The 54,874-nt window shown below is 44.4% G+C and carries 54 protein-coding genes, 6 tRNA genes, 1 other RNA gene and 3 pseudogenes; 24 read left to right on the top strand and 40 right to left on the bottom strand.

All coding sequences use genetic code 11. The features are described from left to right. A pseudogene (locus tag FTU69_RS11655) lies at nt 1-159 on the top strand (IS4 family transposase); the annotation flags it as partial. A gap of 28 nt (nt 160-187) precedes the next feature. Here FTU69_RS11655 and FTU69_RS11650 read toward each other — a convergent pair. Together FTU69_RS11650 and sdsA are read right to left on the bottom strand one after the other, a co-directional pair. Further along, nucleotides 188-2,239: a site-specific recombinase gene (locus FTU69_RS11650; RefSeq protein ID WP_160241549.1), complete on the bottom strand. Its 2,052-nt coding sequence runs from the start codon at nt 2,237-2,239 to the stop codon at nt 188-190. An 18-nt stretch (nt 2,240-2,257) separates the two neighbouring features. After that, nucleotides 2,258-3,235 carry an All-trans-nonaprenyl-diphosphate synthase gene (gene sdsA, locus FTU69_RS11645; RefSeq protein WP_168406974.1) on the bottom strand — a complete coding sequence of 326 codons (978 nt, stop codon included), beginning with the start codon at nt 3,233-3,235 and terminating at the stop codon, nt 2,258-2,260. A 445-nt stretch (nt 3,236-3,680) separates the two neighbouring features. On the opposite strand from sdsA, the gene rplU reads away from it, so the two are divergent. The 7 genes from rplU (at nt 3,681) to FTU69_RS11610 (ending at nt 10,166) form a co-directional block, all read left to right on the top strand. Further along, nucleotides 3,681-3,992, top strand: coding sequence for a 50S ribosomal protein L21 (gene rplU, locus FTU69_RS11640; RefSeq protein WP_005176105.1), 312 nt, complete (start codon nt 3,681-3,683; stop codon nt 3,990-3,992). Nucleotides 3,993-4,011: 19 nt separating this feature from the next. Further along, complete coding sequence (gene rpmA / locus FTU69_RS11635; protein ID WP_005176106.1) at nt 4,012-4,263, top strand: 50S ribosomal protein L27; 252 nt, start codon at nt 4,012-4,014, stop codon at nt 4,261-4,263. A gap of 218 nt (nt 4,264-4,481) precedes the next feature. Further along, a complete protein-coding gene (lolA, locus tag FTU69_RS11630; protein WP_016659894.1) occupies nt 4,482-5,174 on the top strand; it encodes an outer membrane lipoprotein chaperone LolA in 693 nt (230 codons plus the stop codon). A gap of 579 nt (nt 5,175-5,753) precedes the next feature. Beyond that, nucleotides 5,754-6,590 (top strand): DUF3298 domain-containing protein, encoded by an 837-nt coding sequence (locus tag FTU69_RS11625; protein ID WP_180103923.1) that lies wholly within the window; start codon nt 5,754-5,756, stop codon nt 6,588-6,590. 119 nt (nt 6,591-6,709) lie between these two features. Further along, entirely contained in the window at nt 6,710-7,981 is a 1,272-nt protein-coding gene (gene serS / locus FTU69_RS11620; RefSeq protein ID WP_016659896.1) for a serine--tRNA ligase, read from the top strand. Between the two features lie 81 nt (nt 7,982-8,062). Next, a complete protein-coding gene (gene cysG, locus FTU69_RS11615; RefSeq protein WP_180103922.1) occupies nt 8,063-9,445 on the top strand; it encodes a siroheme synthase CysG in 1,383 nt (460 codons plus the stop codon). A gap of 241 nt (nt 9,446-9,686) precedes the next feature. Next, a complete protein-coding gene (locus tag FTU69_RS11610) occupies nt 9,687-10,166 on the top strand; it encodes a tRNA (cytidine(34)-2'-O)-methyltransferase (RefSeq protein ID WP_045796434.1) in 480 nt (159 codons plus the stop codon). Nucleotides 10,167-10,320: 154 nt separating this feature from the next. On the opposite strand, the gene FTU69_RS11605 is transcribed toward FTU69_RS11610, so the two are convergent. From FTU69_RS11605 to rpoD, 6 genes are all read right to left on the bottom strand, one after another. After that, complete coding sequence (locus FTU69_RS11605) at nt 10,321-11,718, bottom strand: APC family permease (protein ID WP_005176119.1); 1,398 nt, start codon at nt 11,716-11,718, stop codon at nt 10,321-10,323. 270 nt (nt 11,719-11,988) lie between these two features. Next, on the bottom strand, nt 11,989-13,173 hold the full coding sequence (locus FTU69_RS11600) for an iron-containing alcohol dehydrogenase (RefSeq protein ID WP_005176121.1): 1,185 nt from the start codon (nt 13,171-13,173) through the stop codon (nt 11,989-11,991). Between the two features lies 1 nt (nt 13,174). After that, the gene (locus tag FTU69_RS11595) at nt 13,175-13,708 is read right to left on the bottom strand and encodes a hypothetical protein (protein ID WP_160241544.1); all 534 of its coding nucleotides are present in this window, start codon (nt 13,706-13,708) and stop codon (nt 13,175-13,177) included. Nucleotides 13,709-13,789: 81 nt separating this feature from the next. Next, nucleotides 13,790-14,449 carry a lipoyl(octanoyl) transferase LipB gene (gene lipB, locus FTU69_RS11590; RefSeq protein ID WP_005176127.1) on the bottom strand — a complete coding sequence of 220 codons (660 nt, stop codon included), beginning with the start codon at nt 14,447-14,449 and terminating at the stop codon, nt 13,790-13,792. A 139-nt stretch (nt 14,450-14,588) separates the two neighbouring features. Further along, complete coding sequence (locus FTU69_RS11585; RefSeq protein ID WP_005176130.1) at nt 14,589-14,876, bottom strand: YbeD family protein; 288 nt, start codon at nt 14,874-14,876, stop codon at nt 14,589-14,591. A 99-nt stretch (nt 14,877-14,975) separates the two neighbouring features. Continuing rightward, nucleotides 14,976-16,862: an RNA polymerase sigma factor RpoD gene (gene rpoD, locus FTU69_RS11580; protein WP_104472137.1), complete on the bottom strand. Its 1,887-nt coding sequence runs from the start codon at nt 16,860-16,862 to the stop codon at nt 14,976-14,978. Nucleotides 16,863-17,236: 374 nt separating this feature from the next. Here rpoD and FTU69_RS11575 point away from each other — a divergent pair, with 374 nt between their 5' ends. Both FTU69_RS11575 and FTU69_RS11570 read left to right on the top strand, forming a co-directional pair. Continuing rightward, nucleotides 17,237-17,443: a PA3496 family putative envelope integrity protein gene (locus FTU69_RS11575; RefSeq protein ID WP_005176134.1), complete on the top strand. Its 207-nt coding sequence runs from the start codon at nt 17,237-17,239 to the stop codon at nt 17,441-17,443. 69 nt (nt 17,444-17,512) lie between these two features. Further along, the gene (locus tag FTU69_RS11570) at nt 17,513-18,037 is read left to right on the top strand and encodes a YecA family protein (protein ID WP_005176137.1); all 525 of its coding nucleotides are present in this window, start codon (nt 17,513-17,515) and stop codon (nt 18,035-18,037) included. 60 nt (nt 18,038-18,097) lie between these two features. Here the strand turns inward: FTU69_RS11570 and FTU69_RS11565 are convergent, their stop codons facing one another. The 5 genes from FTU69_RS11565 to FTU69_RS11545 form a co-directional block, all read right to left on the bottom strand. Further along, on the bottom strand, nt 18,098-18,658 hold the full coding sequence (locus FTU69_RS11565; RefSeq protein WP_168397297.1) for a glycine zipper domain-containing protein: 561 nt from the start codon (nt 18,656-18,658) through the stop codon (nt 18,098-18,100). A 282-nt stretch (nt 18,659-18,940) separates the two neighbouring features. Beyond that, entirely contained in the window at nt 18,941-19,348 is a 408-nt protein-coding gene (locus FTU69_RS11560; RefSeq protein ID WP_180103921.1) for an ABZJ_00895 family protein, read from the bottom strand. Nucleotides 19,349-19,387: 39 nt separating this feature from the next. Next, the gene (locus tag FTU69_RS11555; RefSeq protein ID WP_005176142.1) at nt 19,388-20,002 is read right to left on the bottom strand and encodes a DedA family protein; all 615 of its coding nucleotides are present in this window, start codon (nt 20,000-20,002) and stop codon (nt 19,388-19,390) included. Nucleotides 20,003-20,076: 74 nt separating this feature from the next. Next, nucleotides 20,077-20,379 carry a hypothetical protein gene (locus tag FTU69_RS11550; RefSeq protein ID WP_005176151.1) on the bottom strand — a complete coding sequence of 101 codons (303 nt, stop codon included), beginning with the start codon at nt 20,377-20,379 and terminating at the stop codon, nt 20,077-20,079. A gap of 209 nt (nt 20,380-20,588) precedes the next feature. Then, nucleotides 20,589-21,521 (bottom strand): rhodanese-related sulfurtransferase, encoded by a 933-nt coding sequence (locus FTU69_RS11545; RefSeq protein WP_005176153.1) that lies wholly within the window; start codon nt 21,519-21,521, stop codon nt 20,589-20,591. 199 nt (nt 21,522-21,720) lie between these two features. Between FTU69_RS11545 and FTU69_RS11540 the strand changes: the two genes are divergently transcribed. Together FTU69_RS11540 and FTU69_RS11535 are read left to right on the top strand one after the other, a co-directional pair. Further along, the gene (locus tag FTU69_RS11540) at nt 21,721-22,212 is read left to right on the top strand and encodes a DUF1289 domain-containing protein (RefSeq protein WP_160241541.1); all 492 of its coding nucleotides are present in this window, start codon (nt 21,721-21,723) and stop codon (nt 22,210-22,212) included. A 49-nt stretch (nt 22,213-22,261) separates the two neighbouring features. Beyond that, the gene (locus tag FTU69_RS11535) at nt 22,262-22,879 is read left to right on the top strand and encodes a LysE family translocator (protein WP_171521967.1); all 618 of its coding nucleotides are present in this window, start codon (nt 22,262-22,264) and stop codon (nt 22,877-22,879) included. A 74-nt stretch (nt 22,880-22,953) separates the two neighbouring features. On the opposite strand, the gene panD is transcribed toward FTU69_RS11535, so the two are convergent. From panD to FTU69_RS11480, 11 genes are all read right to left on the bottom strand, one after another. Beyond that, nucleotides 22,954-23,334 (bottom strand): aspartate 1-decarboxylase, encoded by a 381-nt coding sequence (gene panD / locus FTU69_RS11530; RefSeq protein WP_005176160.1) that lies wholly within the window; start codon nt 23,332-23,334, stop codon nt 22,954-22,956. Between the two features lie 134 nt (nt 23,335-23,468). After that, complete coding sequence (gene pth / locus FTU69_RS11525) at nt 23,469-24,053, bottom strand: aminoacyl-tRNA hydrolase (protein ID WP_016659905.1); 585 nt, start codon at nt 24,051-24,053, stop codon at nt 23,469-23,471. A gap of 19 nt (nt 24,054-24,072) precedes the next feature. After that, nucleotides 24,073-24,369 carry a 50S ribosomal protein L25 gene (gene rplY / locus FTU69_RS11520; RefSeq protein WP_005176167.1) on the bottom strand — a complete coding sequence of 99 codons (297 nt, stop codon included), beginning with the start codon at nt 24,367-24,369 and terminating at the stop codon, nt 24,073-24,075. A 99-nt stretch (nt 24,370-24,468) separates the two neighbouring features. After that, a complete protein-coding gene (locus tag FTU69_RS11515; protein ID WP_005176171.1) occupies nt 24,469-25,422 on the bottom strand; it encodes a ribose-phosphate pyrophosphokinase in 954 nt (317 codons plus the stop codon). A gap of 36 nt (nt 25,423-25,458) precedes the next feature. Further along, nucleotides 25,459-25,533: transfer RNA gene (locus FTU69_RS11510), tRNA-Gln, on the bottom strand. A 91-nt stretch (nt 25,534-25,624) separates the two neighbouring features. Continuing rightward, nucleotides 25,625-25,699, bottom strand: a tRNA-Gln gene (locus FTU69_RS11505). Nucleotides 25,700-25,718: 19 nt separating this feature from the next. After that, nucleotides 25,719-25,793 (bottom strand) — tRNA-Gln (locus FTU69_RS11500). 26 nt (nt 25,794-25,819) lie between these two features. Next, a tRNA-Gln gene (locus tag FTU69_RS11495) sits at nt 25,820-25,894 on the bottom strand. Further along, nucleotides 25,893-26,723, bottom strand: a complete 831-nt coding sequence (ispE, locus tag FTU69_RS11490; protein ID WP_180103920.1) for a 4-(cytidine 5'-diphospho)-2-C-methyl-D-erythritol kinase — start codon at nt 26,721-26,723, stop codon at nt 25,893-25,895. The genes FTU69_RS11495 and ispE overlap by 2 nt, the downstream gene beginning before the upstream one ends. Before the next feature lie 12 nt (nt 26,724-26,735). Further along, complete coding sequence (lolB, locus tag FTU69_RS11485) at nt 26,736-27,314, bottom strand: lipoprotein insertase outer membrane protein LolB (RefSeq protein WP_016659907.1); 579 nt, start codon at nt 27,312-27,314, stop codon at nt 26,736-26,738. Nucleotides 27,315-27,319: 5 nt separating this feature from the next. Next, complete coding sequence (locus FTU69_RS11480; protein ID WP_180103919.1) at nt 27,320-29,032, bottom strand: tetratricopeptide repeat protein; 1,713 nt, start codon at nt 29,030-29,032, stop codon at nt 27,320-27,322. A 78-nt stretch (nt 29,033-29,110) separates the two neighbouring features. On the opposite strand from FTU69_RS11480, the gene hemA reads away from it, so the two are divergent. Continuing rightward, nucleotides 29,111-30,394 carry a glutamyl-tRNA reductase gene (hemA, locus tag FTU69_RS11475; protein ID WP_168396332.1) on the top strand — a complete coding sequence of 428 codons (1,284 nt, stop codon included), beginning with the start codon at nt 29,111-29,113 and terminating at the stop codon, nt 30,392-30,394. 36 nt (nt 30,395-30,430) lie between these two features. Here hemA and FTU69_RS11470 read toward each other — a convergent pair whose 3' ends face one another. Both FTU69_RS11470 and FTU69_RS11465 read right to left on the bottom strand, forming a co-directional pair. Then, on the bottom strand, nt 30,431-32,329 hold the full coding sequence (locus FTU69_RS11470) for a DNA primase (protein WP_180103918.1): 1,899 nt from the start codon (nt 32,327-32,329) through the stop codon (nt 30,431-30,433). A gap of 460 nt (nt 32,330-32,789) precedes the next feature. Further along, entirely contained in the window at nt 32,790-33,773 is a 984-nt protein-coding gene (locus FTU69_RS11465) for an outer membrane protein assembly factor BamD (protein WP_005176190.1), read from the bottom strand. A gap of 71 nt (nt 33,774-33,844) precedes the next feature. Here FTU69_RS11465 and rluD point away from each other — a divergent pair, with 71 nt between their 5' ends. The 3 genes from rluD (at nt 33,845) to FTU69_RS11450 (ending at nt 36,308) form a co-directional block, all read left to right on the top strand. Then, nucleotides 33,845-34,897 carry a 23S rRNA pseudouridine(1911/1915/1917) synthase RluD gene (rluD, locus tag FTU69_RS11460; RefSeq protein WP_045796449.1) on the top strand — a complete coding sequence of 351 codons (1,053 nt, stop codon included), beginning with the start codon at nt 33,845-33,847 and terminating at the stop codon, nt 34,895-34,897. A gap of 64 nt (nt 34,898-34,961) precedes the next feature. Beyond that, on the top strand, nt 34,962-35,711 hold the full coding sequence (pgeF, locus tag FTU69_RS11455) for a peptidoglycan editing factor PgeF (RefSeq protein ID WP_168383258.1): 750 nt from the start codon (nt 34,962-34,964) through the stop codon (nt 35,709-35,711). A 33-nt stretch (nt 35,712-35,744) separates the two neighbouring features. Next, nucleotides 35,745-36,308 carry a flavodoxin family protein gene (locus FTU69_RS11450; RefSeq protein WP_104500249.1) on the top strand — a complete coding sequence of 188 codons (564 nt, stop codon included), beginning with the start codon at nt 35,745-35,747 and terminating at the stop codon, nt 36,306-36,308. Between the two features lie 80 nt (nt 36,309-36,388). Here the strand turns inward: FTU69_RS11450 and smpB are convergent, their stop codons facing one another. Further along, entirely contained in the window at nt 36,389-36,865 is a 477-nt protein-coding gene (gene smpB, locus FTU69_RS11445) for an SsrA-binding protein SmpB (RefSeq protein ID WP_005176206.1), read from the bottom strand. A 181-nt stretch (nt 36,866-37,046) separates the two neighbouring features. Between smpB and coaD the strand changes: the two genes are divergently transcribed. The 4 genes from coaD to FTU69_RS11425 all read left to right on the top strand — a co-directional run bounded on the left by coaD (nt 37,047) and on the right by FTU69_RS11425 (nt 38,359). Further along, on the top strand, nt 37,047-37,538 hold the full coding sequence (gene coaD, locus FTU69_RS11440) for a pantetheine-phosphate adenylyltransferase (RefSeq protein WP_005176208.1): 492 nt from the start codon (nt 37,047-37,049) through the stop codon (nt 37,536-37,538). Nucleotide 37,539: 1 nt separating this feature from the next. Beyond that, the gene (locus FTU69_RS11435; protein ID WP_034597403.1) at nt 37,540-37,803 is read left to right on the top strand and encodes a YfhL family 4Fe-4S dicluster ferredoxin; all 264 of its coding nucleotides are present in this window, start codon (nt 37,540-37,542) and stop codon (nt 37,801-37,803) included. Between the two features lie 27 nt (nt 37,804-37,830). Continuing rightward, an RNA gene (rnpB, locus tag FTU69_RS11430) (RNase P RNA component class A) lies at nt 37,831-38,209 on the top strand. Nucleotides 38,210-38,282: 73 nt separating this feature from the next. Then, nucleotides 38,283-38,359: transfer RNA gene (locus tag FTU69_RS11425), tRNA-Met, on the top strand. 41 nt (nt 38,360-38,400) lie between these two features. Here the strand turns inward: FTU69_RS11425 and FTU69_RS11420 are convergent. Then, the gene (locus tag FTU69_RS11420; protein ID WP_225876425.1) at nt 38,401-38,814 is read right to left on the bottom strand and encodes a hypothetical protein; all 414 of its coding nucleotides are present in this window, start codon (nt 38,812-38,814) and stop codon (nt 38,401-38,403) included. A 186-nt stretch (nt 38,815-39,000) separates the two neighbouring features. Between FTU69_RS11420 and FTU69_RS11415 the strand changes: the two genes are divergently transcribed. Beyond that, nucleotides 39,001-39,077: transfer RNA gene (locus FTU69_RS11415), tRNA-Met, on the top strand. Nucleotides 39,078-39,193: 116 nt separating this feature from the next. Here the strand turns inward: FTU69_RS11415 and FTU69_RS11410 are convergent. The 11 genes and pseudogenes from FTU69_RS11410 to FTU69_RS11360 all read right to left on the bottom strand — a co-directional run bounded on the left by FTU69_RS11410 (nt 39,194) and on the right by FTU69_RS11360 (nt 53,221). After that, complete coding sequence (locus tag FTU69_RS11410; RefSeq protein WP_016659913.1) at nt 39,194-39,466, bottom strand: hypothetical protein; 273 nt, start codon at nt 39,464-39,466, stop codon at nt 39,194-39,196. Between the two features lie 254 nt (nt 39,467-39,720). Further along, nucleotides 39,721-41,346 (bottom strand): NAD+ synthase, encoded by a 1,626-nt coding sequence (locus FTU69_RS11405; RefSeq protein WP_180103917.1) that lies wholly within the window; start codon nt 41,344-41,346, stop codon nt 39,721-39,723. Nucleotides 41,347-41,720: 374 nt separating this feature from the next. Beyond that, a pseudogene (locus FTU69_RS11400) lies at nt 41,721-41,945 on the bottom strand (hypothetical protein); the annotation flags it as partial. A gap of 530 nt (nt 41,946-42,475) precedes the next feature. Beyond that, nucleotides 42,476-42,811, bottom strand: coding sequence for a DUF6527 family protein (locus FTU69_RS11395; RefSeq protein WP_180103916.1), 336 nt, complete (start codon nt 42,809-42,811; stop codon nt 42,476-42,478). Between the two features lie 8 nt (nt 42,812-42,819). Further along, the gene (locus tag FTU69_RS11390) at nt 42,820-44,178 is read right to left on the bottom strand and encodes a ThiF family adenylyltransferase (RefSeq protein WP_180103915.1); all 1,359 of its coding nucleotides are present in this window, start codon (nt 44,176-44,178) and stop codon (nt 42,820-42,822) included. Next, a complete protein-coding gene (locus tag FTU69_RS11385; RefSeq protein WP_180103914.1) occupies nt 44,175-45,236 on the bottom strand; it encodes an E2/UBC family protein in 1,062 nt (353 codons plus the stop codon). The genes FTU69_RS11390 and FTU69_RS11385 overlap by 4 nt, the downstream gene beginning before the upstream one ends. A gap of 128 nt (nt 45,237-45,364) precedes the next feature. Further along, nucleotides 45,365-45,895 (bottom strand): winged helix-turn-helix domain-containing protein, encoded by a 531-nt coding sequence (locus tag FTU69_RS11380; protein WP_257223639.1) that lies wholly within the window; start codon nt 45,893-45,895, stop codon nt 45,365-45,367. A 45-nt stretch (nt 45,896-45,940) separates the two neighbouring features. Beyond that, nucleotides 45,941-47,095 carry an ATP-binding protein gene (locus tag FTU69_RS11375; protein ID WP_180103912.1) on the bottom strand — a complete coding sequence of 385 codons (1,155 nt, stop codon included), beginning with the start codon at nt 47,093-47,095 and terminating at the stop codon, nt 45,941-45,943. Nucleotides 47,096-47,103: 8 nt separating this feature from the next. Then, entirely contained in the window at nt 47,104-50,547 is a 3,444-nt protein-coding gene (locus FTU69_RS11370) for a DEAD/DEAH box helicase family protein (protein WP_180103911.1), read from the bottom strand. A 32-nt stretch (nt 50,548-50,579) separates the two neighbouring features. Beyond that, nucleotides 50,580-51,743, bottom strand: a complete 1,164-nt coding sequence (locus tag FTU69_RS14950; RefSeq protein WP_373685096.1) for a restriction endonuclease subunit S — start codon at nt 51,741-51,743, stop codon at nt 50,580-50,582. Next, on the bottom strand, nt 51,740-53,221 hold the full coding sequence (locus FTU69_RS11360) for a class I SAM-dependent DNA methyltransferase (protein ID WP_180103910.1): 1,482 nt from the start codon (nt 53,219-53,221) through the stop codon (nt 51,740-51,742). The genes FTU69_RS14950 and FTU69_RS11360 overlap by 4 nt, the downstream gene beginning before the upstream one ends. Nucleotides 53,222-53,344: 123 nt before the next feature. On the opposite strand from FTU69_RS11360, the gene FTU69_RS11355 reads away from it, so the two are divergent. Next, on the top strand, nt 53,345-53,887 hold the full coding sequence (locus FTU69_RS11355) for a hypothetical protein (RefSeq protein WP_180103909.1): 543 nt from the start codon (nt 53,345-53,347) through the stop codon (nt 53,885-53,887). 12 nt (nt 53,888-53,899) lie between these two features. Here FTU69_RS11355 and FTU69_RS11350 read toward each other — a convergent pair whose 3' ends face one another. Next, nucleotides 53,900-54,106 carry a helix-turn-helix domain-containing protein gene (locus FTU69_RS11350; RefSeq protein ID WP_180103908.1) on the bottom strand — a complete coding sequence of 69 codons (207 nt, stop codon included), beginning with the start codon at nt 54,104-54,106 and terminating at the stop codon, nt 53,900-53,902. A gap of 91 nt (nt 54,107-54,197) precedes the next feature. Between FTU69_RS11350 and FTU69_RS11345 the strand changes: the two genes are divergently transcribed. Together FTU69_RS11345 and FTU69_RS11340 are read left to right on the top strand one after the other, a co-directional pair. Further along, nucleotides 54,198-54,683 (top strand): hypothetical protein, encoded by a 486-nt coding sequence (locus tag FTU69_RS11345; RefSeq protein ID WP_180103907.1) that lies wholly within the window; start codon nt 54,198-54,200, stop codon nt 54,681-54,683. Nucleotides 54,684-54,789: 106 nt separating this feature from the next. Continuing rightward, a pseudogene (locus FTU69_RS11340) lies at nt 54,790-54,874 on the top strand (IS5/IS1182 family transposase); the annotation flags it as partial.

The following is a 54,874-nucleotide window of genomic DNA, read 5'->3' as shown; positions in this document are numbered from 1 at the left end:
AAGAAGCATGGACGACTCTCAATGAGTTTATTTCGCTATGGTTTAGACTATGTTCAAATGGCGATTCAGCGTTTAATTGGTTTTGGGAAAAAAGAAGAGTTTAAGGAAATTTTGGCAATTTTAAGAAGGCAGAACCCTGATAGGATAAGGGTTCTGTGAAATTTGTCGTGTACAGAGAACAAATTCCTTAATGATGACCCTTGGCCGGGCCAGATTGTTCTTCAACTTCAACAGGTTGCTTCGGTGGCCAGAAAAAGTCACTGGGCCGGGTCAGGAAATGGGTCATGACCAGTTTGGCCAATGGCTTCCACTGTTCAAAACGTACCCGACGTGCGCGCAGGGCCACAATAATGGTGAGGGTAAAGCTGACAAATAAGTTGGTCAGGCCAATTAACAGTACACCCAGGAAAGACACAATAATCAGGCCAATTTCCGGACTACCGTTGACGTTCATCAAACCCTGAATAAAGTTGGCCGAGGCAAAGGCAATATGCCGGATATCTAAAGGCAGACCCAGAATATAACCAATTGTGCCCATACTGCCGAGCATAACCCCGAACAGGAAATTACCGGCCAGTGCGCCCAAGTTCCGTTCAATATAGGCGGCAAAACGGTCCAGCCGTTCCTGACTCATCCATTTTTTCAGTTTGGCATGCGCCTGTAGCCGTGGTCCGACTTTGCGATACACCGCCATATTATCGAAGTAACCAGCAATCAGGCCCGATAAAAACAGACACACACCGGCAATGGCTGCGTGTGGAATTGCCAGAGAGGTAAACGGATTCAGGTCATGCAGCATTTTGCTGGCTTTGGCATGGTTCATTAAAGGCTCATGCAACGCCGCATCCCACATAAAGGCAATTAGGGCGGCCACCGGAATGGCAATCGAGATATTGCCCAGAATGGCAATAAACTGGGTTCGGATAATATTGATAATCAGCGCGGCCAGCTCGGCAATTTGCGCCATTTTCGAGCCTTTGCGATGCTGTACGGTCGAAGCCAGTGCGGCAGCGGTCATCGCCGGCTGTTTGGTGGCCACAGTAAAGTGCAGCACATGAATCAGCATAAAGCCCAGCGAGTAGTTCATGCTGTTAATAAAGGCCTGCATCAGCGGCGCCAAGGTTAAACGTGCCGCCAGCACCTTAAGGGTGGCCATGGTGGCAATAATCACCCCGGCCCCGGCAGCCGATTTATACATTTCCAGAAAGCCGGCCTTGTCGGTACTTACATAATGTTCACCGGTTTTACTGGCATTTTCAGTCACCTGCAAGGCCATCAATTCACTGTTGGTAGCCAGCAGGGAGCGGACACTGCGTTCGCTATACAGCGCGGTGGTAATATCGACCAGTAGCTCGCCCATGGCGCTATAACGCACATCATCTTCTTCAACAATCAGGTTCAGCAGCAGTTCAATCCGGTCCAGACACTGTTCCAGTAAGGACAGCAAATAGGTCAGGCTGACACTGACCCCAATCCGTTTGGTGGCCCGGCGAATTTTATGGCTGACGTTACGGCACTGGTCAATCATCACCAGCGCCTGTGAGGCATCCGGTGGAATTACCGCTTCAAATTTGTCGGCACTTTGATGCAGGTTTTTATATTGCACAATGAAATCGTTGATTTCACGGTTCTGCACTAAAAATGGTGATTCGTATTCGGTCAGTTCCGGATGGGCATTAATAAATTCCGGATATAAACCAATTCCGCTGACCCGATAGGACAGCACGGTAATGGCTTTAATGATTTCCTGACGAATCAGTTTTTTATCATCCTGATTACGATGGCCCTGATTCAGCAGGCGAAACAGCTGCTGCCACTGCTGATCTTCAATATCATCCAGCCAGTATTTATCACTGCGCTGATGGAAAATGCGGCGCAGCAAGTCCTGCAGCTGGCTCTGATCATTAATCAGCGGTAAAAAATGCGCCCCTAGGCGCTGAAACAGCTGGCTCCAGAAACCATCTAAAGACAGGATGCCGGTATCGGCATACAGGCTGGTCTGTTTGTACTGGCTGATTAAGCAGAGCACAAAACTTTGTAAGGTATTGGCGGCATTGGGCGTAATCAGCAGGGCATGTAAAAAGGCCTGAAACTTTTCTTGTATTTCTTCGCTATTTTCGGTGTTGGCTGGTCGAATACGGTTGACCAGCTCAATGAGCAGTTGCTCGTCAAGATCAGCGGGCGTGGTTTCCAGCTGATCCTGCATGTTCAGGAATAGGTCATAAAATTTTATATGCATAGGCAAGGATGAAGCTATTTATTGAATTCGGTGCAGGGCCAGCTTGGCCAGATTGACCAGGGCCTGACGATAGATTGTATCTGGCAAGGCATTTAAGGCCGCAATTGCGGCTTCGGTTTCTTCCGTGGCACGCTGCTGGCAATAATCCAATGCACCAGAGGTCTGTACAATCTCGATAACCTGCGCCAATTCGGAGGTTCCACCCGTAGCAATACTGCGGCGGATAATTTCATGTTGCGCACCTGTGGTATTTTTCAGGGCGGCAATTAAAGGCAAGGTCGGTTTACCTTCCATCAGGTCATCGCCGATATTTTTACCCAGGGTTTCGGCATCTGAGGTGTAATCCAGAATATCGTCAATGATCTGGAAGGCATTGCCAAAATGGCCGGCAAAGACACGTAACGGTTCACGGTATTCCGGCTTGTTGGTTAAAATGGCGGCACCTTCGGTGGCCAGTTCAAACAGGCGCGAGGTTTTGCCGTGAATAATATCTAAATACGTCTGTTCGGTGGTGTCCGGCTGATGCTGCGATTGCAACTGTAGTACTTCACCTTCGGCAATTTCACAGGTGCCGGTCGAGAAATCTTTTAGCAAGGTCATGTTGTCTAAATCGACCAGCAGGTCAAAGGCGCGCGAAATCAGGAAGTCACCGACCAATACGGCGGTCTGGTTATTCCAGGTGGCATTGGCGGTTGGACGGCCACGACGCAAGCCAGATTCATCGACCACATCATCATGCACCAGGGTTGCGGTATGCAGCATTTCAATAATCGCCGCCAGTCTGCGCGCCTGTTCCAGATCTTCTGCGCCGCAGGCTTTGGCCGCCAGTAAGCACATAATCGGACGCATACGTTTGCCGCCGGCTTCCACCACATGCTTGCTGACCGCCATAACCAGTGCGACTTTTGAGGTAATGCCTTCATTAATAAACTGATCCATCGCGGCAAAATCGGAAGCAACAGGCGCGAGAATATCTTGCTTAAAGTCGATGGTCATGTGAAGGAGAACCTCAATTGTGTCAAGTAACAACGATATAGTGTAACAATGAAAAACGTCTGGACAGGAAATCTGCAATCTGCGGTGCGGCCATTGTGGTTGTCGTTATGAAGTACGAGGCAATGGTCTGCTTTCCTGTTCGTGCTGGCGCTAATGGCCTCCCGGTGACAGGCAGCGGTGATAGCATCAGCATGCTAGCGTTTTCGATTCTAACAAGCAATTTGATTAGATCAATGAAAAATGTAGGGTTTTGAACATTTTTGTTGCTTTTCGTTGCATGTTTATAAAATAAACAGCCGGCTGATGCAATATTTTGGCTAAATCTCTTGTTGTTTGAAGCGTTATCCCTTAAAATCTCTGCCCTTGTATAACCCCAGTGGCGTTCGTTTTAAGATCGGTATATCCCTTTACCGGCACGACGACACGGGCATGTTTGGAGTACATTATGTACGCAGTAATCCAAAGCGGTGGTAAACAGCACCGTGTAGTTGAGGGTGAAACCCTTAAAGTTGAATTATTGAAAGCTGAAACTGGCGCAACCATTACGTTTGATGACGTATTAATGCTTGTAAACGGTGATAGCATTCAAATCGGTGCTCCAGTTGTAGCTGGCGCTAAAGTAACTGCAGAAGTGGTTGGCCATGGCCGTCACGACAAAATCCGCATCATCAAAATGCGTCGTCGTAAGCACTACCGTAAGCAACAAGGTCACCGTCAATGGTTCACCGAGTTGAAAATTACTGGTATTTCAGGCTAATCACTAGGAGTAATGAGACATGGCATCTAAAAAAGCCGGTGGTTCTACTAAGAACGGTCGTGATTCGAATCCTAAGATGTTAGGTGTTAAAGTTTACGGTGGTCAAACTGTAACTGCAGGTAACATCATCGTTCGTCAACGTGGTACAGAATTCCACGCTGGTGCAAATGTAGGTATGGGCCGTGACCATACTTTATTTGCTACTGCTGACGGCGTAGTAAAATTCGAAGTGAAAGGTCAATTTGGCCGTCGCTACGTATCTGTTGAATAAGATTCAATAGAACAAAAACCCACAGTTTTCTGTGGGTTTTTTTATGCATGTCGCATCGGGAAAGAGAGCAACCCTGATCTTCATGATGATGGATAAAAAAGAACATTTGATATTAATAAACATACAAAACTTCTTATTTTCTCTAAATTTAGGCACTTTATTTGGTTTAAGATGAGTCCATGAATACATTGCGATATGCAACAATAAAAGGTGAATCTATGAAAATGCTTCGTCAAACCATGTGTGCTATGGCATTGGGTGCTGCAACGCTGGCACCAGTGATGAGTACGACTGTGTATGCTGCGCCTGTGGCAGCATCGGAGCAGCAAGCCACTGCCAATCTGGTCAAACAATTGAGTCATATTAAAAGTATGACCGCTAACTTTGAGCAGACCACCAAAACCAGCGGCAAAGCGCCTAAAAACAAGGGCCTGACTGCCCAGCATATGAATCAGGAATTTAAAGGCGTAATGAAAGTGGCGCGCCCGGGGAAATTCTATTGGGAAACCACCAGTCCGGCCAAACAGACCATTGTGACCTCAGGGAAAACAGTCTGGATTTATGACCCGGACTTGCAGCAGGCCGTGCGTCAAAACCTGGATGAGCAGGTTGCCAATACACCAGCACTGTTATTATCGGGCAATACCAACCAGATTATGCAGTCATACCGGGTGACCCAGCCAAACAAAGGCAAAACCTATTACACCCTGTATCCAAAAAGTGATGACGGTGCTTTCCAGAGTCTGACCATTAGTTTCGGTGCCAACAAAGCACCAAGCCTGATGATTCTGGAAGATTCTTTAGGTCAAACCACCTATGTACGTTTTAACAATGTGAAGGTGAACCCGAACATTGCCAACTCGACCTTTAATTTCACCCCACCAAAAGGCACAGATATTATTGATCAATAAGGGGTGCTGATCATTTCTTAAAAAAGATTTTATCTGTGAAAGCAAAACATAAAGGAGCCATTTTAATGGCTCCTTTATTTTTAGGTGAATAATCGCCCAATGGCAGGAGTGTACGGAAAGTCAATTGAGCGACTTAGGTCATGCGGACATGCACGAAATGGCAATAAAAATTGCCCCCTGAAAATGGTTAAAAATTAATCAAAAATAAGGATTAACCAGAATCACGGCTGATCTGTCTGCTTTTGCCCTGTGAAAGAATCCACAATTTCTGTGGATAAATCTTGGGATAATTTATTTTTCCCATTGAATGGGCTGCAGATGCACGATTAGGGTGCAGTCAGGATTTAATTTTATTTTAAAATTATCATTATGAATTTTAATGGAATATTATAAATTTTGGGATGTACTGCTGTGGGCGGTTTTTGGTTGATTTTTCATTTTTTATCGCAGGTTACAGAACTGCTCTAGGATCGAACAGCAGGAGTTTTATATAGTGGTAAACGGCTAAATTGTGCGTATACAACGCCTTAGCGGGGTGAAAACTGCTGAAAATTGCAGCATGAAAATAGGGGAAATACAATGCAACATCTGAAATCAAATCTGCTCACCACGACAATCGCACTGACCACGGCATTAATGTTAAGTGCCTGTCAGCCGAAGCAGGATGCCGCACCTCAGGTGGAGGCCGAGCAAAGTCAGACTCAGGCGGCTGCTATTCCCGTGATTCAGGCCAAAGTGGTGCCGGTGGAACTGAAACAGCAGCAGCGCTGTGATGAAGAGGGCTGTACCGAATACGATATTCAGACGGTCAATACCAATGTGCCGTGGATTAATGCGTATTTTATGCAGCGGATTAAAAAGGCCGACCCGATTGCATTTAGTGAAGATGCTGCTTCTACTGTGTCAGCATCGTCAGCATCGTCAGCATCGTCAGCATCGTCAGCATCAGAGGCCAATAGTACAGAAGAACCGAACCGCCTTAGTCTGAGTTCTACCTATGTGCGTTATATTGGCCAGCATGGCCGTCTGGCTACCTTTAGCATGCAAAGTTATAGTTATCCGGCCGGAGCAGCGCATGGCATGCATCATCAGGAGTTTGTGACCTTTGATTTAAACAGCAAGAAGCGTCTGGCCTTGCAGGATATTCTGCTGCCGAATAGTGATGAAGCCAAACTGGTACAAGAACTGTTTAACCATAATTACAACTGGCTGAATGAGCACGACATCCAGCGTGAAAAACTGCGACTGAGTGACAATTTTTATTATGGCGCCAATGGGCTGGTGTTTGTCTATCCATTGTATGAGCTGGCTTCCTATGCAGAAGGCATGCCGGAACTGGAGCTGCCGTATTATGCGGTGGACAAACTGATTAAAGCTGAATATCTGCCAAGTTTGCCGAAGTATCCGGCCCAGTAAATTGTGAAAAAACTGCGCCAGATTGCTGTAATAAGCCCCAGCCGTGAAGCGGATTACTGTATTTTTTAACCCGAAGCGCTTACACTATAGCCAGTTTTTTTCTTTACAAAAGATTGGCTATGATCGACCCGAAATTACTCAGAAATAATATTGAGGCTGTAAATTTAGCCTTGGCAAAACGTGGTGTGCAACTCAATGTAGAAGAATGGGCATCATTGGAAGCTCGCCGTAAAGAAATCCAGTCCAAAACGGAAGCTCTACAGGCCGAGCGTAATGCCGGTGCCAAACAGGTCGGTCAGATTAAAAAAGCCGGTGGTGATGCTTCAGAAATCATGGCACGTATGTCAGCCATTGGTGATGAAATTAAAGCAGCCGAAGTGGCTTTAAATGAATTACAGGCGGAAATTGAAACCAAATCACTGACTATTCCTAACCTGCCACATGAATCTGTGCCGGAAGGTAAAGATGAAGCCGATAACGTGGAAATCCTGACCTGGGGTACACCACGCGAATTTGATTTTGAAATCAAAGATCATACCGACTTAGGCGAATGGATGGGCGGTCTGGAGTTTGAAACCGCGACCAAGCTGACCGGTTCTCGCTTTAGCGTTTTAAAAGGGCCATTGGCGCGTCTGCAACGTGCTTTAACCCAGTTTATGCTGGATACGCATACCCTGAAAAATGGCTATACCGAAGCCTATGTGCCGTACCTGGTCAATGCTGATTCTTTACGTGGTACCGGTCAATTACCAAAATTTGAAGAAGACCTGTTTAAGCTGCAGGGCGAAAAAGAGTTCTATTTAATTCCAACCGCGGAAGTGCCAGTCACCAACTTTGTCCGTGACGAAATTATTGATGCCGACCGTTTACCGCTGAAATATGCTGCGCATACCCCATGTTTCCGCAGTGAAGCCGGTTCTTATGGCCGTGATACGCGTGGTTTAATCCGTCAGCACCAGTTTGATAAAGTAGAAATGGTGCAAATCGTTAAACCTGAAGATTCTATGCAGGCACTGGAAGAGTTGACCGGTCATGCAGAAGGCATTTTGCAGGCGCTGGGCTTGCCGTACCGTAAAATCATCCTGTGTGGTGGTGATATGGGCTTTGGTGCGACCAAAACCTATGACCTGGAAGTGTGGGTGCCAAGTCAGAATACCTATCGTGAAATTTCTTCGTGTTCCAACATGGGTGATTTCCAGGCGCGTCGTATGAAAGCGCGTTATCGTGCCGACCAGAAGAAAACTGAATTTGTACATACCTTGAATGGTTCAGGTCTGGCGGTTGGACGCACCTTATTGGCCGTGATGGAGAACTATCAGCGCGCGGATGGCTCAATTGAAGTGCCTGAAGTGCTACGTCCGTACATGGGTGGTGCAGAATATATCGACTAAATTCAGGTCGATGTACAGGATGCACCAATTTGTGCACAAAATTTGCTTAAGACAATCAGAACTAAATTACTGAGGTAGTGTGTGGATATTTTTCCAATCTCGTTAAAGTTGCAACAGCAACGCTGTCTGATTGTCGGTGGCGGCCATATTGCCTACCGTAAAGCCGGTTTACTGCAAAAAGCAGGCGCTATTATTGATGTGGTGGCGCCGGACATTGATGCCGCTTTACTGGAACTGGTCCAGCAGAGCCAGGGGCACTATGAGGCTGCTGCCTTCAATACTGAAATTCCGCTGCGCCAGTACCGTCTGGTGATCGCCGCCACTGATGATGCAGCAATCAACCGTCAGGTGTTTGAGGCCTGTGAAGCTGAAAATGTGCTGGTCAATAGTGTGGATGATCCGCCACATTGCCGCTTTATGGTGCCGGCTATTGTCGACCGTTCGCCTTTGCTGATTGCAGTGGCCACGAATGGTGCATCGCCGGTGTTGTCGCGCCAGATTCGCACCCAATTGGAAACCAGTATTCCGCATGGCATGGGCAAACTGGTGAGTTTTTCCGGTCAATGGCGTGCTGCGGTTAAGGCCAAAATCCAGAATCCGGATGAACGCCGGATTTTCTGGGAAAACCTGTATGCCAGTCCGCTTAAAGAGCAGGTCTTTAATGACAATCTGCAAGAAGCCAATCGTTTGATTGAGCAGGCCTTGCAGGAATGGACCACGCCAAAAGGCGAAGTGTATCTGGTCGGTGCCGGTCCGGGTGATCCGGAGCTGTTGACCTTAAAAGCACTGCGCTTGATGCAGCAGGCCGATGTGGTGATTTACGACCGTCTGGTGTCCGATCCGATTATGGAATTGTGCCGCCGTGATGCTGAAAAAATTTATGTTGGGAAAGCACGTTCCAACCATGCTGTGCCACAAGAGGGCATTAATGCCTTGCTAGTCAAGTATGCGCAGGAAGGTAAACGTGTTTGTCGTTTAAAAGGCGGTGATCCGTTTATTTTTGGCCGTGGCGGTGAAGAAATTGAAGAGCTGTTTGCTGCAGGCGTGGCTTTTCAGGTGGTGCCGGGCATTACCGCAGCATCGGGCTGTTCAGCTTATGCCGGTATTCCTTTAACCCATCGCAACTATGCACAAAGCGTACGTTTCCTGACCGGGCATTTAAAAGAAGGTTCACCGGAACTGCCGTGGAGCGAGCTGGTCTATGAAAACCAGACTCTGGTGCTGTATATGGGACTGGTGGGACTGGAAAAAATCTGCCAGAAACTGATTGCCCATGGCCAGCGTCCGGATATGCCAGTGGCCTTGGTGTCTAAAGGCACCACACCGGAGCAGAAAGTGGTGGTCGGGACTTTGGCGGATATTGCATCTAAAGTTACTGAACATCAAATTCAGGCACCCACTCTGACCATTATTGGTGAAGTGGTGAAGCTGCGCGAACAACTGCAATGGCATGAGCGAGGATAAAGCAACGCACTGCGTTGCCCGAGCGCAAGGCGAAGGCTGCGCCTGAGTAAAGAGGATAAAGCAACGCACTGCGTTGCCCGAGCGCAAGGCGAAGGCTGCGCCTGAGTAAAGCGGTGGCCATGATGAATCATGGTTGCCCGAGATGCAAAAGGGCAATACCGCATAGCGCTTTAGCCCTGACAGCGTCCTTGTCCCATCAAGAAAGTTTAATTGCTTAAATCAACCAGATAGTGAGTAAAAAGTGATCCACGTTGTGTTATATGAGCCTGAAATTCCTGCCAATACCGGTAATATTATCCGGCTTTGTGCCAATACCGGTGCTCAGTTACATCTGGTCAAGCCCCTGGGTTTTGAGCTGGATGATAAAAAGCTGAAACGTGCCGGTCTGGATTACCACGAATGGGCGCGGATGCAACTGTGGGATTCAATTGAAGACTGTCTGGCCGATTTGGCCAGTAAAGGCGTAGGTGTGGATGCGGTGTATCCATTAACCACCAAGGGGACAGAAACCCCGCATACTTCGGATTTAAACCGTCCTGTGGCCTTGTTGATGGGACCAGAAACCCGCGGTTTGCCTGAGCATGTGCGTTTGATGTTCCCACAAGAGCACTGGATTCGCTTGCCGATGGCAGAAAACTCCCGCAGTCTGAACCTGTCAAATGCCACAGCAGTTATTGTTTATGAAGCCTGGCGTCAGCAGGGTTTTCAGCCTTTAAGCTAGGGCAGACCATCAAGATGAATAAAAAAACCAAGATCACTGATCTTGGTTTTTTTATGATGAATTATTTTTCAGTGAGCAGGATCAAGCCGTCAAAACTTGACCTGAAATGTAGAAACAAAAAAGGTGCCGAAGCACCTTTTTGAATGACTTAAACTTAGAGTTTATCGTCAAATTCATTGTGTTGTGGCGCAGGGTGTTTAAAGCCTTTGGTTTTATAACCCAGGTATAAAATACCGGCCATTGCCCACCATAAACCATATTTCAATGATGTTTCATCAACTTCAAGCCACAGTGCAAACACCGCGATAAAACCACAGAGCGGCACCACCACAAAGTTCAGAATGTCTTTAACATTGCGGGTACGGCCATCACGTAGCGCATAGCGTGAAATGACTGACAGGTTAACGAAACTGAATGCAGTCAGGGCACCAAAGCTGATCAGGGAAATCACGAAATCCAGATCCATAAAGCCCGCAGTTAAGGCCACCGCACCGACAATCAGAATGTTATAAGACGGTGTGAAGTTACGAGGGCTGATATGACCAAAGATTTTCTTGTTAATCACGCCATCACGGCCCATCACGTACATTAAGCGGGATACACCAGCATGTGCAGAAATACCCGAAGCCATCACCGTTACAATTGCGAAGGTCAGTACATAGGACTGGAACAGTGAACCACCCACCAGCATCAGAATTTCTGGCTGAGTTTCAGCAATATTCTTGAAGTAGCTGCCCGGTTCATTCGGGAAGTAAATCTGCATGAAGTAGGTGCTGACAATAAAGATGATCCCGGCAATTAACGCAGTCAGGAAAATCGCTTTTGGCAGGGTCTTTTCGGTATCTTTGGTTTCTTCTGCCAGCGAGCTTAAGGAGTCAAAACCGGTGAAGGAGAAGCACAGTAAGGTAGCACCGGTAATCAGCGCACCGACTGAGGTCAGCTCATTCCAGAACGGTTCCAGGCTCCAGAGCTGATAACGCTGTTCGGCACTAATCGGGCCATCGGCATTAAAACCGGCCTGCAGTTTGGTAAATACCATCCAGGTAAAGATCGCGATGACCAGAAGCTGGATAAATACAATCAGACTGTTGAAGTTGGCGACAAAACGCGCACCACGCAGGTTGATGCCGGTCATAAACGCGGTCAGTACAATGACCCAGACCCAATGATTAACATCCGGGAACAGCGCTTCCAGATAAATCACGGCCAGAATAATATTCACCATTGGCGACAGCAGGTAGTCGAGCCAGGATGACCAGCCCACCATAAAGCCAACATTGGGGTGAATGGATTTCTGCGCATAAGTATAGGCAGAACCCGAAGATGGGTAGCGGCGAATCATGTGACCATAGCTTAACGAGGTCAGCAAGATTGCAACCAAGGCAAAAATATACGAGGTGGGTACATGAAAATGACTTTCTTCCGATACTAAACCGAAAGTGTCAAATAAGGTCATTGGTTGAATATATGCTAAACCAATAATAATGATGTGCCAGAGCCCTAGCGTTTTTTGCAGTTTAGCTGCCGATTGAGTCCCAGAGATATTTGTCAACGGCGTTATCCTCTTAATCGTTGATCAAGGATCAGTCATGTTCCTAAGGATCGTTTGAGACGAACGATCCCCCCTATCAATAAAACAAAAGTCCGCCAATCTACTCCAAAATGGTTGCTTTTGTCAGTAACTTTTTCAGAAATTTTTAGCAGAAAATATGCCAATCATCTGAATAAATAAGAACTTTTTCTTGGGTATAGTAAAAGCCTGATGTTTAAAAAAACATCAGGCTTCTAGAAATTTTGGCTATATTCGCCTATTTGCTGGAAATTACCAAGCCTTTTTTAAGATAGATTTCAAATCTTCCAGACTGGCTTCTTTCGGGTTGTAAATGATCGAGCCATCGTTTAGGGCTTTTTCGGCCACTTCATCCAGCTGCGCTTCTGTAACCTTGCCGGTTTCACTCAAGGTGCGTGGCAATTTGGTCATGGCATACAGACGGTCGCGCATGGTCAGCAGGGTAGCAATGGCTTTATCGGCACGCAGATGCGCCGGAGTCTGGGCATAAATATCCGGGCCGGCCAATGGCAGCAGCAGTTCGGCAATTTTGTCGCCATTGACATCTTTGTTGTATTCCAGCACATAGGGTAAGAACAGGTTCATGCACAGTCCATGCGGCAGATGCGCCACTGCACCTAAGGCATGACCGAGGGAATGTACCAGACCCACCATCGAATTGGAGAAGGCAATACCAGCCATGGTCGAGGCCTGTGCCAGTTCCAGACGGCCATAGGCATCGCTTGGATTGTCCAGCACTTTAAACAGGTTATTGCTGATTTTCTTGATTGCGGCGGTGGCATAGGCATCCGAAATCGGATTTGAGGCCATGCAGCTATAAGCTTCAACCGCATGGGTCATGGCATCCATAGCTGTCATTGCCGTTAAATGCGGTGGCAGGGTCTGGGTCATGCGCGGGTCCAGAATCGCGGCATGCGGCATCAGGTAATAAGAGGCGAATGGCATTTTGACATTCTTTTCAGTATCTGACACCACCGCGACCATGGTGACTTCTGAACCGGTGCCTGAAGTGGTCGGAATCACGAAGAAGGGCTTTAATGGTTTTGGCAGATTGTGCGCACCGGAATATTTCAGCAGGTCATCGCCGCCTTCCGTCACCAGAATATTGGTAGCTTTAGAGGTGTCAATCACCGAACCGCCGCCGACAGCAATAATGGCATCACAGTTGTGGTCACGATACAGCTGCGCCGCTTTACGTACCGTGTCCAGACTTGAATCCTGTGGTACATCATCAAAAATATAGCCAATTTCAGCATCGGTCGATTCAAAAGCCGCTTCAACCGGGGCCAGCAGGTTGTTACCACGGACGCCTTTGTCGGTAATGATCAGCGGGCGTTTCGCACCTAAAGTCACCAATTCAAACGGAATGTGTTCCAGTGCGGCATTGCCGGCAATGACTTTGACTGGACAAAAAAATTCGTAATAAGGCTTCGCCATGTTATGCACTCCGTTGGAAATAGGACTGAGCCACTTTCAGGTAAATATGGGCAGCTCCGCTGAGTTTTTCTTTTAAGTTAAGTTCGGATGGGTATTGTTTGACGGCCAGCTCTGCCAGCAGTTTAGGCAAAATCAGGGCTTCCATTTTGTTCAGGCAACGCACCAGACGAATGGCATAAGACAGGTCACCATCGGCAATCATGCGGTCATGGGCAAAGGCCTGTGCCGTACTTTCCTGAAACGAGAACACCAAAAAGGCATGGGTCAGATGCTTGAAGGTAATGACCAGATCGGGTTTGCCATCCAGTTCAGGCAGCAGTTCGAGCTGATGATCTTCAGTCACCCGGGCAATGAACGCAGGTCCATTGGGAAACACTTTCATGGACAGGATAAAATTTGCGGGAAACTTTGCAACTTCCTGTTTTATTTCTTGATCGACCTGGCTTGCCATCACCAGACCTCTGCCAATCACATCCATCATGAGTTTGACATAGGCCTGTTGCAAAGCGGGCTTCACGGTTTTGCTTGAAATCACTCGCTGAGTCCCTTTGTTAACATCTATTATTGGGTTTAGAGTAAATACTCTAATTTATTTCTTATTCAAAAGTAAAGTCATTTAGGCTTGAATGGTTTGAACCTCACTAAAGTAACCACTGTGCTCTAAAGTTTCAATGATATCTCGGCATAAAGTTTCAAACGATGGATAGTCTGGGACTAAATCCTGAATGCGCACCATTTCCAGACCGGCATACCCACAGGGGTTAATGGTTTGAAAACCACTCAAATCACAGTCAATATTCAGCGCTAGTCCATGGTAACTACGGCCTTTGCGGATTTTAAAGCCCAATGAGCCAATTTTACGCTCCGCGACATAGACACCCGGCGCATCTGCTTTGGCATAAGCTTCAATACCATATTTTTTGAGCAGCGCAATCATCAGGTTTTCGGCATACGATACCAGCGTGCGGACATTCCAGCCCAAACGGTTCAGGTCAAACAGGAAATACGCCACCAGCTGGCCCGGACCATGCCAGGTCACCTGTCCACCACGGTCGGTTTGTACCACCGGAATATGGCTGGGAATCAGAATATGTTCTGCCTTGCCGGCCTGACCTTGGGTCAGCACCTCATGATGCTGCAAAATCCAGAGCTCATCGGGGGTATTGGCATCACGCTGTTCAGTCAACTGCTTCATCTCTAAAAAGCGGTCTTGATACGGTGTTAATTGCGAATACTGACGGATAATGAGGGTCGGTTTTTGAAGCGCATCGGTCACAGGCTGCGTCCTTAAAAATGAAATCTGCTGATGTGAATTATAATGATTCAGAATAGGAATAGGAGTGTGCCTGCTTTAAATTACTGCGGTTGCACGGCACGCCATAAAAAAACACGCATGAAGCGTGTTTTTTTGAAACTTAAAGCGCGGTTTTAATCAGCGGGCAGGCAGCTAAATCGGCATAGACCGCATGCACCTGTTCCAGCTCCTCGAAACGCAGCTGTGCGGTAATCGAGTGGTATTTACCGGTACGCGACGGGGTCACGGTCATTTTGTCGCCATCAAAGTCCGGGAAGTGTTTCACGAAAATATCGTTCACCGCTTGACGCAGCTCTGCACCGGCCAGACCAATCAGTTTAATCGGGTAATCCATCGGAAAAACCCAAAGATGCTCTTGTAATTCACGAGAGGGAGTGCGGTCAATCATAATTACCTCAAAAGATTGAAAAACGCCTGCAAGGCGCAGGCGTTTTGGCATTGCTACTTAAATGGGGATGGATTGATCCCAATTCAAGCCGCTGCTGACTTAGTCGTTTTCCAGGAATGAACGCAGGTGTTCAGAGCGGGAAGGGTGACGTAATTTACGTAAGGCTTTGGCTTCAATCTGACGGATCCGTTCACGGGTCACATCAAACTGCTTACCGACTTCTTCCAGAGTATGATCGGTTGGCATATCAATACCAAAACGCATTTTCAGGACTTTGGCTTCACGTTCAGTCAGGTTTTCCAGCACTTCGCGTGTTGCTTCTTTTAAGCCTTCTGAAGTCGCTGCATCGACTGGAGAGGTGATGTTGCTGTCTTCAATAAAGTCACCCAAATGCGAATCTTCATCATCACCAATTGGCGTTTCCATGGAAATCGGTTCTTTGGCAATTTTCAGGACTTTACGTACCTTCACTTCGTCCATTTCCAGACGTTCACCGAGTTCTTCCGGTGTCGGTTCGCGGCCCATTTCCTGCAACAACTGACGAGAAACACGGTTAATCTTGTTAATGGTTTCAATCATGTGTACCGGAATACGGATGGTACGTGCCTGATCGGCAATCGAACGTGTGATCGCCTGACGAATCCACCAAGTCGCATAAGTCGAGAACTTGTAACCACGACGGTATTCAAACTTGTCTACCGCTTTCATCAGACCGATGTTACCTTCCTGAATCAGATCCAGGAACTGCAAGCCGCGGTTGGTGTATTTCTTGGCAATCGAGATCACCAGACGCAAGTTGGCTTCGACCATTTCTTTCTTGGCGCGACGTGCTTTGGCTTCACCCACCGCCATACGTTTGGCAATGTCTTTAATGTCTTTAACATTCAGACCCAACTCTTTTTCGATGTCGGCAATTTTTTGCTGGAAGGCCAGTACGTCAGGACGCACTTTTTCCAGGTAGCCTTTCATCTCTGCAGGAGCTTTGGCAATCTGTTCGTCTAACCATGCCGGATTAGATTCCTGACCCGGGAAAGTCGTACGGAACTGGGTACGGTCCATACGGCCACGACGTACTGCATAACGCATTACTTCACGTTCTGCTGCACGAATCTGGTCATGCGTGCCACGAATCATTTCTGAAATAATATCAAACAGGCGCGGCGCAAATTTGAACATCATGAACACGCTGGCCAGAGCCTGTAACGCAGCTTCCGCTTCTTTGCTGTTACGGCCATGCTTTGCAATGACGTCTTTGGTGTTTTTCCAGGCTTCAGTCAGCTCGGCAAAACGTACTTTGGCAATTTCAGGGTCCGGACCAGAATCCGCTTCAGAATCATCATCCGATTCTGACTCTTCTTCTTCATCGTCGTCATCAAGTTTGACATCTTTGGTGCTCTTGCTGCTCGATTCTTCTTCATCGTCGAGCACGGCTTCATCTTCCAGCACTTCCGGAATTTCTTCATCGGTTTCAGGATCTAAGTAACCTGAAAGCAGATCGGCCAGGCGGCGTTCGCCATTTTCATAATCTTTGTATTCTTGTAGAACCACTTCAACGGCATTTGGCCAGTACGCAATTGAATGCAGCACATCACGGATGCCTTCTTCAATACGTTTCGCGATACTAATTTCGCCTTCTCGCGTTAACAGCTCAACGGTCCCCATTTCACGCATATACATACGCACAGGGTCCGTGGTACGGCCAGGCTCATTTTCTACAGAAGCCAGTACTGCCGCTGCTTCTTCTTCAGCGACTTCATCTGCAGCTTCTGTGGTGTCTTCGAACATCGCATCATCAGATTCAGGTGCACGTTCATGCACAGGAATACCCACGTCCTGAAGCATCTGGATGATGTCTTCAATCTGTTCGCTTTCCGTGATTGAGTCTGGGAGATGATCGTTAACCTCGGCATAAGTTAGGTAACCTTGCTCTTTGCCTCGGCTAATCAGAGCCGCTACTTGCGAAGTAGGGGAAGTCATATCGCTCATCTTTGCTTACTCTTCGTTGAATCTGTGGCAGTGAAAAACCGTGCATGATAGCACAATTTGCTGTAAAAGTTTCTGATTTGATCAATCAAGCATGATTTTATAAAAATGTTTGAAAGCAAAACTGAATAGGAATATGGGGCATCTTGCCCGGTTTTCAAGTCTGGCATCCGTTTTGTCCGCGAAATATTCTTGTCATATGCTTTAAACTATACTTATGCAGATAAGGTCTTCATAAATACACAAATTTTAGCGCGAAATACAAGCCAAAAATAGTCGGGAAAAACAAAAAATATAAATAAAACTTGACAACTTTTTCAAAGGCAGATAAATAGCGGCTAAACCCATTCACATTTTTTCATTCTGAGGTAGTTTTAGTGTCTTCAACAGATTTTGAACTAGATGATAACTACGGTGATGATGATGTCAGCTTCGATGAAGCGGCAGGTAAAATCAGTGCGAAAGAATCGTTAGAAAAACGTCGCTTGATTGATGATCTGCTGGCACAGCGTCGACTGGAGCGTGATCTCAAGGATTTTGATTATGACTTCGACGAAGATGATTTTGACGACGAAGATGACTGAAATTTGGGTTCAGTAAAGTCTTCGGAAAATGCTATGCTATACCTTGTATAGACGATTTTTGGATTTAAGATGAGTGCTTTAGATTTAGACCTGTTAAGTGAATATCTAGATGGTGACCAGAACGAATACGGTCTAGATTTTGCTGCCACTCATGGTTTTTTGTGTGCCATTGCAGTTGGCCCGCAATTTGACCAATGGCTGGATGAACTGTTTGAAGGCAACCAGAAAAAAGTGCCGGCAGAAATCGTAGCGCAGGTGAAAACCTGGCTCGAATCCATTCGTCAAAACCTGGCCAATGAAGAAGGCATCGAATTTCCATTCGAAATTGAAGAAGCAGATGTAGAATCAAGCTTGGGCGACTGGAGTGTGGGCTTTGTGGATGCCATGTTCCTGAATGAAGAAGCCTGGTTCACGCCAGAATTTGAAGAACAGCTGGTAGATCTGACTTTACCAATCATGGTGTTTAGCGGCATTGATGAAGAAGACCCGCAAATGGAAAGCTTCCGTCGTAATGGTCAGTTAATGGATGAGCTGGCGGAAGAAATTCCGGACAACCTTAATGAACTGTATTTGATGTATCACACTCCAAACTGATGCAAACCGAATAAATAAAAAAACACCTCCTCGGAGGTGTTTTTTTATAGCCGGATTACATTAGCGGGTCATACGGTTCCAGGCATCACGCACCGCATGTTTGGCATCTTCCCAGGCCAAACGGGTATCGCCCTTGGTGGACTCCCATTCGCTGCGTAAATCGGGTTCTACATCTTCAAAGCGTGTACCCGGTTCATAGCGTGAACGCTGGGCATAACCGACCCGGTAGGCAGCCTGATAATCACGCTCATAGCTTAAGTCCGGATGTGTGTTTTGCAGGCTGGTATAGTAAGGCTGGCTCTGGCTGTGTTCATGCCAGTAAATATCTTCATCACCTTCGGTCGGGTTTTCGGCTTCTGCAGCGGTTTTACCAACCAGACCGCCCACCACGGCACCAATGGTACCTCCGACCACTGCGCCAATCGGGCCGGTGGTGGCCCCGACTGCGGCACCTGTGGCTGCACCACCGACCGCACCGACACTGGTACCCACCGGATGGGTGCCGGTTTCACCTGTTTTCGGGTTGGCATTCAGCTGTTGCTGCTGCTGTTTCGGTAGCTGTTTGACCTGTTCGCGTTTTTGTTCCTGCTGGCGCTGGGTTTCTATTTCTGGATTCGTCATGTCTGTATCCTCTTGGGGCTGATGATGATCTAAGTAAAATGAATCAAAAAATTAAGATCAAGCGGATCTCTTGAGTTTTAACTTAGATCAGACAGGACCCGGCGCGGGCAGGAGAATTGCACCTTTCACGTTAAGATAAATAACTTATGTCGGTTTCTGGTGACGAAAAGCAGGGCTTACTTACATACAGTTAAATTTTCCGTGCAGATGCGCTGTCCGGAAGCCACCCATCTGCACAACAGAATTTCTAAAGCATATTTGATTAGTGTTTGAAATTGCTAACTACTGTTTGGAGCAATAAGCGGCATACCAGACATAGGCGGCATAAAATACTGCACCATGGATGGCGACCATACATAGCATCAACACTGCCATGAGGGCCAGTCCCATTTTCTCAGCCGATTGAATAATCTGCTCTGCATAGGGGTTCATCAGCACCATAAAAAAGATAAACAGGCTGCCAATGATGATGGCCACGGCACTGCTGCCCCAAATCAGCTGAATTCTTTCATCTGAGGTCGGCAGGCGTTTTTCACGTTTTACAAAATGTTTGGCATTGATCAGCGCGACCACCACCAGTGTTGGAAAAAGGGTTAATACCCCAAGATTTAAACCATAAACTAGAACCATGGTCAGCAGGACCAGCGCAATGCTGTAGACTGCAGCCAAATGCAGCAAATAGTGTTTCATTGAATCCCCAAGTTTGGCCTGTAGCTCGGCCAATGCACATCACGAAGCGCGTTTACGCATATACCTACGGTATAGAATCCAGCCGATAATCGCAATCACAATTGCAATAATGACATAGCCGACCTGGCTAAAAATTTTCTGCATCAGCGCCTGATTTTCGCCAAAATAAAACCCGACCGCAGCCAGAAAAGTGGTCCAGATGATGGTGCCGAGGCTGCTGTAGAACATGAATTTCCAGAAGGGCATCCGGCTCATGCCGGCGGGAATACTAATTAAAGAGCGTACCGCCGGAATCATGCGTCCGGCAAAGACAATGCGATGCCCATACTGCTCGAACCAGTCCAGTGATTTTTTGACATCGGCCGATTTTAGGAACAGGTATTTTCCGTAGCGGTCGACAAAGCGGAAAATCGCATCATGTTCGAATTTATAGCCGACCCAGTACAGCAAGGCCGCGGCCAGTAGCGAACCGAAACAGCCGGCAACCACGACACCAACAAACAGTAATTCACCTTGTGAGGCCGAATAACCAGCAGAAGGCATAATAATTTCGGAAGGAATAGGGGGGAATACGTTGTCCAGAAACATAAGCAGGGCAATACCGAAGTAACCCAGCTGTTCCATAATGGAAATAATCCATTCGGTCAGGTTCATAAAGTCAAGAAGGCCTAAAAATTAGACCTTCATGCTAAAGAGGATTGGTTTTTCAGTAAAGAGCTGAAACGTAACTAAAAATCTTCCTCAGCGGTATGCGACAGGGTGTGCACATAGACTTTTCGAAGCCCATACGCCACCAGCAGCGGCAAGACAGCGACAATCAGGTAACCACTCCAGATATTGGAAAGGTGATAGGCAATAAACATTGCCAGAATCGCGCCGAGCACGGTGCCAAACCCCACAATAAACAAGTGTGAACGCTGTTCAAGCTGCTGTTTCAGGTGGTGCAATTGCAGATCTTGCTGCTGATGCGCTCGTTGCAGTAAGGCAGTACGGAATTGGTGTTTATAGCGTGTTGTTATCGTTCTTTGCATAAGTCAATCCTTGTCCATGGGTGAGAATCTGTACGTCAAAATAAAACTGCATTGTTTTTGTTGTGATTTGGAGTTTAGCCTAAGCATGACTGGCTTCTGTTAGTACCAGAGGGTGCTTTGGTATTGAATTGATTCTGGTATGTGAATAGACGTAAAAAAAGCCCTATAAATAGGGCTTTTTGTAAAATTATTTGTACTGGTTTACATTATTACAGACGTTTGCGTTTTGCCGCTGCAATCTGAGATTGACGCATACGGAAGCCAGCTTTCTGTTTTTCTGTGGTTTTATCAATACAGTATTTACAAGATACGCCGTGTTCATAGCTTGGTTCTGCCACTTCTTCTGGCAGTAAAGGCCAACCACAGGCATGACACTTGGTATTTTGACCTTCTTCCACACCATGCGTAACCGCAGTACGGCCATCAAATACGAAACATTCACCTTCCCACAAGCTTTCTTCTGCCGGGGTTTCTTCGAGGTATTTCAAAATACCACCTTTCAGGTGATAGACTTCCTGGAAGCCCTCTTGCAGCAATAACGAAGTGGATTTTTCACAGCGAATCCCACCGGTACAGAACATGGCAATTTTCTTGTCTTTGTGCTGTTCCAGTTCTTTTTTCACATAGTCTGGAAATTCACGGAAGGTTTCAGTTTGCGGATCAATCGCGCCTTTAAAAGTCCCGGCCTTGTATTCATAGTCATTACGGGTATCAATTAAAATCACGTCATCACGTGCAATTAGTTCATTCCATTCTTTCGGGTCCAGATAATGGCCGACCAGATCACGTGGTTTGACCTCTACACCCAAAGTCACAATTTCTTTTTTCAGCTTAATTTTCATTTTACGGAAAGGCTTGTCGGCGCTGTGCGATTCTTTATATTCCATCGCGCTAAAGCCTTCGTTTAAAAGAAACTGATGCACCTGATCAATGGCTTCACGGTCACCCGCCACCGTACCATTAATCCCTTCACCCGCCACAATGAGAGTACCGCACAGGTTGATGCTGTTTACCAAATCTAAAAGACGTTGTTGTAGATCCGCAGGATCTTGAACTTCTTTGAATTGATAAAGTGCGGCAACAACCCAACCAGAGGTCGCTTGCTGTTCTACAGGTGCAAGCTGTTCTACAGTAGCGTTCATGGAGTACTCCAATGTGATATAAAAAATTTGAGGGGCATATTTTAGCGTGAAAGTGCCCAGATAGCGAGAAATCCAGAACAGAAATATGGTTTTAAATCTGCGATAGAGTCGGCTATGATGCCTATCCTCGCCTATGATTTTACCAAAAGTAATACGGCTGCATTCAGGCCGGCATTACTGCGCTTTTCTGGAGTATATTTTGAGTACGGATCGTCGAATCGCCTCATTGACCCCGTGTGCAGGCCGCTGCTCTACGGTATTTGGTGATTCAGTGTGTCGTGGTTGTCGTCGTTTTAATCATGAAGTGATACGCTGGAATGGTTATACCTCCGAACAGCAAACGGCTGTCTGGCAGCGTCTGGATGCCCAGCTGGACCAGATTCTGGTACCAATGTTGCCATTTTCCCGTTTGCCGCAGGTAGAGCATTTTGTGCTGTCGAAGCGGGTGCGTTTACGTCCCGATGCCAGCGCAGGCCGCAAGTTATATCATGCGCTCAAATTATGTGAAAAAAACAAGCATCTGGCCGATGACAGTGGTCTTGGTATTCAGGCCGCGCAGGTTAAACCACTGTGGCAGGAATTTGAGCGTCGGGTACTGGCACTGGCGACTGCGAGTTATGACCTGGCATTTTTACGTGCCGATGGCATTAGCCAGCATTTATTAAAAGTCAGTCTGGAAGAGGATGACTAGTTTTTCATCCTAAGGTTTAAGCAAGAGTAGCGCAGGAGTACCACAGATGATCAATATGGCTGAATATCTGTTGTACTGTCTGGCGGTGGTGATCATGATTGCCACCCCAGGCCCGGTGATGATGCTGGTGATTGGTGCCGGACTCAAAGGTGGTTACCGGCGGGCGTTTCAGACCATTGTCGGGACTAATTTAGCTTCTTTGCTGTTAATTGCCTGCTCGGTGCTGATTTTAAAAGGCATCTTCAATATTCAGGCCTTCTGGCTGGATTTAATTAAGCTGCTAGGCTGTGTCTATATTGCCTATTTGGGGGTGGACATTCTCAAGGAAAGCCGGGCAGCGGCCGGACCGAAACAGGAGACGGCCAGCGCTGTAGGCGGATTTCGGCAGGGTTTTCTGGTCGGGATTTCCAATCCGAAAGATATTCTGTTTTTTAGTGCCTTTTTCCCGCAATTTATTCAGGTCACCGATCATTTTAATAACAGCTTAATCCTGCTGACCGCCAGCTGGATTGTACTGGATTTTCTGACTTTGTCTTTGTTGTATTTGGGTTTTTACCGTTTAACGCTGTCACGCGGTTATCGGCCGGTACTGGCGCTGTGTGGTGCTCTTTTAATTCTGATTGCGCTGTATGGACTAATCAGCACAGCAGGGCAGTATCTGTTTTAAGTAACCCATGACTTATATTTCTGCCATAAAAAAACCCGCAATGTGCGGGCTTTTTCGTAGGATGATCTTAGGTCTTAAGCGACTTGTACCGGAATACAGTTGGCGGTGTGGCTCACGGTGTTGTCCGGGTTGGCATATACCAGGCGTGGTTTATGCGCATTGGCTTCTACTTCAGTGAAATCACCGAAAGTCGCAATAATGATGATATCGCCGACATCTGCCTGATGTGCTGCGCCACCATTGACTGAAATGATGCCTGAATTGTCTTCACCACGAATCGCATAAGTGGTAAAGCGTTTGCCATTGGTTACGTTCCAGACGTGAATTTCTTCGTATTCGCGAATGCCAGCTAAATCCATAAGTTTGCCATCAATTGCACATGAACCTTCATAATGAAGTTCCGCATGTGTCACGAAAGCACGGTGAATTTTGCATTTTAATAAACGAGATAGCATGGCTAGCGTCTCCTTAGTGGACCTAAGATCTTTATCTTATGGTTGAATCAATCACTGCGACCGAATCAGCCGACGAGCGCATTTTGCGCCCAATTTTGCCAGATGGCAAGCAGGATTGTTCAACAATTATTAGGTTATTCGTTGGGTTTATAGGCATTGATCTGGTTCATGGCTTGCTGAATCTCACCATTGACCAGTAATTTCATGCGAGACAGCGCGTGGCTGAGAGCATCATCCATCAAGCCTTGTTCCTGGCTTGGGGCTTTGCTGAGCACATGACCGGAAACACGTTCTTTAGACCCCGGATGACCAATACCAATGCGTAAACGGTGGAAATTTGGACCGGTGTGCGGAACGATGTCACGTAAACCATTATGACCACCATGACCGCCGCCAGTTTTCAGGCGAATAATCCCCGGATTCATATCCAGTTCATCATGGGCAATCAGCATGGCTTCAGGGGCGATTTGATAGAATTTGGCGAAGGGCACAACACTTTGACCGGAACGGTTCATAAAGGTTGTTGGTAATAGCAGACGAACGTCCTGACCTTCAATATTACCGCGACCGCTGATGCCTTTGAATTTCGGATCAGCTTTTAAAGAGATGCCATATTGATCTGCAAGGCGTTCAACAAACCAGAAGCCTGCATTATGGCGGGTTTGGGCATACTCAGCACCTGGGTTGCCCAAACCAACAATCAGTGAAATATTTGACACTAATTTACACCATTAACACTTATGCGCGTTTGAAGTCAGCGTGCATTGGTGTGTTTTTAGCAGGGTGACGTTGTAACGCTTGGATTTTCACGTTTTCAACTTTGTCGCCTACTTTGATTTCTACAACTTCTTCAAAGAAAGCATTGCTTTCTAAAGCTTTTACAAGCTCACGAAGTTCTAAAGTTACTGCTACTGGCTCAGCGTCGCCACCATAAATGATAGCTGGAACTTGAGCAGCGTGACGAAGGCGGCGGCTCGCACCTTTCCCTTGGTTAGCTGCTTCACGCGCTTGAGCGTTTAATACGAAGTTTGCCATGATAGACATCCTATTTCAGGTTAAATAAACCAGACCTGCGACCGATCTGGTGATAGAAAGCCCTGCATAAAGCAGGGCTTTTGAAAATTTAGCGCACTATTATAGATAAGAATCGAACATTGCGCTAATAGATTCTTCGTTGTTAATACGACGAATTGTTTCAGCAACCATGCTTGCGACTGAAACCTGACGAATCTTGCCAAGGTTTTGAGCTTCTTCTGATAATGGAATGGTGTCAGTAACAACCAGTTCATCAATCACAGAATTCTTTAAGTTCTCAATCGCTTTACCAGACAGCACCGGGTGAGTAGCATAAGCAACCACTTTACGCGCACCAAAAGTTTTGAGTGCATCTGCTGCTTTACACAGGGTACCTGCGGTATCGACCATGTCATCCACGATGACGCAGTCACGATCTTTCACATCACCAATCAAATGCATCACTTGTGATTCATTGGCTTTTTGACGACGTTTATCAATGATCGCAAGGTCGATATCCCCCATTTGCTTGGCAACAGCACGGGCACGTACGACACCACCCACGTCAGGTGAAACCACCATCAGGTTGTCGTGTGACTGCTGGCGTAAGTCAGCAAGCAGCGCTGGCGTACCGTAAATGTTGTCTACAGGAATATCGAAGAAACCTTGAATCTGGTCAGCGTGCAGGTCAATCATCACCACGCGGTCAATACCGACAGTGGTCAACATATCTGCAACCACTTTTGCAGTAATTGGCACACGGCTTGAACGAGGACGACGATCTTGACGGGCATAACCGAAATAAGGAATCACGGCAGTGATACGGCCAGCACTTGCACGACGCAATGCATCTGCCATCACCAGGATTTCCATCAGGTTATCATTGGTTGGGGCACAAGTAGGCTGAACGATGAAAACGTCTTTACCACGTACATTCTCGGTAATTTCTACAGCAATTTCACCGTCAGAAAATTGACCGACTGAGGCAGCACCTAAAGGAATGTGAAGATGGCTTACGACTTTTTGGGCGAATTGTGGATGCGCAGTTCCACTAAAAACGACAAGATTGGGCATGAAGCACCCTTGGCGGTTGGAATGTATGGAAATAGATGGCAGGGGTAGCTGGATTCGAACCAACGAATGGCGGGATCAAAACCCGCTGCCTTACCACTTGGCGATACCCCTAATGCGGCAGAACTTTAATATTTTTGCTGGTCGATGTCAAGGTAAATTAACAGCAGAACAGCAAACCAATGCTCTGTCTTTTTCGAGAAAATGGCAGGGGTAGCTGGATTCGAACCAACGAATGGCGGGATCAAAACCCGCTGCCTTACCACTTGGCGATACCCCTAAATTTGATGACTGTAAGATGGCAGGGGTAGCTGGATTCGAACCAACGGATGGCGGGATCAAAACCCGCTGCCTTACCACTTGGCGATACCCCTAATACAGTACATCTACAGGTGAAAAATGGCAGGGGTAGCTGGATTCGAACCAACGGATGGCGGGATCAAAACCCGCTGCCTTACCACTTGGCGATACCCCTATTCAACTTTGAAATGAATTAATGGTGATTCGGCTAAACTGTGGACCAGGTAAGCTTTACATGGTGCCTGAGCCAGAATCTCATCAATCTTCATTTCTGAAGTCACTTCAATAAAAACACAGGCACCTGTACCTGTAAGCTTGGCAACTCCGAACTGATCCAGATATTGCATGGCTTCATCGACTTCAGGATATAAGGCTCTGGCCAGTGGCTCAAAGTTGTTTCCGAAATCAGATGGCTTCAACTGATAGGCGCAAAATTTAGATGGCTTCGTATCTCTTGTCAACGTTTTTTGTGAAAAAAGCAGTTGAGTGCTGATAAAACAGTCAGGTTTTAGCACTATGTACTGTTTTTGTTCTAAGTCTATGAATGTTAAGTGTTCACCAATACCTTCTGCCCAGGCATTGCGGCCATGGACAAAAATCGGCACATCGGCGCCCAGTTGCACCCCTAAATCGGCCAGCTGCTCAGAATTGAGTCCACATTGCCACAGTTGGTTCAGCACAATGAGGGTGGTGGCGGCATTGGATGAGCCACCACCAAGTCCGGCACCCATAGGAATCTGTTTGTCCAGCCGGATTTTTAAACCGGTCGGCGCTTGGGTAAAAGGTTTTAAGATCTGCGCCGCCCGATAAATCAGGTTCTGTTCCAGATCGACTGAATTTAAACCGTCGATCTGAATCTCGGCTGTATCCAATGGCTCAAATTCAAGCCAGTCGTAGAGATCGATCAGCTGGAAAATGCTTTGCAGTTCATGATAGCCATTTTCACGGCGGCCAGTAATATGCAAAAACAGGTTCAGTTTGGCAGGTGAGGGAACACGAATCATGACAGCACAAAATTAACGGTTTTGGATCACCATTGTAATACGGTTCTCCTGACCGGATTCAAATGTTTGCTTTAAAATTAAACGGTTTGGCAAACGCGCCTGTTCGTTATAGCTTAAATCAACGGTCCAGCCATCTTCTAGAAACTGGGTTGGACGACGCTGGCTATCGTAAGCGACTTTGGCCTGTGTAGTGGCCGGACGTGCCTGCACCCAGTCAATGATATGACTGATTGGCGCTTGCCAGCCGGTGGCCCGCTGCAGCAGTTCTTCGGCTGTTGCTGCCTGAATAGTGCCGGTTTTGGCGCTATTCAGTGTGACTTGTCCCGGCTGGCCGGAAATCTGTGTTTTACCGACGCCTAAAATGCCGCTTAGTTCAATATCAAACTGTTCCTGCTGTTGCAGCCAGTTAAAAAAGGCGCTGCCTGACTGCTGTGGTGTGCGTACCCCGATTTTTCCTTGCAGATGAAACTGATTTTCTGCCTCAACCATTGGGCTTGCGGGTGTTTGCGGTTGGGTGAACTGCTGACAACCACCCAGCACCAGGGTGCTGACCGTGACAAGACTAAGACTGAGTTTGGAAATAAGTTGCATGCGTATTAACTCTGAGGGCTGTGTTGCGGTAACAATAGCGAATGAAGCTGTTCTAATTGCGGATCATTTGGATATTTTTGTTGGAGTTGTTGTAAAACTTGACTAAATTTTGTCAAATTGCCCTGCATATACAGCGCCTTGGCATAACGGACCCCAATTTTGACTGTTGCACTTAAGGCAAAAGCCTTTTCCAGCACCTGGGCAGAGGTGTCAAAATCATTTTGCAGATAGCTGATCAGGCCTAAAGTATCCAGAATTGAGGCCTGTTCCGGAGCAAATTCCAGCGCCTGTTCCACATACTGGCGTGCTTCATCCAGCCGGCGGTTTTGTAGCGCCAGGGTATAGGCATAGGCATTTAAATAAGTCGGACTGTTCGGCTCGACCTGTAACAGTTTTTTCAGCAAGCGGTCCAGTTTGTCTTTGTCCTGATAAGGGTCTAGCAGCAACACTTCCGAATACAGCAGTTCCGGATCATCGGGTAAATTGCGGATGGCTTCATCCAGCAGTCTTAAGGCGGCAGTCTTGTTGTTCATGCGCTTTAGAATTTCCGCCTGAGCCTGATATAAAAAACTGGCGTGCTGCGGATAATTGACCCGTTCCTGGGTCAAAAAGCGTAAGGCTTCATGCTGGCGGCTTTGCTGGCTATAAATATTGATCATGCTGCGCCGCGAAACGGTATACAGGCTGCCATCGACCAGACGGTAATAGGCTTTGGCGGTTTCAAAATGCTGTTTACGCTCGGCATTGACCGCCAGATAGTAATAGGCTTCATTTTGATACTGGTTGGAATAACGCAACTCGACCAGATATTTCTCGGCCTTTTCATACTGCTTCAAGTCAATACTGGTCAGACCAGCCAGAAACAGGGCTTCATCTTCCTTTGGCCATTTTTCCAGCATCGCTTCCAGTTTGGTCAGGGCCAATTCCGGCTGATTGGTTTTTAACAGATATTTGGCTTCAGCCAGACGTACTTCCAGATTGTTTTTATGTTTGCGGCTGGATTTGGCATACCATTCCTGGGCAGCTTTCGAGTCTTGCAGCGCACTTAGCAGGCTGGCTTTGAGCAGGATATAACCGGTCACTTTCGGACGTTTGCGTAGCACCCGGTTGACCGTTTCCAGCGCTTCTTCTAACTGGCCATTCTGGGCTTTTAAACCGGCAATCAGAATCAGAATTGAGGGATTATCTTTTTCTTTGCTGGTGCGTAGTGCCTGAATCAGAAACTCACGATCTTCTGGCGACTCCGGGGCAATACCGGCCAGAATCTGTTCTAAATCGGCAGTGGCATCAATGGCCAGAATCTTGTCCAGGGTTTCAGCGGCCAGGTCATATTCATGCGCTTTCAGGGCAATATGCGCCAGATAAAACAGGGCTGGAACATCTTCCGGTTCCTGAATCACCCAGTGGGTGGCAATGTCCAAAGCTGCATTTAAGTCATTGTGTTCCAGTGCAATATTCAGTGCGCGCTGTTTAATACTGGTTGAATTACTTTTAATTGCCAGTACAGTATAGTTATGTAAGGCGGTAGCCACGTCATTCGAGGCGAGGGCAAATTCCGCCACCATGCTTTGTTTTATGGCGTTCAGATTTGTAGGTGCATGGAAAAAATCTCCAGATGCTCTAATATGAGCACTAGAAGCCATGCTACCCACGAGTAAGAGTGTGGTAGAATATTGCTTAATTGTCGCGCCGCTAAGCCGGCTGGTTGTTTGACGCAATTTTTCTTGATCCAAGTAATGCTTTTTATGACACCGTTATTGCACAATAGCATAAATTTAGCGAAATGATGATCTGATATGTCTTTCTTTGCATTGGGTGTCAACCATCAAACCGCCTCTGTAGAATTGCGTGAGCAAATTGCTTTTAACCCTGAAAAGTTAACTCAATTACTTGCCGAACAAAGCCAGAGTCACCTGTTAAATGACATGGTGGTGGTTTCTACATGTAACCGAACTGAAGTGTACGCCATGTCTGACCATGCAGACACGGTGCTGGGCTGGCTCGCCCAGGTAAATGGTCTGGATGTCAAACAACTACAAAATCACGTTTATCGCTATGAAAATGCGCAGGCTGTCACCCACTTAATGCGCGTTGCCAGCGGCCTCGATTCCTTAATGCTCGGTGAACCGCAAATTCTGGGGCAGGTCAAATCGGCCTTATCTTTGGCCAAAGATGCCCACACCGTTTCGCAAGATTTAAACCATATTTTTGAATACGCCTTTTATGCGGCCAAACGGGTGCGTTCTGAAACGGCAGTCGGCAGTCATGCGGTGTCCATGGGCTATGCAGTAGCACAGTTGGCGCTACAGGTGTTTAGCCATCCGGACAAGCTGACCGTGCTGGTGGTGGCGGCAGGTGAAATGAACAGTCTGGTGGCCAAGCATCTGGCGGAAATGGGCGTGGCCAAGGTCATGATCTGCAACCGCACCCGTGCCCGTGCTGAAAATCTGGCCCAGGAAATTGCCCATCGGGTAGAAGTTGAAATTATTGAATTTGAACAGCTGGCAGAACATTTGCATCGCGCCGATGTGATCTCCAGCTGTACCGGCAGCCTGCATCAGGTGATTGGCTATAAAGAAGTCAAAGCCGCGCTGAAAAAGCGTCGTTACCAGCAGATGTTGCTGGTCGATCTGGCTGTTCCGCGTGATATCGACCCGAAAGTGGAATCGCTAGATGGTGTGTATCTATACGGCGTTGATGACCTGCAAAGCGTGATTGACGAGAATCTGGCACAGCGTCGTCAGGCCGCGGTAGAAGCCGAGGTGATGGTGAATCAGCTGGCGACCGAACTGGTAACCCAGCAAAAGGTCAAAAGTGCCGGCAGTACCATTCAGGCTTATCGTGAGCAGGGTGAAACGTTACGTCAGGAAGAACTGCAGCTGGCGATGGCACGAATTGCCAAAGGTGAAAATGCGGCACAGGTGTTACAGGAATTTTCTTACCGTTTGACTCAGAAATTGCTGCATCCCACCTCGATTGTGCTGCGTCAGGCGGCCAAAGCCGAAGATCCGGAATACTTTGAAATGCTGCAAAACGAACTGCAGCAGGTCAGTGTCAAACGGCGTAAATCTAAACGCTAAGCCATTGTGATGGTTTAGCATGGTGTTTAATGCCGCTTATTCTTCCAGTAAGGTCAGGGAACGTTTTTTATCAATCTGATAAATCTGATGTTTCAGATTACGCATTTCTTCAATACTGCTAAATTTCTTCGAGCGGATTTTCTGCTGCAAGAAATGGTATTGCAGTTTAATGGAAAAATCTTCGGCCAGCTTGTCAGCTTTTTCTGGTGAAGTGGTGTAATCCCCGACATTGGCCTGCTGTAAAATGCGCTGCAATTCGTAATGATAAGCCGCACAGGCGCCTAGCACATAGTATTTGGCCAGTTCCGGATCATCCGGTAATTCATCAAAAATTCCGTTAAAGATTTGCAGGATTTTGGCCAGTAACTGATCGGTCGGAATCAGTGCGCGTAACGGCTCAAAATGAATATATAAATACGGATGGTTGATTAGAATCGCCACCACATATTCTTCGGCATCAACCTTGGTGCTAAAGCTGAGTGAGGCATCATTATTGGTATGTGGCTGCCATTTGCGGTTAAAGCCGAGCTTCTCGCGGAAAAACTGTTGCAGCAGATAACGGTAAGAGCCGGTTTTCGGTAACAGTTCAGTCAGCTGTTTTAACTCGCCCATCACCTGACTTTTGCCTTCGGGCTTGCTGATATCATGGTTTTGACTTAAATGCGCAAACACAAAATCAGACAGTAGCGGCGCCTGATCGAGCAGGCGGCGGAAATTTTCAATGCCTTCACGGCGGATCAGCGAGTCTGGGTCATGATCATCCGGCAGCACAAAAAACTTCAGTTCACGGCCATCATTCAGCAGGGGCAGGGCAATTTCCAGCGTACGTCGTGCTGCTTTCTGACCTGCGGCATCACCATCAAAGGCAATGGTAATGCGTGAGTTCTGCTTAAACAGAATATTCAGGTGTTCGGTATTACTGGCAGTCCCCAGCGTTGCCACGGCGCCATAAATGCCATATTGCTGCAGCGCAATCACATCCATATAGCCTTCCACCATCAGCCAGTCCTGGGCTTTCTGCTTGCGGCCTTCGTATAGGCCATACAGCAGCTGGTTTTTATGGAAGACTTCCGAATCGGGCGAGTTGATATATTTCGGCTTGATTTCATCATTGAGCGCACGGCCACCAAAACCGACCACACGCCCTTTGTGATCGCGGATCGGGAAAATCACCCGGTCACGTAGCAGGTCAAAATCACGGCCGGAATCGCTGGTACGAATTAGCCCCAGCAGTTTTAAACCTTCAATATCTTGTGGAAATGCTTTTTCCAGATGCTGCCAGTCTTCCGGTGCATAGCCCAAACGCCAGAACTGGATGGTCTGTGCGCTTAAACCGCGCTGGCGAAAATATTGCTGTGCCGACTGGCTGTGCGGTAACTGCTGTTCATAAAACTGCGCCACATTTTCCAGCAGATCAAACAGGTTGCCTTCCTGTATCGGCTCCTGATCAAAATCCGGATATTGTTCAAAACCGGCAAAGGGATCATCTGCTGGCTGGAACTGCTCAAAAGGATCAAAATGTGCAGCAGGGACTTGATCAGTTTCGGTCGGTGTGGGTGTTGCTGGCGCGGGTGCAGTTTTGGCCGGTGGCGCCGGTTTTTTGACCTCGCGTTTATAGACCAGTTTTTTGCTGTCCTGATTGTCTTTTGGCAGCTCGATACCGGTCTGACTAGCCAGATCTTTCATGACATCGACAAAGTTACGGCTGTCGATATCCATTAAAAAGCGAATTGCATTGCCGTTGGCCTGACAGCCAAAGCAGTGATAATACTGTTTGTCGCGATAAACGTGGAAAGACGGGGTTTTTTCCTGATGAAATGGACAACAGCCCGAATAGGTCCGCCCGGTTTTTTTCAGTTTCACGCGCTGACCAATCAGATCGACAATGTCGGTCCGATCCAGAATCTGATCAATCGTGTGTTGAGGAATAGCCATACTGTTTTTATCGGGTCGGTTAAGCGGTAGGTCGAACAGATCGACAGGGTATAGAGATTACAGTGTATTGTTTCCTTTCTATCCGGTTTTGCGTGTTCAGGCAAGTGGCCAAGATAAAAGGGCAAGTATAGTAACGTATGCTTTATATTTTGCAAAATTGAAAAACAGGTTAAAAGCTCTATCCTTACTCGCTATTTTTCAAAGCTGTACTTATGTTAGGACAATAAAAGGAAGAGACAAATTTTATTTTAAGTGTGTTGGGCCTCTATTTTCATTCGGCCTGTTAAGGGCTTTGTATGGAGAACTTCCTACTTTGGAAAGACCCAAAGTAGGCAAAAGTCTTTGTTCCCCATACACAACATCCTTGTTGTGATGGGGAACGTGTGGCATCCCTGCCACATCTGCGTATCCAATGGAATGTTTAAATCAAATTTAAGACAGTCATGGATGTTAATTATGTTTACTCGGCCGCTTCACTGTTTTCCTGTTTTTCAGGACGGTCCAGCAAACCAAAACTTAAACGGTTGGTCCAGCTACGTGGTTCTTCCTGCTGGTTGGCCAGTTTTTGCTGCTGTTCGGTGGTGGCCTGTGCTTCACGACCAAAAATACCCAAAGTCGCACGGTTTAGCCAGCTACCTTCATTCCGTGCAGCACGCAGGTTTACAGAGCCATCGGCTTTAACCAGATTTGGATAGTTCAGTTTTAACAGGTCAATATACTGTTGTGCAGTGGCACGGTCACCCAGTTGGGTATAACCATAGGCTGCGGTGGCAATTGCTTCCGGAATCTGTGGGGTTTGCGGATAATGTTCGATTACCCAGAGTGAACGTTCCACCGCGGCGACCCAGGCCTTACGTTTAATATTAAAACGTGCCGCATTCATTTCCGCTTCTGCCAGCTCTTGCCCGATAAACTGCATACGTTGTGCAGCATCCACAGCATAGGTGCTTGATGGATAACGGCGAATGAAATCGACAAAGTTCTGATAAGCCACTTTTAAATAGCTGACATCACGATGCGCCTGTTTTAACGAGGTATAACGGATTAAACCATCATAGTTCTGTTCCATATTGGCCACGCCGCGCACATAGTAGGCATAGTCAGCATTTGGATGCTGCGGGTTCATCCGGATAAAACGGTCGGCCAGTGCGACTGCACCTTCATAATCTTTTTGCTGGAATTTTGCATACAGCAGTTCAAGTTGTGCCTGCTGGGCATATTCACCGGTAGGATAATAGGTTTCTAATGCTTCAAGATGCTGGATAGCATCGGTATATTGCCCGCGTTCCAGTGCTCGTTCTGCTTTTTGAATATAAACTTGTTCGCTAGATTGCGGACCTGTATCGACCACTTCTTTTTTTGGATTACTGCTACAGCCCACGATTGCAGATGCAACGCCAAGTGAAAGAGCTAGCATGGTAATTTTATAACGTGGTAGCGACATAAAAATTCCTCTGTTATTACGGGCAATGAGCTACAATTGCGCTATTAAACCACTTTTGTCTGAATGATCAAATGTCTCAAGCACAATCTTCCAATTCCAACATCCCTGAAACTGACTTCAATTTACTTGATGATTCTGAGGATGCAGATAATCATACTTCAGACCCAACTGCAACACGTTTATCGTTGCAATTTCAACTGGATGAAAGCTATCTGGGGCAACGTATCGACCAGGTTGCAGCCCTCATCTGGAGTGATTTTTCACGTGAAAAACTGAAACAGTGGCTAAAAGATGGCCATTTGTTGGTGAATGGTAACACTGTCAAACCAAAGTACAAGTGCGAAGGCAATGAACTGTTAAGTTTAAATGTTGAACTTGAAGCACAGACCAACAGTCAGCCTGAAAATATCCCTCTCGATATTGTCTATGAAGATGATGATATTTTAGTGATTAATAAACCGGTTGGCATGGTGGTGCATCCTGGTGCGGGCAATATTACCGGCACACTGGTCAATGCCTTGCTGTTCCATTATCCAAAATCGGCAGAATTGTCACGTGCCGGGCTGGTACATCGTATTGATAAAGACACCAGCGGTTTGCTGGTGGTGGCGAAAAATCTGGAGGCACAGTTTGACCTGAGCAAGCAGCTGGCCAACAAGTCGGTGTACCGGATTTATGATGTGGTGGTGTATGGCAATATTATTGCCGGTGGCACCATTGATGAGCCGATCAAGCGCCATCCGGTGGACCGGATTAAAATGACGGTATTGCCGGGCGGGAAAGATGCCGTGACGCACTATAACGTGAAAGAGCGTTTCCAGCATTTCACCCGGGTTCAGGCGCGTCTGGAAACCGGCCGTACCCATCAGATCCGGGTTCATTTCAGCTATATTGGTCATGGTCTGATTGGCGATCCGGTGTATATGCCACGTGTGCGTGTGCCGGCTGGAGCCTCCGAGCTGCTCAATGAAACCTTGCGCGGTTTTAAACGTCAGGCACTGCACGCGGCCAAACTGGGGCTGGTGCATCCACGTACCAAACAGGACATGATGTTTGAAGCGCCGTGGCCGGAAGATTTCAGCCAGCTGGTGGATGTGTTGCGTAGCGAAAACGCTGCCTATTAAACCGTTCTGCGGCGTTGAGAAAGTATGATCTCAACGCCGCTTTTAAGTGAACACAGGAGCTGAGATGCAATTTATTCAGGGATTACCGGCACAGGTTTATGTGGCGCAAACGCGGATTCAGCATCAGCAGGCCTTGCCAGCGCAAGTACCGGAACTGGCCGGTTTTAACCTGGCCTTGCATGTGCAGGATGCAGCGGAACGGGTGCAGCAGCATCGTATGCTGTTACTGGAACAGCTGGCCGAATACGGTGTTAATACAATCAGCTGGATGAACCAGACCCACAGCACCTTGTGTCATGTGATAAATGATGAGCTGCATTTTAATGCACCGGAAGGCGATGGACTGGTCACGCAGCGCAAAGGCCATGCCTTAATGATGATGACCGCCGACTGCCTGCCCATTGTGCTGGGCAATCAGGCGGGCACGGAAGTGGCCAATTTACATGCCGGCTGGAAAGGTTTAGCCCATGGTATTGTTGAAAATACCATTGCCGCCATGCAGCACCCACCGACCTGGGCCTGGTTAGGCGCGGCCATTAGCCAGCCGTGTTTTGAGGTAGGGGCCGAAGTAAAGCAGGTATTTTGCGAGAAATATCCCGCATTAAGCAGCGCCTTTCAGGCAGGGAAACAGGCCGGAAAATTCTATGCCGATTTATATGCGATTGCCCGCTATATCCTGACCGAGCAGGGGGTAACCACCATTTTAGGTGGTGATCAGTGTACCTATCGGGAGGCCGAGGAGTATTATTCTTATCGTCGTCAGGCCAAAACCGGACGCATGGCAACATTCGTTTTTATCGCTGATCAATGCTAAACTTGACTGAATTATTGGGTTTTTAAAGTTTCCATGTCTGTTACTGATCAAACATCTGTGTCGCAAGTAAAAGTCTGTGTTGTGTATCATAGTCCCTATGGCCATACCGCCAAGGTGGCACAGCATATTGTGCAGGGCGCCGAAAAAGCCGGAGCTGAAGTACATTTAATGGCAGTGAGCGAGGTCGATTGGGATGTGCTGGATCAGAGCGATATTCTGGTCATGGGCTGTCCAACCTATATGGGCAGTCTGACTTCGGCACTGAAACAGTTTATGGAACAATCTTCAAAACGCTGGCTAGCGCGAAGCTGGCAGGGCAAAATTGCTGCTGGCTTTACCAATGGCGGCGGTTTAAGCGGTGACAAGCTGGCGGTGTTACAGCAGATCAATTTATTTGCCATGCAGCATGGCATGTTATGGTCGGGCTTGCCGTTTATGCCAACAGGCCGTAGTCCGCATGATATTAACCGGATGTCGAGCTTTCTGGGCTTAATGACCCAGTCTGACAATGCCAGCGTTGACGTTACCCCGCCAGAAGGTGACCTGGAAACAGCGGTGAAGTTTGGCGCTTATCTGGTGGGCTTAAAACAGAAATAAGTTTGCTTTCCAATGATGCAATAAAAAATGCCTCCCATGTTGGAGGCATTTTTACATCAAGTACTTGTGTTCAAACGTGCTTATTTATGCATTAAACGGGCTTTATCACGCTGCCAGTCACGGTCTTTTTCAGTGGCACGTTTATCATGCAGCTGTTTCCCTTTCACCAGGGCAATTTCCAGTTTGGCCAGCGGACCTTTCCAGTAACAGACCAGCGGCACACAGGAATAACCTTTCTGGTTCACCGCACCGAGCAGTTTGGCAATTTCTTTGCGGTTCAGTAACAGCTTGCGGGTACGGGTCGCTTCAGGCACCACATGGGTCGAAGCCGACAGTAAAGGTTGAATTTGGGCGCCAAATAAGAAGGCTTCACCATTTTTAAAGGTGATATAGCTTTCGGTCAGGCTCATACGACCGGCACGCAAAGACTTGACTTCCCAGCCTTGCAGGGACAGTCCGGCTTCAAATTTTTCTTCAATAAAATAATCGTGGCGTGCACGTTTGTTCTGTGCAATCGTGCCACTGGTATTTTTTTTAACTACAGTTGCTTTCGCCATAATGAGTCACTTCCAACGTTAGGCCTATTGTGCCCCAAACACAGGCATGCTGACAATTCCAAAATCAGCGCTGAATTGCAGCACTATCGCAGGATTTTTGTGAAATTGGCCGAGTTTATTCACCAATAAATCAAGTTTTTGCTAAAATATGGCTCTACAAAACCAACTAGAGTAAAAATGGATGTCTAAAACTCGCGTGATTTATCCGGGGACCTTTGATCCAATCACCAATGGTCATATCGATTTAGTAACACGGGCGGCCAGAATGTTTGATGAAGTGGTGGTCGCAATTGCCATTGGTCATCATAAAAATCCGGTGTTTACTCTAGATGAGCGGGTAGAACTGGCCAAAACCTCACTCAGCCATTTACCCAATGTGGAATTTGTCGGCTTTGATGGCCTGCTGGTGAATTTCTTCCGCGAACAGCAGGCCACGGCGGTACTGCGTGGTTTACGTGCAGTGTCTGACTTTGAATACGAGTTTCAGCTGGCCAATATGAACCGTCAGCTGGATACCAATTTTGAAGCGGTATTTTTAACGCCGTCAGAGCAATATTCGTTTATTTCATCCACGCTGGTGCGTGAAATTGCGCGTTTAAAAGGAGATGTGACCAAGTTTGTACCGCAAACCGTGGTCGAAGCCTTTGAACGCAAACATCAACAAGGTTGGTAGCGTGTCTTTATATATTACCGATGAATGCATTAACTGCGATGTCTGTGAACCTGTGTGCCCGAATGAGGCTATTTTCATGGGCGAGCTGATTTATGAAATCAACCCGGCGCTGTGTACCGAATGTGTCGGGCATCATGATAAACCGCAGTGTCAGTTATTCTGTCCGGTGGACTGTATTCCGCATGATCCCCATCATGTCGAAACCCAGGAACAATTACTGGAAAAGTATCAAAAACTGATTGATCAAAAAAGCACGAGCAATTAGTGCATTTATTTGTTAAGATGCGCCCTCGAAGTGAACCAGACGATCGCTGCTGTGGAGGTCTCCGTGACTAAAGCAGGGGAGGAAAGTCCGGGCTTCATAGGGCAGGGTGCCAGGTAACGCCTGGGCGGCGTGAGCCGACGGAAAGTGCAGCAGAGAGTAGACCGCCTTCATTCAGGTTTCTTTTTCGGAAGAAATCGAAGGTAAGGGTGAAAGGGTGCGGTAAGAGCGCACCGCATGACTGGTAACAGTTCATGGCATGGTAAACCCCACCAGAAGCAAGACCAAATAGGAATCCTGAGGTACGGCCCGTACTGGATTCGGGTAGGTCGCTTGAGCGTATGAGTGATTGTACGCCTAGAGGAATGATCGTTCTCGACAGAACCCGGCTTATCGGTTCACTTCACCAAATTTTGTACAATTAGCCTGTAGAAGGGCTTGACGTTATAAACATTACAGCAGATAATGCGCGCACAGTTTACGGCTATGTAGCTCAGTTGGTTAGAGCACCGCACTCATAATGCGGGGGTCACAAGTTCAAGTCTCGTCATAGCCACCATTTTTAAAGATCACATCCTTATGTGATCTTTTTTTTTGTCTTTAAAATCTGTGCTCGCAGTTGAGCTGCTGCACATCCAGCTTCAGCGTCTGCTGTAGCTGTTGAATCTGTTGCCAGCGTTGCTGCTGGTCGGCATAGACAAAAATTTTCTCATCGACCTGATCCAGTTTGGACACGGTAATTTTTTGTGCAGCACAATAACGGCCTTCATAGCGTTCCTGTGCAAGCGCCTGTTGTGCTTCAGGACTTAGGCGATCTGCGGTTAAAATCTTCTGCTGGCCTTTGGCATACTCGACCAGAATGCGTTTTTGCGGAATGGTAAACCAGAGATGACCATTAATAAATTCTGCGACATCGCGGCGTACCCCGTTATAGTCCACCATGAGTGGGGCAACCAGCTGACAGCCCGATAATGTCGCAACTAGCAGACTACTGATCCATATTTTTAACTGCATTGTGTTCAAATGATTGATCCTGGAAAGTTTCATCATAGTCAGCGAAAGGGTTTGACCCAAGTAAAAAATTGCAAATCCGGTTAAAAATTAATAAAAACGTCATGTTTTGCTTAAACAGTGTTCATTTGAGTAGATAAATATCTTGACGATAAAGTCCGAACTTTAGATAATGCGCACACAGTTTACGGCTATGTAGCTCAGTTGGTTAGAGCACCGCACTCATAATGCGGGGGTCACAGGTTCAAGTCCCGTCATAGCCACCATTTTAAAAGACCAAGCTCTCAGCTTGGTCTCTTTTTTTGTCTGTTCAAAAAGTCCAAAAAAATGTTGTGCAAACTCTCCGCGCAATTTAGATACCAGCGATGAATAAAATGCTGGCTTAGGAATTCAGCTGTTGCTGTACCCAGCTTAAGAATTCCTGTTTATGCGCAAGGGCCGGCGCTTTAGAACCATCAATCACTTTAGGCTTGCCATTAAATATACCTTTAAACAGATAAGACTGCCCAGCTTCAAACTCGATACTGCCTGTATCATGGATTTCGGCGAAAAACGCGTTCAGGCGCTCATACTGGCTATAGCGATGAAAATGCGGACGTTCAGTTAAATAATGATAAATCTGTTCTAAAGTCTGCAGGGTATTTCTTAGTGTCATATGAAATCCATTGCATCCAATTTTAGCTCATGCATATCTTGAACATAGGGTTAAACATAGACCGTTGTCTATCTGTTTTTAGTCAACCTAGACGATTCATTGATATTGGTTTTTTTGAATGACGTAGAACTCAAAAATATAGGATCGGTTTAGATGGCAGGGGAAGATGCGTATTCTAAGTAGCCTCATTCCAGCAGACAATAAAAAACCCCAAGACTGGCTTGAGGTTTTTAGGATGGAATTAGATCAGGAGCTTATAGGCCCGGTTTCCAGCCATTGACTAATGGATAACGGCGTTCACGGCTAAAAGAACGTGATGTAATGCGTGGACCAATTGCGCCCTGACGGCGTTTGTATTCATTGCGGTCAACCAGACGCACCACTTTTTCAACCACAGCCTGATCAAAGCCTTTGGCAATAATATCGTCCTGGCTCAGGTCTTCTTCAATATAGGCATACAGGATCGCATCTAGCACATCATACGGTGGCAAAGAGTCCTGATCTTTCTGGTCCGGGCTCAGTTCAGCTGATGGCGGACGGCTAATTACACGCTCCGGAATCACCGGCTGTTTGCTTATACTGTTCCGGTATTTGGCCAGTTCAAACACGATGGTTTTGTAGACATCTTTGAGAACTGCATAACCACCAACCATATCGCCATACAGGGTGCAGTAACCGACTGACAGTTCAGATTTGTTACCAGTCGACAGGACCAGGTTGCCAAATTTATTGGATAAGCCCATTAGCAACGTACCGCGGGCACGGGCCTGCAGGTTTTCTTCGGTGGTATCAACCGGGCTATTGCCAAAGAATGGATACAGGGTTTGCATAAAGCTGTTCACAATCGAGTGAATTTCGGCAATGCCAAAGGTCACACCCATGGTTTTGGCTTGCTGTGCAGCATCTTCTACACTAATTTGCGCGGTATAGGTATACGGCATCATCACCGCTTGTACTTTGTCTGCACCCAGGGCATCAACCGCAATGGCCAAGGTTAGTGCAGAGTCAATCCCGCCAGATAAACCCAGAATCACGCCTGGGAAACCTGAACGGTGTACATAGTCACGTGTTGCCAGCACCAGACCCTGATAAATTTCAGCCATGGTGTCGAGGGCTGCCGCCTGTTCGCCCGTTTTATAGCGCTGCTGTTCGGCTTCATACTCCACCACAAACAGGCCTTCCTGATAGGTTGGCGCACGTAAAGCCAGTTCACCGTCTTTGCTGATCAGGAAGCTGGTGCCATCAAAGATCAGATCATCCTGACCACCAACCTGATTGACATAGGCCAGGTTCAGATTCAGCTGTTTGGCCAGCGCAGTCATGGTATCAATACGGTGCTGTGGTTTACCAACTTCGTATGGCGATGAATTCAGCACCAGCACGGTTTCTACATTCAGCTGGGCCAGTTGCTGTACAGTGGCTAAAGACCAGACATCTTCACAAATCAGTACGCCAAATTTATGCCCCAAGTATTCAAAGACCAGATGTTGATGACCTTCGTTAAAATAACGTTTTTCATCAAACACGCCGTAGTTCGGTAAATTCTGCTTGTTATAAATACCCAGAATCTGGCCATCTTTCATTACCGCAGCCGAGTTATAACGCTGGCCATCTTCAGTTTCATTGACAAAACCAAATACCACGACGATGTCTTTAATCTGGCTGAGCTGTTCAAAGGCCTTTTGCGTGCGTTTTTTGAGGCTTGGGCGTAACAGCAAATCTTCTGCTGGATAACCAATCAGAGAAAGCTCTGGGAAAATGATCAGGTCAGCCTGTTGTTTTTTCGCTTCATTTGCTTGTTCAAGCATTTTTTGCGCATTTGCTTCGAGATTGCCAATGTATGGAGAGAACTGTGCAAGGGCAATTTTAAAAGATTTCATTAATTTACGTCCTATTCCTATAGGGTTTTGAATACACGGGCTGCCGCTTGTAATTATGGTGATCGGGCAGCGGTGCATTCTGATACTAAAAAGTACTGCCGACTGGCTCAAGTATAAAAAGTAATACGCATACGACTTGATAAAATCTTATTTTGCAATGCAAAAAATCAGACGGGTTTATTTTATCTTAAATTAATTCAGATGCTAGAGCATATTCAGGATAATTGCATAGTAGCGGCAATTCGCGCCGTGAGAGAAGGCGCATAATGCTTTATTTAGTAAGCTTGAGTAACAAAAGCATGGGTTCGGTGAATCAGGCCTGATGGCACAAAAAACCGGCAGCTTGCAACATGAAAGCGCTATTGCAGCGCAGTTTAGGCCGGTGGATGCAGAATAATATTGTCAATCTTGTTTAAAAAAATATCGCGGGCAATATCGCCTTGCTGTTCAATGTTGTAGGCAAAAAACGGTTTACCGGGAATTAGCTGGTAACGGTAGGGATTATACCGCCCGGCAGACAGATAAAAAGCGGTTTGCAGCAGCGCACCTTTCAGCAGCACATTAATCTGCTGCTGATGCTGGTAAATATGTGCAAGTTTACCCTCAAGTTAGTTATCAATGGACAATATAAATCAATAATTTAAAGTTTATATCAACAAAGATAAGTCCATTGTAAAAAAAAATATGATGGACAAAATTTTTAAGATGAGTCCATGATCACTTTTAACTTGATTGTATAAAAAATAATCTCAAGTTGCTCCCATTAGCTTAGAAAGATGACAACCCTTTAGAATTTGGTGTGAATCTGGCTAAACCACATCACTTCAACTCAACGCTGTTTCTTAATTAAATTAACACAACATTTTCTTTTCTCGGCAAGAGCAATCGAATTGTGTAATCTCTTTGCACTTACTGGATTTTTAGATAATGTGCTACTTTTTAGAGCATTGATGTCGTTCAAATTAATCATCAATGTAAATGAATGATTCTGTATCAAACAAGTGATCTTTGGCTAGGTTCCTACAGTGACAAGAATATGAAACATCTTATTTTGTAAAAATTTTGTTATTTTTTAGAAGAATGTCTAAATTAGTTTAATTTTGTATCAAATACATTTAGAAAATAATGGCTACTCACACCATATAATTTTCCCATTTTTGATCCAAAAATGAGATTTACACCCTTTTTTTAAAAAAACGGAGGGGTATAAACTAATTAGATTATCTGAATTGATATTTACATCCCAACGAGGCTTGGCTTCTCTAATAATTGGTAACTCTATAGTGTAACCACAACCACATGGGCACTTTAAACCTGCACACCAGATCTCATCATCTTCAGCAACAATGACTATAGATCTAATTGGCATCTTTTGAGGTAAAGAGTCCCCATCCAGTTGAATTACTGACCGAGAAGAAACTTTATCTAAAAATAAAGTTAGGTATTTGAAAAAAAATTGTTTCATATCCATCCTTAAAGATTAGGCATTCCTAATAGTGGTGTAGTGATACCTTTACCGACGTTAATCCTAGAAGTAGAGGTAAAATTATCCTCCCTCAAATACTCAGTTTCATTAGCACCTAAGCAAATGACAGTTCTCGCATAATTAGAATTATTTTCTTGTCGAAACAAAAATGTTCTAGCTATAAACTCGTTGATACAAAAGCTTGCGGCAAGCATATTAAGCGAAATTACAGAGGGAGCCTCCTCATGAACACCCTTGAAATAGCCTTCTTTCAACTGTTTTTCATAGATATCAGGTGAAGTTTCTTTCAAATATTCTGCTCTCAAAGAGTCTGGTGTATACACTTTTCTATCTCTTAGAGAGCTTCTATGAGGTTGGATATAATCTAGACGAGCACAAACTTCTGTAATAAAAGGTTTTCCATCTTTCGATCCTGTTGGGATTGTTACACCGATATCAAAGACGGGGATAAGAAAATACTCGCCAACTAAATCTACATACATCCTTGCTGAAACCGTATCAACACAACTGAATAAAACATCACAAGTTGATGCTTCGAGAATAGCCTGTTGAGTACCAATTTTACGATCTAATGCTGTTAAAACCACATCAGACCTATATTGGCTAATAACATCCGCTAGAACTTTAACCTTCGATTTCTGATTCTCAGCGTCCTGAATAGTTGAATTAAGAATTCTATTCAAATTCTTATGTTCAATTACATCATCATCGATCAAGACAAGATGCCCAACTCCTAATCTAGCAAGGTTTTCAATCACAATTGATCCTGTACCAGATGCCCCGATAACACCAACTTTAAAATTTTTTAGACTTTCGGTCATATCGGCTGAAAAAGGCATAACTTTACTCGACGATTGTCGAGTAACTAATGCAATGTCTTGCCCCACAATTAAGAATTTATCAATATATTGATGGGATAAATTCTTATCATAGAAACGTCCTGTTAATTTTCCGTCAGGTGTCACTATTATTGAGCCATGTAATTGATTATATGCTGCAAAAATGCAAGGTATTACTTTCTGATCGCTTTCATCATCAGCAGTTGAGAACTGATTAAAACCTGATGGATGGGAATGCATTAAAAAGATACTAAGATTGTTTTCCTCTCCCTTTTCAATTGCCTCCTCTATATATTTTCCCGGCCAAGTTAAGTAATCAACTTTACGCTTACATTCGCTATGCGGCACTAACAAAATATCTTGAACTAAAAAAATAATTTGATCATTTATTTTGTTGCATGAAGCAAGCACTATAGCGCTTGCTTCTAGCCCATCTCCTGGAAATAGATGACGTTTTAAGTCATCTAAATGGGTATCCGTGATTCTAAAATGAGTTTTTAAAATCATGGCTGCACCTCACGAAGTAATGACTCTTCAATAAGTGCAAAGTGCGTAACAACGCTATCACTTGCTGGATTCCATGCAGAAAGATGAGTACGATGCCTAGACCAACGTTGATAAGGCTTACCTTCGATTAGTTGATCTACCTCGGTACAAGATGGAATAGCACCAGTCGCCAATTGAATTCGAGGATATGTATAAAACATATCAATTTCAGCTTGAGGATATGCAATAGGGATTTCAATTGCGATTGAAATTACTTGATGATTGTATCCTTCAGGCAATTGAAAGTTATCAACTACAAGCCATCGACGATTTTGCTCAATAATAGTTCGAAAATTTCCAAATACCTGATTTAAGTATTCATAGTCTTTTGGAAGAATCTGAAAACTGTTTAAAACTGCATCCCCATTATTAACTTCTCGTGGAATCAGTCGAAGTTTTTCAATACCAGGCTTTGTTAAATCTATTACTGATTTTGATGTGACTTCTTGTTTTGGTTCACCTTGAATCTTTAAAATAATTTGATAGTTCTCAGCATCTTGAATACCTGCCAAAGACAATGCTTCAGAAACAATAATTTGAGGTTTATCTACCTTAATGATTGTACCTTGTACATTGAGCTCATAAGTTTGCTTCGGTAATCGAGTATAGATATCTTCAATACCAGCTTCAGATAAGTTGATAACAGTTTGCTCACTGAGCATTAGATCTGCTTCTTGCGATTTAGACAAAAAGAAGGATTTATTTCCTAATCCTGTAAGCGCGTGCAAATGTTTCAATGTAATTTTGCTTTCAGGCCATTCATAACTAAAACCATCAATTTTAAATTTAAAACTACGATCACCTTCAAGGATCAAAAACTTATCACCCTTCTCAAAATCTATACTCTCTTCAGGACTGATTTCCTCCATACCTGATTTATTTAGAACCTGGTATAAAAGAACATTCTCTTTTGGAGAATAACCTAAAGCTCTTAAGAGCTGAGAACCGATAGGGGAATCATCCTCAATAGATTCATGTTTAAACATTAAATCGCTGAGAGAGTAAGCAAATTGTTTCATATATAGCTCCGTATTCTGCTTAATCTGGTTAAGTTAATTTTATTAACCAGAATGTAAAAAAATTGCTAGAAATAAAGCTACACTAAAAATCTGCTTAAGTAAATACTTTTAAGCAGATTTTTTTCAATTTAACAGATACTTTGATAAATGAACTCTATGCCGCCTGTTTCTGCTGTCTCTTCAAATCGCAAAATATATCCATCATCAACTAGTTTTTTTAGTTTGCTACTTGCATTTGGAACAGACATATTCAATAGAGATGCTAGCTGAGATGTTGTTACTTTTTTCTTAATTTTTAACAAATTGAAAATTTCTAAATTTGACTTTGTTAAAGCAGGGCCTAACAATTTTGTTTCATTCTCTAATTTTATTGTTAGGGGCTGATCCAATGCCACAGCTGCATAATTAATGTTATCAATTACATCTTCGTCATAAAGATTCGTAATAATGAAACCCTTATTACTTCGGTAAACTTTAGCTAATAAAATGATACTTTCTCTTGAGAAAGAAGAATCTGCAAACTCAATATCTGTAAATGAAATTTCAAAGAAAGTTTGACTTCTATGTTTTTCAACATAGTCTCTCATTTCGTTAAACGTTTCTTTACCTAATTTATTACCATGAGGCATGTTAGATTTACAAAAATCAAAAAGTTTCATAAGAATAGTATTCTGGTTCATAGCGTTCTTTTAATCAGTTTATTCTTATTTGTCAAGTTGAATAGTAAGTACATAATGTGTTCCTTCTATAAATGTAAGTTCACTTTTCGACCTACAACCATCTGGTTCTATACCATTTTCTCCAAATGGAAAATCTAATTCATTAGATTGTTGTCTAATTATTAACGATATATCGGAAACGTCAGTGGTAGATATTTTTTTTAGAATTTCATTTGTTCTTGATAAGCCTAATCCTCTGCGTTCTGACCCTGTTCTTGAAATTTTTCCTTTATTGAATACATAAGCTAAAAGTCCAATATCACTTTCTAATGACTGTTCGGTGAATGAAATTAGATCTGAATTATCTTGATGGTACAAGAGCGCTTCTGTCCTTAAGGTGTGTAAAAGTCCTGAACCACTATCTGATATGGCTATTATAATTTTTCCAGAACTATAAATTTGAAGAGCAATATAGCCATCAATACTTGATAAACCATGTTCTCGAATATTATCAACTAATTCACCAATGAATGTTCGAAGCTTATTTAATAATAATTGTTTGTCTTTTTCAGAAAGTTTAGCTTTTATTAATTCAGTTAATCGGAGCAGATAAGATCCATTATCATCTTTCTTAATTGCCAAAATTTCACATAAATTGTCTGAATTAGAGTTATATATTTTTGCTAATGAAACTTCAGGCCGATAAGGAAAAATTGCTACCTCTTTATGAATATTATCAAAAAAGCCACAACGGCTGAGATAACGAAAACCATCTGAATCCTTATCAAATTTCAGAGTTACTTTAGAACCAGCACGAATCAATTGGTTGGTAAGGCTTAAAATTTTAAGTATACAATCTAGTAATAAGGATTTATTTGAAAAATCAAATATGACTTCTTGTTTAGAATTTAATAAATTCGGATAATCACTTAAAATTTGTTCAAAAACTTTAGCTCTGACCCAATTGGGAGAGTTTTCAAAGCTTATTTTTACAATATTTGGGTTTATATAACTCCATATACTGTTTTCATCTTTAGTTAAACCATCTAAATTTTGAGCTAATGCTTTATATAGTTCAGAGTTAACATTTGTATGGGTAATAGTCGTTCGGGTGGAATCCAAAAACAATGCAATTTTTTTTGCTTTAAGTGGACCATTTTTCTCTAAAACTTCAAGAATTTTTTTCAATAAATCAGTCATAATTTATATCAAGCCACCGCACTTCCATTAAATGCTTCAACAACCCCAAATATATTGTCAGCATCTCCATCACCAAATACCCCATCAATCCCTTCATAGTGGATCTGATTAAATGGTGGTTCATAAAGCTGCGACGCTTCTAAAGTTCCCCGTATGGTCAAATGATCAATCACCATTTCTATGAAACGAATTTGCTTCTCGTTATAAGTTGACCCTTGTAAATACTTCGAGAAAGCAGCCTGAACAGACTGACGATCTAATCCCACCAAGGAACGGATAAATAGCGGTAACGGTTTTTCAGTACCAAAGCATTCCTCAAACTTTTCTTTACTCTCAACTTCCTGTGCTTCGAAAACGAATCGCTCAAGCTCTTTTAAATCGGTTGGGGTTAAAGCTAAACCTCGTTTTAATTTGGCAATGGTAATGTGGTTTTCATTGGCCTTAATAAAACTCTCTACACGCTTGCGGTATTGCGCAATATTTACCCCACTTGAAACTACTGGAATATCAACTTCAGTTGCTTCACCAATTTCATCATCCAACATGGAATACACGATGGTAGAAGTGGATTTCTCAATCAGCTTCACCAAGCCACGGATACGTTTACGCATCGACTCCAGCATTGGAACTGTGATGCCTTCCCAATAGGCTTCAGTTTGTATGTCCTGAATTAACTTAATCTGCGCTGCAACCACAGGAATATTCTCTTTACTTTCCAGTTTTGAAGCGATTTCGATCACTTTATTCGCATAGGCAAGTACTGCTTTGGCATCCTTATTCAGCACAGCAAGTTCGATGTTGTAGCACAACATATCAAACAGCTTGGCTTCTAGGGTTTCTGCTTCTAGTTCATTTGGAAGTTTAGAAATATGTTCTCGCAATGTGCCAATTGCAAGATCATCTAAATTGTTCCATGCCTCATCTTTCTGGAATTGCTCAACATATTCAAGTTCATCACGAACAATAAAATTATCTTTGTTCATTGATCGGACTTCAGTTTGCAGGCTCTGTTGTATGTCTTGACGGACGGCTGCCAATTCTTCCGTTTGATAGTCTTGAGCATTCAACAAACTCAAAAGATTTAAACGTGCCTTAAACAGACGTTGCCCCAAGGGTTCAGTCGTAGATACAGGCGCACCATCAGGATTTTCATTGAAGTATTCAAAATTGGAACAGTAGTCGAAAATATAGAATTCTTTCTTGTCCATTTCAGGGGCAAACAGGTCTTTGCAAAGCCGTGTACCACGCCCAATCATCTGCGTAAACTTCACTTTTGAACGTACAGCCTTGAAGAAAACAAGATTGACCACTTCAGGAACATCAATTCCCGTATCGAGCATATCTACAGAGATGGCGATTTGTGGGTCAGCCAGATCTTTCTTACTAAAGCTGTCAATCAAGCTCTGTGCGTACTTGGTCGAGTATGTGATGACACGAGCAAATTTGCCATCATAGTGCGGATAGTTTTTGTCAAAGCGTTCAGCAATAAAATTGGCATGGTTCTGATTGACTGCAAAGATGATAGTTTTACCCAACATATCACCACCTTCAACCTTGATGCCATTTTCCATCAAGTGCTGAAGCATCTTGTCTACCGTGCCTGTATTGAACAGTTCTTTGTTGATCTTGGATGCCGTTACCTCATCAGGAGCATCACCACCATCCCAATCTAACTCATCCCAATGCAGTTTCTCTTCTTCTGAAAGCTCATCATATTTCACGCCTTCACGCATGAATTTCAAAGGTACAGAATAGGCTTTAGGTGGCACGAGATAACCATCGGCAATCGCTTGGTTTAAATCGTAGTAATCAGTTGGGACACCACTTTCCAAACCAAACAATGCATAGGTGTCACGGTCTACTTCATCGCGTGGCGTAGCCGTCAAACCGACAAGCAGACTGTCAAAGTATTTGAAAATCTCACCAAACTTTTGGTAAACGCTACGGTGGGCTTCATCGACAATAATCAGGTCAAACATGCCTGTGCCGTATTTACGTGTTCCATCCGCATTCATTTCATCAATCAAGCCCATCATGGTGTGATAGGTAGAGAGATAAACCCGTCCATTCTGAGTTTTGCTCTCGACCAGATTGACAGGCGCAGAATCAGGTAAATTGGCTTTAAATGCATTAGTCGCCTGTACTACCAATGAAGTACGATCTGCGAGAAACAGGACTTTCTGCACCACATTGGCTTTCATCAATACATCGACCAAAGCAATTGCAGTACGGGTTTTTCCTGTACCTGTTGCCATGATGAGCAAGCCTGCGCGTTCCTTGCGCTGAAATGCTGCAAGCATGGCTTTGATGGCACGGGTCTGATAGTAACGCTCGACAATATTGGCGTTGATTGGGAAGCTGCCAAGATCAGGGTTGTTTTTCCGTCTTTCAATCAGGCGTTTCAGTTCAATGTGAGTGTAGAAGCCATGAACTAAACGAGGTGGGCCACCTTGTACGTCATTCCAGATACGGGTGCGGTAGCCATTGGTATAGAAAATCACAGGGCGTTGACCAGTTTGCTGTTCCAAACAGTCTGCATAGAGTTTTGCCTGTTGCTGACCCACTTCAGGATCGACTGAGGTACGTTTCGCTTCTACCAATGCCAACGGTAAGCCATTGGCATCATACAGAACATAATCGACTGAACCTTTACCTGAAGTACTTGGCATTCCTGTGACTGGCACTTCTTCTCGCGCAGTAACGCCAATTTCCCAACCTGCTTCTTCAAGTAGTAGATCAATTTTTAATTTACGGGTTTCATCTTCTTTATAGTCGGTATGATCTTGAACTTTGCTATTGGCAAGTTTGGCTTGTTCGACTTGCTGACGTTTCTGCGCTAGATCAGCATCAATATTTGCGAGCAGTTTTTCACGTTCTTCCAGACTTGCGGAGAGTTCTAATAGTTTTTGTTCCCGTTCACGTAACGCTTTATGTTGTTCAGCGAATTCTTTATCAAAGGCTTTGGCTTCTTGCTGTAGCTGCTCTTTGTTTGCGGTGACTGTTTGAGTGCTGTCTGCGTTAGGAATCAGTTTAGGGTTAAATAGAACAGCCTGAGAGCGATCTTTTGATGGTGAGCCATAAGTACGCTCAAACCAGACAAAGATCAGGAAGAGATGACTGATATGTTTAACGGTTTCTTCAGTGGTCAGTTGTTTGAATTTTTTGCCATGTACCGCACTGTTGCCCACCATGCGGATGTTATCCATCTTGTCCCAAATGTAGGGTGGGATAATTTCCTTAAATTTTACATCGGTGATCAGGCTATACAGGGACGGATCGTAGGGTTGGGTCAGTTTTTTATCGTATTGATACAGCCAAAAAATAAGGTTTTCTAATGAGTTTCGGGCAAACATTAAAGCAGCTTGAGGGGAAATATACACAAGCTTTTCAGCTTCCTTCGCTGTGAGTGCTAGCTTGCTAAACTCAGGCTCTAAAAACTGAAAGTTACTCATGTATATACCCTCAAATCTAAAATTAATTAAAGTTATAAATTTCCGCTAAATGCTTGGTTTTGTAATGATTTAAATAGATTATTGATATCTTTATATGATTCTGCAAGTTGTTTCTTAATTTGGTGAAATTTATTACATCTTTCATCAAATTGAATCTGCAAATCTAAAGGAGGTATTAATAAAGGTAATTTTTTTAATTGTCCCATATTAATTGATGCAATTCCTGTTGTTTGCTTAGCAGATTTTAAAAAATATCTTTTGCCATATTCACTTCCAACAATCCAATTTAAATAATTAGGTGTAAAGTCTTTTGATGTTAATCTAACTCTAAACACATGATTTTGATGAATACATTCATCAACTTCATTATTCCATAAAGTTCCTCTACCTAACTTATCTGGGTCGCCGCCTTCTGTTAGAAGTAAATCTCCTTGTTGAAGTTTATAACGCTCAATCTCTTCGTCAGAAGCTTCAATTGTTTTGATTACAGAAAGATTTAAATATTTATCTTGAACATTTGATACTGCTAAATAGGGAATTTCTCTTAATGATTTTCCAGTGATTTTTCGCCCTTTAGTGATACCTGAGACAATATCTGCAATATCACCCAATTTTTTATCTAAAGGCCAGTTTTTTGTATTAAGAATAGGATCACCAAACATATCAATAAACGTGGCTTGTAAAAGCTGATCTAACTTTTCAATCGCTTGCTGACGTTTTTGGCGTAACTCATCTGCTTTATCTAAAATAGATGCAATTCGGCGTTGTTCTTCGAGTAGAGGAAGAGGGATTTCTAATGAACAAATATCTTCTTTAGTAACTTGTAAAAAAGTAGCTCCTTTACCTTTTGACTTTAAAATTGGAGCAACGTTTGTAAGCCAATACCATAAGTATTTCTGATCCAATTTATCCTTATGACCAAATAGCCCTGCAACACCTCGACCTAGGCAATATTCTTTATCCGACCAATTCAAATCACCAATAGTTGCACGAATACAGAGGATTATTTCTCCTTTTTCTGATTTTTTGCCTGCCGCTGTAGTAAATTTTTTTGGTTCAGGAGTTTTTTTACCAAAGTCACCTGCTCCAGCAATAAGAGCTAACCCTTCACCATCAGAATTATAAGAATCTCCAGATGGAGCTTGTCCCATTGTGATTCGACAAACTTTATCTAATCTTATTTTGGGATAAATCACTTCAACAACTCCTTAAGCTCTTTCATTCCTTCTAGAATATCTTGCTCAAGTAATTCTAAATCTGCCAAAATTTTGCTTGGTGCTTCATAATCTACTTGCTCATACACTACTTCTTTATAACGGTTAATCGACAAGTCATAACCATTGGCTGCAATATCCGCCTTATCTACCATAAAACTTTGCTCAGTCGCTTTACGATCAGACTCAGCTTCTAAGTTTTTAAAACGAGCAATAATGTCAGGAATATTGTTATTTTCATGCTTAGAAGCATCGAGTTCATTACGCTTATCATCTAGCGAATAACCATCTGCCTGCATGTCATAGAACCAAACCTTATCTGTACCACCAGTTTCAGTTTTGGTGAAAATTAGAATAGCAGTTGAAACACCCGCATACGGCTTAAATACCCCTGAAGGCATGGAAATAATTGCTTCAAGCTTTTGCTCTTCCACAATCTTTTGACGCAAATCTTTATGTGCTTTAGAAGAACCGAATAAGACCCCATCAGGGACAATAATCGCAGCACGACCACCTGTTTTTAATATGCGTAAGAACAAGGCTAAAAACAGCAGTTCCGTCTTTTTGGTTTTTACAATCGCCTGAATATTCTTGGCACAGCTTTCGTAGTCTAGGCTGCCTGCAAATGGTGGGTTGGCAAGAATCAGACTGAACTGACTTTCAATATGCGAATGTGCTTCGCTTAAAGAGTCACGGTTTTCAATACTTGGGTTTTCAACACCGTGCAGCATCATGTTCATCGAACCAATACGAAGCATGGTGCTGTCAAAATCATAACCAAAGAAAGTTTCTTCACTAAAACGTTTCGCTGCTTCAGGGTTGGCAAAAATCTCGGTGCTATGATGTTCGTTTAAGTATTCACTGGCTGCAACGAGGAAACCCGCTGTACCACATGCAGGGTCACAGATGGTATCTGTCGGTTTTGGCTGCATCAGCTCCACGATCATCTTGATGATATGGCGAGGAGTACGGAACTGACCATTCTGACCTGCTGAAGCAATCTTACCGAGCATGTACTCGTAAATATCACCTTTGGTATCTTTGTCATCCATTGGCACTTCAGCCAACAGATCAACCACTTTAGTTAAAAGTGCAGGCGTAGGAATGGTAAAACGGGCATCCTTCATGTGATGACTGTAAGTAGTGTCATCTTCGCTGCCAATGCTTTTAATGAAGGGAAAAACTTCATTAGCAATGGTGTCATAAAGCTGAGTAGGATCTCCGAGCGTAATAAATTTAGACCAACGTAAATGGTCTCGTTCAGGTGTGAAAATTGGCTTTTCTACAGTAGTTTTTAGGCGGTTGGCTTTCTTTTCTTTGGTGATTTGAATTTCATCGAGTCGGCGGATAAACAGCAGATAAGTCATTTGCTCCATGACTTCGAGTGGGTTGGAAATACCACCACTCCAAAATGCATTCCAGATTTGGTCAATTTTGCTTTTAATTTCGCCTGTAATCACGTAGATGACTCTCAAATTTCTTTGGCTCTTATTCTCTTTGATTTCAAAATTAAAAGCTATATGATCACATTAAAGACCAGTATAGGTCATAAAATTAAAACGCTTTAAATCTGGTACTACTCTATGACTATATTTAATGAAAAGAATCGAAAGCTTTTAGCAAATGTTCATGCACTAAAACAATCCGAATTGTCTAGTTTCTTTGATACCCGAAAATTTATAAATTCAACATTAGCGCATCAGATTGCGGTAGGTGCAGCTCATCACTACAAATCTCATAGTGATAGTACCTACATACAGCAAATACTTTCATTATTTGAATTTGGTTCAATTGATTACTTAAAAGCCGTTAGATGGTTTGAATATCGTACAAATATAAGCTTAAGTATTATCGATAGAAAAATTAAGAAGAATCCGGAGAATACCCTAAATGATGAGAATTATCAGTTATTTGGGGAGTTTATAAAATCATATAAAGGCCCTCTACCAACAATAAAGGGGAAAGGAACTAATAAAATTGATCCAAAAAGAAAAACATTAAGTAATAAAAAAATGAATGTTATTAGAGAATCTCGGGACTCTTTAGATCTTATAGATGGAGCATCCTCAATGTATATTGGAGGACAACGTGTTTATGGTGGCTATGGCACTGGAAAAAGAAAGTGAAAGAAATGCTTTTTAAGGGAGTAACTCTTTAGGGCTCGATTCCAGAGCTATAGCGATTTCATAGAGTTTTTCGACAGTAATATTCACTTCACCACGTTCAATTCTACCCATATAGCTGCGATCTATTCCGCACTGTAGTGATAGAGACTCTTGCGTGATATTTTTTTCTTTTCTTTTTTCTCGAATTAAATGACCAATTTTTAAAGATAATTCTGACATTTGAAATCAACTGCTCAAAAAACAGAAATATCAACAATTGATGACTATAGATCCACGGATTATAATCCTCTTTTTGAGATGAGCTTATTTAATGCCAAGATCTATTCATCTGCCTTTGTACGATGAGTTTTTAGAACTCTTTGATAATCATACGGTTCAAAATTGGGAAGCTAAAAAATTTTGGGAAAAAATAAATATCAAGCAGGCTAGTAGGAATGAAAAATCTAGGCGTCTGATGTACTCTGGTCTAAAAGTTTTAAGGCGATGTAAGTATCTATCAGTAGCTTCTGAAAATACAAAAAAAGGTGTTTTTTTATATTCTGAAACGCCACGCCTAAACGAGCTTAGAGGCCGCTTAAAGAAGCAAAAACTTGAAGGTACTTTCAACCAGAAAAAGCTTGAATTCTTGGACCAGATCCAAGATAAAGAGAATAATATTGAGTTTTTACAATCATTGCTTGTAAGTGATAGTACCTTAGAGAAATACTTTATTAAGCATAAAGAAAAACTAGAAAATGATATTAGAAACATTAATTCAAATATCAAATTAATGGATGATATTTTAAATAAATTGTAATAAAGATTTTTTAGGATCAAATAGATAGGGGCTAGGTCTTTCTTGATTTTTCTTTTCAAAAAAATAGACCTCTTGCGAAAGTAAAAACTGCCTCATTATAGATTTCATGAAATATCAGAAATTAAATCGTTTTTCAGATTCTGAATTCCAGCGCTTGGTTGGTGTACCTCGAGCAGTTTTTAGTGAAATGG

The sequence above is a fragment of the Acinetobacter sp. YH12134 genome (assembly GCF_013418555.1).
In the GTDB taxonomy this organism is placed as follows: Bacteria; Pseudomonadota; Gammaproteobacteria; order Pseudomonadales; family Moraxellaceae; genus Acinetobacter; species Acinetobacter indicus.
Note: the sequence above shows the minus strand (reverse complement) of the source record. Positions and strands in the feature narration are given on the sequence as shown.

Excerpts from the sequence above, each read along its gene's own strand:
- sdsA (WP_168406974.1), bottom strand. The coding sequence starts at position 3,235 with ATGACCATCGACTTTAAGCAAGATATTCTCGCGCCTGTTGCTTCCGAT.
- FTU69_RS11465 (WP_005176190.1), bottom strand. The coding sequence starts at position 33,773 with ATGTCGCTACCACGTTATAAAATTACCATGCTAGCTCTTTCACTTGGC.
- rpmA (WP_005176106.1), top strand. The coding sequence starts at position 4,012 with ATGGCATCTAAAAAAGCCGGTGGTTCTACTAAGAACGGTCGTGATTCG.
- FTU69_RS11450 (WP_104500249.1), top strand. The coding sequence starts at position 35,745 with ATGTCTGTTACTGATCAAACATCTGTGTCGCAAGTAAAAGTCTGTGTT.
- serS (WP_016659896.1), top strand. The coding sequence starts at position 6,710 with ATGATCGACCCGAAATTACTCAGAAATAATATTGAGGCTGTAAATTTA.
- FTU69_RS11555 (WP_005176142.1), bottom strand. The coding sequence starts at position 20,002 with ATGAACCTGACCGAATGGATTATTTCCATTATGGAACAGCTGGGTTAC.
- FTU69_RS11405 (WP_180103917.1), bottom strand. The coding sequence starts at position 41,346 with ATGAAATCTTTTAAAATTGCCCTTGCACAGTTCTCTCCATACATTGGC.
- FTU69_RS11570 (WP_005176137.1), top strand. The coding sequence starts at position 17,513 with ATGAGTGCTTTAGATTTAGACCTGTTAAGTGAATATCTAGATGGTGAC.
- FTU69_RS11355 (WP_180103909.1), top strand. The coding sequence starts at position 53,345 with ATGACTATATTTAATGAAAAGAATCGAAAGCTTTTAGCAAATGTTCAT.
- FTU69_RS11560 (WP_180103921.1), bottom strand. The coding sequence starts at position 19,348 with ATGAAACACTATTTGCTGCATTTGGCTGCAGTCTACAGCATTGCGCTG.
- FTU69_RS11585 (WP_005176130.1), bottom strand. The coding sequence starts at position 14,876 with ATGATTGACCGCACTCCCTCTCGTGAATTACAAGAGCATCTTTGGGTT.
- FTU69_RS11515 (WP_005176171.1), bottom strand. The coding sequence starts at position 25,422 with ATGCCCAATCTTGTCGTTTTTAGTGGAACTGCGCATCCACAATTCGCC.
- FTU69_RS11380 (WP_257223639.1), bottom strand. The coding sequence starts at position 45,895 with ATGAAACTTTTTGATTTTTGTAAATCTAACATGCCTCATGGTAATAAA.
- lolA (WP_016659894.1), top strand. The coding sequence starts at position 4,482 with ATGAAAATGCTTCGTCAAACCATGTGTGCTATGGCATTGGGTGCTGCA.
- FTU69_RS11650 (WP_160241549.1), bottom strand. The coding sequence starts at position 2,239 with ATGCATATAAAATTTTATGACCTATTCCTGAACATGCAGGATCAGCTG.
- FTU69_RS11390 (WP_180103915.1), bottom strand. The coding sequence starts at position 44,178 with ATGATTTTAAAAACTCATTTTAGAATCACGGATACCCATTTAGATGAC.
- FTU69_RS11385 (WP_180103914.1), bottom strand. The coding sequence starts at position 45,236 with ATGAAACAATTTGCTTACTCTCTCAGCGATTTAATGTTTAAACATGAA.
- lolB (WP_016659907.1), bottom strand. The coding sequence starts at position 27,314 with ATGCAACTTATTTCCAAACTCAGTCTTAGTCTTGTCACGGTCAGCACC.
- FTU69_RS11345 (WP_180103907.1), top strand. The coding sequence starts at position 54,198 with ATGCCAAGATCTATTCATCTGCCTTTGTACGATGAGTTTTTAGAACTC.
- FTU69_RS11625 (WP_180103923.1), top strand. The coding sequence starts at position 5,754 with ATGCAACATCTGAAATCAAATCTGCTCACCACGACAATCGCACTGACC.
- smpB (WP_005176206.1), bottom strand. The coding sequence starts at position 36,865 with ATGGCGAAAGCAACTGTAGTTAAAAAAAATACCAGTGGCACGATTGCA.
- FTU69_RS11350 (WP_180103908.1), bottom strand. The coding sequence starts at position 54,106 with ATGTCAGAATTATCTTTAAAAATTGGTCATTTAATTCGAGAAAAAAGA.
- panD (WP_005176160.1), bottom strand. The coding sequence starts at position 23,334 with ATGCTATCTCGTTTATTAAAATGCAAAATTCACCGTGCTTTCGTGACA.
- FTU69_RS11550 (WP_005176151.1), bottom strand. The coding sequence starts at position 20,379 with ATGCAAAGAACGATAACAACACGCTATAAACACCAATTCCGTACTGCC.
- coaD (WP_005176208.1), top strand. The coding sequence starts at position 37,047 with ATGTCTAAAACTCGCGTGATTTATCCGGGGACCTTTGATCCAATCACC.
- rluD (WP_045796449.1), top strand. The coding sequence starts at position 33,845 with ATGTCTCAAGCACAATCTTCCAATTCCAACATCCCTGAAACTGACTTC.
- hemA (WP_168396332.1), top strand. The coding sequence starts at position 29,111 with ATGTCTTTCTTTGCATTGGGTGTCAACCATCAAACCGCCTCTGTAGAA.
- rplY (WP_005176167.1), bottom strand. The coding sequence starts at position 24,369 with ATGGCAAACTTCGTATTAAACGCTCAAGCGCGTGAAGCAGCTAACCAA.
- pgeF (WP_168383258.1), top strand. The coding sequence starts at position 34,962 with ATGCAATTTATTCAGGGATTACCGGCACAGGTTTATGTGGCGCAAACG.
- FTU69_RS11470 (WP_180103918.1), bottom strand. The coding sequence starts at position 32,329 with ATGGCTATTCCTCAACACACGATTGATCAGATTCTGGATCGGACCGAC.
- FTU69_RS11375 (WP_180103912.1), bottom strand. The coding sequence starts at position 47,095 with ATGACTGATTTATTGAAAAAAATTCTTGAAGTTTTAGAGAAAAATGGT.
- FTU69_RS11395 (WP_180103916.1), bottom strand. The coding sequence starts at position 42,811 with ATGAAACAATTTTTTTTCAAATACCTAACTTTATTTTTAGATAAAGTT.
- rplU (WP_005176105.1), top strand. The coding sequence starts at position 3,681 with ATGTACGCAGTAATCCAAAGCGGTGGTAAACAGCACCGTGTAGTTGAG.
- FTU69_RS11410 (WP_016659913.1), bottom strand. The coding sequence starts at position 39,466 with ATGACACTAAGAAATACCCTGCAGACTTTAGAACAGATTTATCATTAT.
- FTU69_RS11370 (WP_180103911.1), bottom strand. The coding sequence starts at position 50,547 with ATGAGTAACTTTCAGTTTTTAGAGCCTGAGTTTAGCAAGCTAGCACTC.
- FTU69_RS11420 (WP_225876425.1), bottom strand. The coding sequence starts at position 38,814 with ATGCAGTTAAAAATATGGATCAGTAGTCTGCTAGTTGCGACATTATCG.
- FTU69_RS11600 (WP_005176121.1), bottom strand. The coding sequence starts at position 13,173 with ATGGCGAAGCCTTATTACGAATTTTTTTGTCCAGTCAAAGTCATTGCC.
- rpoD (WP_104472137.1), bottom strand. The coding sequence starts at position 16,862 with ATGAGCGATATGACTTCCCCTACTTCGCAAGTAGCGGCTCTGATTAGC.
- FTU69_RS11545 (WP_005176153.1), bottom strand. The coding sequence starts at position 21,521 with ATGAACGCTACTGTAGAACAGCTTGCACCTGTAGAACAGCAAGCGACC.
- ispE (WP_180103920.1), bottom strand. The coding sequence starts at position 26,723 with ATGATTCGTGTTCCCTCACCTGCCAAACTGAACCTGTTTTTGCATATT.
- FTU69_RS11565 (WP_168397297.1), bottom strand. The coding sequence starts at position 18,658 with ATGACGAATCCAGAAATAGAAACCCAGCGCCAGCAGGAACAAAAACGC.